Genomic DNA, 54,647 nt, shown 5'->3' with positions numbered 1-54,647 from the left:
CCCTCGCCCGCGTCGACCTCACCGCCGCGCCGCTGGTCGGCCTCGGGTCGGTCTGCCGCCGGCAAGGCACCGCCGAGGCCGGACGCATCATCGCCGCCCTGCACACCGCCGGAGTCACCCGACTACACGGGTTCGGGTTCAAAATCCTCGGCCTCACCGGGCACGGGAGCCGGCTGACCTCGGCCGACTCCATGGCGTGGTCGGTAGACGCCCGCCGCCGCGGCCGACCGTTACCCGGCTGCACCGCACATGCCAACTGCGCCAACTGCCTGCGCTTCGCCCTGCTCTGGCGCACCAACGTCCTCACCGCCGCGCACACCCACAGCGACCAACCGGCCCTGTTCGACCTGGAGGCAGCCGCATGACCAGTCCGGAGCAGGCACCCCGTCTGCACATCGTGGACGCCGACGACGCCGCCGAAGTTCTGACACCGCAACCGGTGTCGGCCCGGCGCGGCCCGGCCCGGCTGCCCACCTCGTGGAGCGCGGCCGACCTCATGGCGATGGAGTTCCCGCCGCCGAACTGGGCCGTACCCGGCGTACTCGCCGAGGGCGTCAACCTGCTCGCCGGCCCGCCGAAGGTCGGCAAGTCGTGGCTGTCGCTCGGCCTCGGCTTGGCCGTCGCGGCCGGTGGTTACGCGTTCGACTCCATCCCGGTCGACGGCGGCCCGGTGCTCTACCTCGCGCTGGAAGACACCCCGCGCCGGTTGCAGTCGCGCATGGGAAAGATCCTCGGCGGTCAGCCGGCCCCGGCCGGGCTCACCCTCGCCGTCGCGTGCCCGCCGCTGACCCAAGGTGGGGATGAAGCCATCGCGGCGTGGCTGGACCGCAACCGCGACGCCCGCATGGTCTGCATCGACGTGTTCGCCAAGATTCGCGGCATGTCCCCGCCGGGGGCCTCGGCGTACGACGCTGACTATGCCGCCGTCGGGCGGATCAAGAAAGTGGCCGACGCCTACGGCGTCGCGATTCTCCTGGTTCACCACGTGCGCAAGGCCAGCTCGGATGACTTCCTCGCCGAGGTGTCCGGTACCAACGGCATCGCAGGGGCCGCCGACGCCACCCTCGTACTCAAGCGGGCACGCGGCGAGGCCGGCGGGGCGCTGCACGTCACCGGCCGCGACGTGGAAGAGGCCGAGTACGCCTTGGATTTCCAGCCCGCGTCCGGGGCGTGGCGGCTACTCGACGGGCCGCCCGAGGACTACACCCGCAGCGACACCCGCGCCGCCATCACCCGCTACCTGCGCGCCCATCCCGCCAGCACGCCGAAGGCGATCGCGGAGGGCACCGGGCTCAACGCCGCCACGATCCGCCAGACCTGTACCCGGATGCTCGCCGACGCGCAGGTGACCTGCGACGCCGCCGGCCGGTACGCCCTGCCGCCGAGTGACACAACCGACCTGGCCGGCACTGTCACTCGTGTCACTCGTGTCACTCAACCCATGTTGACCTGCGGAAACGGTTCTGATCATGAGTGACACCCGAGTGACAAGATCAGCCGCCCGTCGCCCGGCGGTCGCCGAGCGAGGCCCGCAGATTCGCGGATGCGGGGTTACCGGTACCTATCACACCAAACACGCACAGATCTTGGCTCTCCGTGGCTCTCAGCGGGCTCCCTACGGCCCGCTAAGAGCATCGACCCCCGCCACTTCCCCGCAGACCCCCGCGACCGGAAAGGCGCCCACCGTGCGAACCAGTCCGCCCGACAGGGCCGCTCAGAAGACGACCGGCCTCGCCGCTGTGCCCGCGACCCGTGCCGGTGGCCGTCAGCAGCGAAGCGCCAACCCTAGGCACCTGACGATCGCCGAGGTATGCGAGGACCTCGGCATCACCCGGTCGACCTTCTACGACTGGCGGACGAAGCGGAAGGCGCCCCCGTGCCTCAAGCTGCCCAACGGCGACCTCCGCATCCGCCGCAGCGACTACGAGAACTGGCTCGCATCCCTGGAAGAGGAGGCCGCCTGATGGGCAACACGTACGACGTTCGGATCTGGAAGACCGAGGTCTACAAGGGAGCGCGGGGCAACACCTACTGGGTGCGATGGGGCGTGGCCGGCAAGCCATGGAAGGAGCCGTTCAAGCAAAAGGCGCTAGCCGAGAGCTTCCGCTCCGAGCTGGTGTCGGCGGCCAGGAAAGGCGAGGCCTTCGATACCGAGTCGGGCCGCCCGGTGTCGATGCGGCGGGCAGCCGGTGACATGTCGTGGTACGAGTTCGCCTGCGCGTACGTCGACATGAAGTGGCCCCGCGTAGCGGCCACTACCCGCCGCACCCACGCCGAGGCGCTGACCGCGGTGACGACCGCGATGTTCGTCAACGACAAGGGCAAGCCGGATGACAAGCTAATCCGGTCGGCGCTGTGCCGCTGGGCATTCAACACCAACAAGCGCAACGACCCTGACTGCCCCTCCGACATTCGCAGCGCGCTGCGGTGGGTCCAAACCCACACGCGGCCGGTATCGGCGCTCAGCAAACCGGAGGTGCTGCGGCCGGTACTGGACGCCCTGACCGTACGACTCGACGGCGGCCCGGCCGCGCCGAGCGTGGTCAGTCGGAAACGGAAGATCCTCAACGCCGCCGCCGAATACGCGGTCGAGGTAAAGCTCTTGAGCACCAATCCGATACCGGCTCTGAAGTGGACCGCGCCGAAGACGGTGCATGCCGTCGACCGCCGATCCGTAGCCAACCCGATTCAGGCCCGCACGCTGCTCAACGCCGTACGCGCACAGCAGCGCAGCGGCCCCCGCCTGGTCGCCTTCTTCGGCTGCCTCTACTTCGCGGCGCTTAGACCCGAAGAGGCGGTCAGCCTCGCCAGGCACAACCTGGCCCTCCCGGCCGAGGGGTGGGGAGAGCTGCACCTGGACGTGGCCGAGCCGCACGCTGGCAAGGAGTGGACCGACAGCGGGAAGAACCGCGACCGGCGACAACTCAAGCAGCGAGCACGCGGCGAGATTCGGACGGTGCCGTGCCCACCGGAGTTGACCGCGCTCCTGCATGAGCACATCGACCGTTTCGGTACGGCGCCGGACGGCCGGCTGTTCACGGGCGAGCGTAACCACGGCGAGCTGCCGAAGCTGACCATCGTCCGTGCCTGGCAGAGGGCACGCGCCGAGGTGTTCGCGCCCGAGGTTGCAGCATCGCCGCTGGCCCGGACGCCGTACGACCTGCGGCATGCGGCAGTGTCGACCTGGCTCAACGGGGGAGTGCCGCCAACCCAGGTTGCAGAGTGGGCCGGTCACTCAGTCGAGATCCTTCTGAAGATCTACGCCAAGTGCCTCGACGGCGGGGGTGAGGTGCTACGCCAGCGGATACAGGCCGCGCTTGGCCATCCAATGTCCCATGCGGGTTGACGGTCCGATGAGCGAAGGGGTGCAAGTTGTTCTGATCGACAACAGTCGATTGTATGACTGAGTGCCGACGGTCATCACTGTCACTACCCGTAACCGGAAAACGGGGCTAGTAGGAGCGGGCCGCCCTCGAAAATGTGTCGCGAGTCACAGTCAATCCTCGGTGTGGCTACGCGTTGTGGCGCAGCGTCCGTGACTATGCTCAGCCGTGCTGCGAAGCGTTTAGCACGGCTGAGCCTGCTGTCAAGAGGCAGCTGAGGCGCATAAGACGTTAAAAGGGGCAAGATTTATTACGCTGAGTAACGTTAAGCGCCGCGGTTCCTTACTTGCGCTGCCTTGCCCGACCCGCTGCAATGAGTAACCGGCGCGGATGACCCCAAGCCAATCAAAGAACGGAGCCTGAGGGATCAGCTCAGGCTCCGCGGGGCTCCGCGTGTCACGTAGTGGGTACGCGTTGGAGGAGCCGTCATGACGGTATCAACTCAGCAAGAGGCCGGCAAAGAGCAGCGCGAAGCGGCTGGCCGTAGTCCCAGTGGTGTCGGTCGTCGCGGGGGGAAGTCGCTTGACTACCTACGGGCAGCCACACGTCTCATCGTGGCGCTGACATCGTTGGTGATCGCGATCACCGGGCTCTTGGCTCTGTGGTTCAGGAGCTAGCGCCTGCTGAACTTCGGCATGTATTCGGCAAGACCAGTCGGTGACCGCCGGGTACAGCCGGATACAGCCGGACAGACGAGAGAAGCCCTTGACCGGGTAACCCCTGGTCAAGGGCTTCTTTTGGCTGTTCAGCGTTGGTGCCCCCGGCAGGATTCGAACCTGCGCACCCGCCTCCGGAGGGCGGTGCTCTATCCCCTGAGCTACGGGGGCCCTGGCGACCACAGAACTGTAGCAGAGGCGCGACGCGACCTGCGCGCCGGATCGCGGTGCACCCCCAGCGGCCTGCTACCCGGTACCCAGACGAGAATACTGCCTGTTCAGGGGACTTGCTCCCGCCTCGCCTCCCGGCAGGATCTCCCTCTGCAACCAATGTGCTCCCGGGAGGCAACCATGACGAGCTACCGCATCGCCGCGGTGGCGGCGGTCAGTGCCGCTAGTGCGGCCCTGTCCGTGCTCGCGTACGCCCCTCCGCTCGTCACCTGGGCGAAGCACAACGTCGTCCAGGCCGACCGCAGAGCCGCACAGGCCGATCGCAAAGAGGTCGAGGCAGGCCAGCCGCCTCAACGATCATGAAGACGAGCTGGATGATGAAGCACAGCTACTGGGTGGGCTTGGCGCCCAGCCGCGCCAGGATGCTGTTGAAGATGTTGATCTCGTTCTGCTGACCCGACTTCATCGACTGCACCAGCATGAGGATGTCGGGGTTGTCGCTCTGCTTCAGGATCTCGTCGGCCATGTGGATGCCGCCCAGGTGGTGCCGGGTCATCAGCTGGCAGAAGAGGATGTCGAAGTCCTTGCCGGTGGCCGTGTTGAGCTTGGTCAGCTCCTCGTCCGAGGCCATGCCCGGCATGCGGCCGTCCTGGCTCATCATGGCCGAGCCGCCGGGCATCCAGGACATCGGCGGATTGATACTGGTGCGGCTGACGTGCCACTTGTCCAGCCAGGCCTTCATCATGCCCCGTTGGTTCTCCTGGGTCAGGGCGATGTCGTACCCCTCTTTGCGCACCTCGGGGTCGGTGGCCTTCTGGTAGGCCAGCATGCCCATCTCGACGGCCTGCGCGTGGTGCAGCGACATGTCGCGGACGAAGCCCGCCTCGGGTGAGTTGTCGCCGGGGGAGTAGAGCCCTGCGGAGACGACGCCGGAGGCGTACGTCAGGAGCAGCACCGCCACCGCGGCGAGCCCGGCCAGTAGGAGCCGGACCCGCCGCGATGACGGGACGATCGCGGCGGACATCAGCCGGTGCCGCCAGGCTGTACGGCGCCACCGCCCGGCATGCCGCCGTTCGGGTCGGTCTGGGCGGGCGCGAGGTCGCGCGGCGTGGTACCGGTCTCGGTGATGTAGCTACCGGCCGAGCAGGTCGCGCCCTGCTCCATGCTGGAGACCTCGCGCAGCGCCTTGATGAAGTCGTCGATCCGCTGGTCGCTGGCGTTGTCGACCTTGAGCTGGTAGCCCCAGGTCTGCACCGAGATCGGCGAGCTCTGGTCCGGGTCCGGGCTCATCAGCGTGTAGTCGTGGCCCTTGACCTTCTTGGCGAGCTCGTCGACCTGAGCCTTGGGCAGGTCCGGCTTGTACGTGATCCAGATCGCCCCGTGCTCCATGCTGTGCACGGCGTGCTCGTTCGCGATCGGCGCGCTGTAGACGTCGCCGAGGCAGCGCTGCCAGTTGTCGTTGTGCGCGCCGCCCACCGGAGGCGCCATCGGGTAGCTGATCTTACCCGGCTGGTGCTTCTCGTACTTGAGCATGTTCGGGTTCGACTTGCGGAAGTTCTGGATCCCGGAGATCTTCGCCGCCCGGTCCTCCCACGACATGCCGTTCTGGTAGACCTGGTAGGCGCCGAAGCTGATGATGCCCAGCGCGATGAGGCCGACCGCGGCGAACATGCCGATCGGTCCCCAGTTGCGACCCTGGTTGACCTTGACCGGGGTCACCGGCCGGCGTCCGCCGCCCTTGCCGCCCGCAGCCGGACGGGCGCCCTTGTTTGCGGCGCCAGACTTGGCTGAGCCGGACGCACCCGGCGTAGACTTGGTCGAACCGGACTTCTCGGTCGGACCGTCCTTGGGCTTGCCGCCCGGCTTGATGCTCGACGGTCGGCGGCTGCCGCCGCCGTGCGGCGTACTGATGCTCATAGGGCCTCATCAACATGGGTGGTCGGGGAGTCGGACCCGGGGCGTCCGGCGGCGTCCCGCAATATGACCAGCACATTGGGTCGCCGCCAGATTGAGGAGTCTACCCTCGATAGCATTACTCGGTGACTCCCGCCGACCTTGCCGCAACCATTCTCGACGCCGCTCGCACCGTATTGACCGAGCGCGGCCTCGACGCGTCCGTCCTTCCCGCGACGACCACCGTCGAGCGACCCCGCAATCCCGAGCACGGGGACTATGCCTCCACGCTGGCCCTGCAGGTCGCGAAGCGGGTGGGTGCCAACCCCCGGGAGCTCGCCACGGCCATCGCCGGGCAGCTGGAGCGCGTCGACGGCATCAAGGCCGCCGAGATCGCAGGTCCGGGCTTCCTCAACATCCGGCTCGACCCGGCCGCCACGGGCCGGCTGGCCCGCGTCGTGGTCGAGGCCGGCCGAGAGTACGGGCGGACCGCCGCCCTCGCCGGCCAGACGATCAACCTGGAGTTCGTGTCGGCCAACCCGACCGGCCCCGTCCACATCGGCGGGGTGCGCTGGGCCGCCGTCGGTGACGCCCTGAGCCGGCTGCTGCGCGCGGTCGGGGCGCAGGTGGGCACCGAGTACTACTTCAACGACGCCGGCGCCCAGATCGACCGGTTCGCCGCGTCGCTGCTGGCCGCGGCGAAGGGCGAGCCGACGCCGGAGGGCGGCTACGGCGGCGCGTACATCAACGACATCGCCCAGGCGGTGCTGGCCAAGCGCCCCGACGCGCTGGGCGCGCCCGACCCGCAGGAGATCTTCCGGGTCGAGGGCATCGCGCTGATGTTCGACGAGATCAAGGAGTCGCTGGCGCAGTTCGGCGTGCACTTCGACCGGTACTTCAACGAGAAGGACCTGCACGAGCGGGGCGAGCTTCAGCAGGCGCTGGACCGGCTGCGCGAACAGGGCCACGTGTACGAGGCCGAGGGTGCGACCTGGCTGCGCACCACCGACTTCGGTGACGACAAGGACCGGGTGCTGCGCAAGTCCGACGGCTCCTGGACGTACTTCGCCGCGGACTGCGCGTACTACCTGGACAAGCGGGAGCGCGGCTTCGACCGGGTCGTGATCATGCTCGGCGCCGACCATCACGGGTACATCGGCCGGATGAAGGCCATGGCGGCGTGCTTCGGCGACGACCCGGACCGCAACCTGGAGATCCTGATCGGCCAGATGGTCAACCTGGTACGGGAGGGCCAGCCGGTCCGCATGAGCAAGCGCGCCGGCACCGTGGTGACCATGGAGGACCTGGTCGAGGCGATCGGCGTCGACGCGGCCCGGTACGCCCTGGGGCGGTACTCGGTCGACTCGCCGATCGACATCGACATCGAGCTGTGGACCCGACGCAGCAACGACAACCCGGTCTTCTACGTGCAGTACGCGCACGCCCGCATCGCGAGTCTGCTGCGTAACGCCGACGAACTGGGCGTTACGCGCGGAGACGACTACGATCCGTCATTGCTCAGCCACGAGAAGGAGAACGAGCTACTCAAGGCGCTCGGCGAGTTCCCGGCGATCGTGACGGCCGCCGCGGAGCTGCGGGAGCCGCACCGGGTGGCCCGCTACCTCGAGGAGACGCTGGCGCCGGCGTACCACAAGTTCTACGACTCGTGCCGCGTTCTGCCTCAGGGCGATGAAGAGGCGACCGACCTGACAAGGGCGAGGCTCTGGCTGGTGGAGGCCGCCCGGACCGTGTTCGCCAACGGGCTCGAACTGCTGGGCGTCTCCGCCCCGGAACGGATGTAGAGAAGGAATGCGCGCACACGAAGCAGGGGCACTGCACGCCGACATCGGCCACCGGGGGCCGGGCTGGCTGCGTACCCCCGAAGACGTCAACGCCCTCATGCCGCTGCTCTGGCCGCGGACGGTGACCCGCGGCGACGCCGGCGCCCTGACCGTCGGCGGCCTGGACGTCCGGGAGATCGCGGAGGAGTACGGCACCCCGGCGTACATCCTCGACGAGGCCGACTTCCGGGCCCGCTGCCGCGACTTCCGGGCGGCCTTCGACGACTGTGACGTGTACTACGCCGGCAAGGCGTTCCTGTGCCGCGCCGTGGTCGGGATCATCGCGGAGGAGGGGCTCTTCCTCGACGTCTGCTCCGGCGGTGAGCTGGCGGTGGCGCTGACCGCCGGGTTCCCGCCCGAGCGGCTGGGCTTCCACGGCAACAACAAGTCGGTCGCCGAGCTGACCCGGGCGGTCGAGGCCGGGGTGGGCCGGATCATCGTCGACTCGTTCCACGAGATCGACCGGCTGACGGCCATCGCGCGGGAGCGCGGGGTACGCCCCGGCGTGCTGATCCGGGTGACGGTCGGCGTCGAGGCGCACACCCACGAGTACATCGCGACCGCGCACGAGGACCAGAAGTTCGGCTTCTCGCTGGCCGGCGGCGCCGCGCTCGCCGCCGCACTCAAGATCATTGACGAGGACGTCCTGGACCTGCGCGGGCTGCACTCGCACATCGGCTCGCAGATCTTCGACACCGGCGGCTTCGAGGTGTCGGCGCGGCGGGTGCTGGGCCTACAGTCGCAGATCCGCGACGCGCGCGGCGTCGAACTGCCCGAACTCGACCTGGGCGGCGGCTTCGGCATCGCGTACACCAGCCAGGACGACCCGGCCGAGCCCGGCGACCTGGCCAAGCGCATCCGCAAGATCGTCGAGGACGAGTGCGAGGCCGACCGGCTGACCATGCCGAGGCTGTCGATCGAGCCCGGCCGGGCCATCGTCGGCCCGGCGGTGTTCACGCTGTACGAGGTCGGCACCGTCAAGGACGTCGACGGGATCCGCAGTTACGTCAGCGTCGACGGCGGCATGAGCGACAACATCCGTACCGCCCTGTACGACGCGTCGTACTCGTGCACGGTCGCCGGCCGCGCCTCGGCCGCCGGACCGATGCTCGCCCGCGTGGTGGGAAAGCATTGTGAGGCCGGGGACATCGTCGTGAAGGATGAATTCCTGCCGGCCGACGTCCAGCCGGGAGATCTTCTCGCCGTACCGGGCACAGGGGCGTACTGCCGGAGCATGGCGAGCAACTACAACCACGTGCCCCGGCCGCCGGTCGTGGCTGTCGCCGAAGGTACCGCCCGGCTGGTCGTCCGGCGGGAGACCGAGGACGACCTTCTCGCGTTGGACATGGGGTGAGCATGGATCCGGTCAGGGTTGCGCTTCTCGGCTGCGGCACGGTCGGTACCGAGGTGGTGCGCCTGCTGCACGAGCAGGCCGCCGACCTGACCGCCCGGATCGGCGCCCCGCTGCAACTGGTCGGCGTCGCCGTGCGCCGCCCCACCCGCGAGCGGGGCGACCTGCCGGTCGACCCGGCCCTGTTCACGACCGACGCACTGGGGCTGGTCAAGCGCGAGGACGTCGACGTGGTCGTGGAGGTCGTGGGTGGCATCGAGCCGTCCCGTACCTGGCTGGTCGAGGCGCTGCGGGCCGGTAAGAGCGTGGTGACCGCGAACAAGGCGCTGCTGGCCGAGGACGGCCCGACGCTGCACGCCGCGGCCGTGGACGGGCACGCCGACCTCTACTACGAGGCGTCCGTCGCCGGTGCGATCCCGCTGCTGCGGCCCCTGCGCGAGTCGCTGCACGGCGACCGCATCACCCGGGTCACCGGCATCGTCAACGGCACCACCAACTTCATCCTGTCGGCGATGGACGAAAGCGGCGCCGGCTTCTCCGAGGCGCTCGACGAGGCGACCGTGCTCGGGTACGCCGAGGCCGACCCCACCGCCGACGTGGAGGGCTTCGACGCCGCCGCGAAGGCGGCCATCCTCGCGTCGCTGGCCTTCCACACCCGGGTACGAGCCGCCGACGTGTACCGCGAGGGCATCACCGAGGTCAGCGCGGCCGACGTGGCCAGCGCGAAGGCGATGGGCTGCACGATCAAGCTGCTCTGCCTGGCAGAACGCTCCGGTGACGCGGTGAGCGTGCGGGTGCACCCGGCGATGATCCCGCGTACCCATCCGCTGGCCAGCGTGGGCGACGCGTTCAACGCCGTTTTCGTCGAGGCGCAGGCGGCCGGGCAGCTCATGTTCTACGGCCCCGGCGCCGGCGGCGCCCCGACCGCGAGCGCCGTGCTCGGCGACATCGTCGCCGTCGCCCGCAACCGCCTCGCCGGAGTCCGGGCGGCCAGCGAGTCCGCCTACGCCGATCTGCGCATCCGCCCGATCGGCGAGGTCACCACCCGGTACCACATCAGCCTGGACGTGGCCGACCGGGCCGGCGTGTTGGCCGCGGTGGCCGGGGTATTCGCGGACCACGGCGTGAGCATCGCCACGGTCCACCAGTCGGGGCGCGGCAACGAGGCCGTACTCGTGATCGTCACCCACCGGGCGCCGGACGCGGCTCTGGCCGCGACCGTCGCCGAACTGCGCGGCCTGGACATCGTCCGGTCGGTCGCCAGCGTTCTGCGCGTCGAAGGGGAGTAGCCATGTGGCGCGGATTGATCGAGCGGTACCGGGACCGTCTGCCGGTGACCGAGTCCACCCCGGTGGTGACCCTGCTGGAGGGGAACACGCCGCTGGTACCGGCGCCTGAGCTGTCCGCACGGCTCGACTGCGACGTGTACCTCAAGGTCGAGGGCGCCAACCCGACCGGCTCGTTCAAGGACCGGGGCATGACGATGGCCGTCTCCAAGGCGGTCGAGTCCGGCGCGAAGGCGGTCATCTGCGCCTCGACCGGTAACACCTCGGCGTCGGCGGCGGCGTACGCGGCCCGCGCCGGTCTCACCTGCGCGGTCCTGGTACCCAGCGGCAAGATCGCGATGGGCAAGCTGGCCCAGGCGCTCGTGCACGGCGCCCGGCTGCTCCAGGTCAACGGCAACTTCGACGACTGCCTCGCGCTCGCGTCGAAGCTGTCCATCGACTACCCGGTAGCGCTGGTCAATTCGGTCAACCCGGACCGGCTGGAGGGGCAGAAGACCGCCTCGTTCGAGATCGTGGAGGCGCTCGGGAACGCCCCCGACATCCACTGCCTGCCGGTCGGCAACGCCGGCAACATCACCGCGTACTGGATGGGCTACAACGAGGCGTTCAACGCCGGCGAGGCGAGCCGTAAGCCGAAGATGTACGGCTTCCAGGCCTCCGGCGCCGCGCCGATCGTGAACGGCGCCGTGGTACGCGAGCCCTCGACGATCGCCACCGCGATCCGGATTGGCAACCCGGCGTCCTGGACGAGGGCGGTGGACGCGCGCGACCAGTCGGGCGGCCTGATCCACGCGGTCAGCGACCGGGACATCCTCAACGCGTACCGGCTGCTGGCCCGCAAGGTCGGCGTCTTCGTCGAGCTGGGGAGCGCGGCGAGCGTCGCCGGGCTGCTCCAGTCGGCCGAGGCCGGCCTGGTGCCGCGGGGCTCCACGGTCGTCTGCACCGTCACCGGCCACGGCCTCAAGGACCCGGAGTGGGCGATCTCGACCGCCCCCGCGCCGACCACCATCCCGGCCGACGCGTTCGCGGCCGCCCGGGAGCTCGGCCTCGCTTGATCCTTTCCGTCCTCCGCCGCAACCGGGATTTCCGCCACCTGTTCGCCGCCGAACTGGTCATGTTCGGCGGCGACTGGTTCGTCATGGTCCCGCTGCTGGTCCTGCTGCCCAAGCTGACCGGCAGCGGGCTGTGGGGCGGGCTGGTGCTCGCCGTCGACACCGGCATCCAGGCGGTACTGCTGCCGTTCGCCGGTACCGTCGCCGACCGGTTCGACCGCCGGCGGATCATGCTGGTGTCCAGCGCCGCCAGCATCCTGGCCGTCGCCGCGCTGCTGCTCGTACGGTCGCCGGGCACCGCCTGGATCGCGCCCGCCGCCGTCGCCGCGCTGGCCGTCGCGAAGGCGTTCTACACCCCGGCCGCCTCCGCGGCGCTGCCCAACCTCGTCGAGCCCGTGGACCTGGCCACCGCGAACGCGATCGCGGGCTCGGCGTGGGGCACGATGGCCGTCGTCGCCGCCTCGCTCGGTGGCGTGCTCGCCGCTCACGTCGGCGCGTACGCCTGCTTCGTCATCACCGCGGTCTGCCTTGCGGCGGCGACGGCGCTGGTATGGCTGGTCCGCCGGCCGATGCAGGCCGGCTCCGCACGACCGGCGGTACGGACGTTCGCCGCCATCGGGGAGGCGCTGCGCTACATCCGGGCCCGGCCGCGGGTCGCGTCGCTGGTGACCGTCCAGTCCGGAGTGGGGCTGGGCAACGGCGTGCTCACGGCGTTCCCGCTGCTCACCACGGCCGTCTTCGCCGCGGGCGCGACCGGTACCGGCGCGCTGTTCGCCGCCCGCGGGCTGGGCGCGGTCATCGGGCCGCTGCTGCTGCGGCGGGTACTGGCGGACCGGCCCTGGCTGCTGCCGGGGATGGCGGTCTCCATGGCCACCTATGGGCTGGCGTACTTCGGAGTCGCGGTGGTGCCGTGGTTCTGGCTGGTCGTGGTGCTGGTCGTGCTGGCGCACACGGGCGGTGGCGGCAACTGGGCGATGGCGACCTACGCCCTGCAGTCGGAGGTGCCGGACGGGTTGCGGGGCCGGGTGCTCGCGACGAATTACATGATCACGACGGTGGCTATCACCATCAGCCAGCTGCTGGTCAGCGTGTTCATCGACCACGTCAACACCCGGGTCCTGATCGCCTGCTGCGGTGCGGTCACGCTCGGGTACGCGGTCTGCTGGCGCCTGGTGACCCGGCGGGTACTGCGGCGGCTCGACTCGTCGCAGCCGATGGCGACGTCCACGCAGTGACCCGGTGGTGATCACCATGCGGGCGGTGCGCGGGTCGGTGAGCGGTGCCGCCGCGTCGGTTGCCTAGCATGGCGGCATGGCACTGCTGACCGACCCGGTATCGGTACGGGTACCCGCCACCAGCGCAAACCTGGGGCCAGGCTTCGACGCGCTCGGGCTCGCGCTCGCGTGCCACGACGAGGTGACGGCGCGGGTCACGGCGGGCGGCGTCAGCGTCGAAGTGACCGGCGAGGGCGAGGGCGACCTGCCGACCGACGCCGATCACCTGGTGGTGCGCTCGATGAAGGCAACCTTCGACGAGCTGGGCGAACACCCGAGCGGGCTGGCGCTGCGGTGCCACAACCGCATACCGCAGGCGCGGGGGCTCGGATCGTCCTCGGCGGCCATCGTGGCCGGAATACTCGCAGGCCGGGCGCTTGTTGTGGATGGTGCAGCCCGGATGTCCGACGAGGCGGTACTACGGCTCGCCGCTCGGCTGGAAGGGCACCCCGACAACGTCGCGCCCTGCTTGCTGGGCGGGTTCACGATCGCCTGGACGCAGGACGACGGGGCGCGCGCGGTCCGCGAGGACCCGGCGCCCGCCATCCGTCCGGTGGTGTTCGTGCCGTCCGAGCGCGGACTGACCGAGGTCGCCCGTGCGGCCCTGCCGGAATCGGTACCGCACGGCGACGCCGCCTTCAACGCCGGCCGTTCGGCGTTGCTGGTACACGCCGTTACCAGAGCCCCTGAGCTGCTGTTTCCCGCCACGGAGGACCGGCTGCACCAGCCGTACCGGGCGTCCGGAGCGCCGGCCAGCGCGGCCCTGGTCGCGCAACTGCGCGCCGAGGGCATCCCCGCCGTGATCAGCGGCGCCGGCCCGACCGTGCTGGCGCTGGTGACGGACGGATGGACGTCGCCGCTGGTACCGGGCTGGAAGGTGTGGCCCCTCGACATCGACACGAGGGGGGCGACAGTGACGAGCAGCACGAGATCGGGTACCCTTGGACACGCCGAGCGGGACTCTGTTGCCGCAGGTTGGGCCGGTTGACTACGCTCTAGAGCTAGTAGCCGCTTCAAGTGCGGCGATCTCGAGCGGGCGGCGTACCCCAATTTACCCGTGGCACCTCATTGCTAAAGCCCCGGCCGCCAACCGCAGTCTCCACGGATCGCCTGCATTGGCGGGGCTTGACCGCACGGGTGGCCCGGCCTCCGCACGGCTGCACAGACTCCCGTAACGCCCACGCGAAGCGGGTGTATCCGCGGACCGCCCCGGCCGTCGAATCTCGACCCGGGCAGTCCCGGCCTATCGAGGGAAGGAATCCATTGAGCGACACTACCGACGTGACGTCGGACGTCTCTGGCGACCGCTCGTCGGTCGTGGCCGAGAGCGCTGAGCGTACGGGTGCCCCCCGCCGTCGGCGCACCGGCAGCGGACTGTCCGCGATGCTACTGCCTGAGTTGCAGAATCTGGCCTCGTCGCTCGGCATCTCCGGCATCGCCCGCATGCGTAAGGGCGAGCTGGTTGCCGCAATCCAGGACAAGCAGAGCGGTGACACGCGGACGCCGGGCGTTCGCGGTGAGGTCGCCGCCCGCGCGGAGGCCCCCCGCGCGGAGGTACGGGCCGAGGTGCGCGCCGACGAGAGTGGCGACACCGAGGAGCGGCCCGGCCGCAGGGCCAGCCGACCGGCGGGTCCGCCGGAGCCGCGGGCGGCTACCGAAGACAAGATCGAGCGGGTCCGCACGCGCGCCCGCACCGAGACGACCGAGCGGGCCGACGCGAGCGCCCGCACCGAGACCGTCGAGCGCACCGAGCGGCACGACGACGCCGGCGAGCGGACCGACCGGGCCGAGCGTGGTGACCGGGCCGAGCGCGGCGACCGGGCCGAGCGCGGCGACCGGGCCGAGCGTGGTGACCGTGCCGAGCGCGGCGAGCGTGGCGAGCGTGGTGACCGTGCCGAGCGTGGTGACCGTGCCGAGCGTGGTGACCGTGCCGAGCGCGGCGAGCGTGGCGAGCGTGGTGACCGTGCCGAGCGCGGCGACCGGGCCGAGCGTGGTGAGCGCGGCGGCCGTAACGGCCGGACCGACGACCGCGGCGGCCGTGGTGAGCGCGCCGAGCGCGGTGACGTCCGTAACGACGCCCGTGACGACGACGATGACGAGAGCGGTGGCCGGCGCAGCCGGCGCAGCCGCTTCCGGGACCGTCGGCGCGGCGGCCGTGGTGAGCGCGAAGGCGGAGGCGGCGGCGAGCCGCAGACGAACGAGGACGACGTGCTCGTCCCGGTGGCCGGCATCCTCGACGTGCTCGAGAACTACGGCTTCATCCGGACCACGGGTTACCTGGCCGGCTCCAACGACGTGTACGTCTCCATGTCGCAGGTCAAGAAGTACGGTCTGCGCCGTGGTGACGCGGTCACCGGCGCCGTGCGCCAGGCCCGTGACGGCGGCGGCGAGCGGCGCGACAAGTACAACCCGCTGGTGCGGCTGGACACCGTCAACGGGATGGAGCCTGAGGAGGCGCGTCGCCGTCCGGAGTACTACAAGCTGACGCCGCTGTACCCGCAGGAGCGGTTGCGGTTGGAGACCGAGCCGCACATCCTGACCACCCGCGTCATCGACCTGGTGATGCCGGTCGGCAAGGGTCAGCGTGCACTGATCGTCTCGCCGCCGAAGGCGGGTAAGACGATGGTGCTGCAGTCGATCGCGAACGCGATCACCCGTAACAACCCGGAGTGCCACCTGATGGTGGTGCTGGTCGACGAGCGCCCCGAAGAGGTCACCGACATGCAGCGGTCGGTGAAGGGCGAGGTCATCGCCTCGACGTTCGACCGGCCGCCGGGCGACCACACCATGGTCGCCGAGCTGGCGATCGAGCGGGCCAAGCGCCTGGTCGAGCTGGGCCACGACGTGGTCGTGCTGCTCGACTCGATCACCCGCCTGGGCCGGGCGTACAACCTCGAGGCCAAGGTCAGCGGCCGGATCCTCTCCGGTGGTATCGACTCGACGGCGCTGTACCCGCCCAAGCGCTTCCTGGGTGCGGCCCGCAACATCGAGAACGGCGGCTCGCTGACGATCCTCGCCACCGCGCTGGTCGAGACCGGTTCGATGATGGACACGGTCATCTTCGAGGAGTTCAAGGGCACGGGTAACGCCGAGCTCAAGCTCGACCGCAAGATCGCTGACAAGCGGGTGTTCCCGGCCATCGACATCGACGCGTCCGGCACCCGTAAGGAAGAGATCCTGATGGCGCCGGAAGAGGTCGTGATCGTGCACAAGCTCCGCAAGGTGCTGCACGCGCTCGACTCGCAGCAGGCGCTCGACCTGCTTCTGGACCGGCTCAAGAAGACCCGGACGAACATCGAGTTCCTGATGCAGATCGCCCAGTCGACGCCCGGCGAGTAACAGCACGTCGGAGAAGGGGCGGTCGCGCGAGGAGCGCGGCCGCCCCTTCTCCTTTCCCGGTTCTCCTGCCGGCCCCTCCCGGTGACGGGACAGGTCGCGGACCTGCGGAATGCCCCGGCCGCCGACGGCGTTGTGTACTCCGGGTGTGCTGAGCGGGTAGCACCGACACATCGGTCAAGCCGGCATGGCACACTGGTACGTCGGCCAGGTACCGGTTCACGCCCGAGCCGCCCCAGGCGGTGGTGCAGACGGCGACCCGGCGACCACACACGAGAGGACCGCCAGCTTTGAAGCCCAACGCTCACCCGCAGTACGACGTGACGCAGGTCACCTGCTCCTGCGGCAACACCTTCACCACTCGCAGTACGGCGAGCAACGGCCAGATCCACGTTGAGACCTGCAACGTGTGCCACCCGTTCTACACCGGTAAGCAGCGTGTCCTCGACACCGCCGGCCGGGTCGCCAAGTTCCAGCAGAAGTACGCCAAGGCTCAGGCCAAGAAGGCCGACAAGTAGCTGCGCCGACGGCGCCCGCACCGCGCTGCCCTCCGGGGCCGCGGGCGGGCGCCGTCTTCGTATTCAGCACCTCCGTAGACGTGACCGGGCCGGCCCAGATAGGAAGATGATGAACAGCGAGCGCCTGGAGTCCCTCCTCGCCGAGTATGCCGAGTTGGAGCAGCGCCTTGCCGACCCGGCCATCCACGCCGACCAGAACGCAGCCCGCAAGGTCGGTCGCAGGTTCGCCGAGCTCACCCCGATCGCGAAGACCGCGACCGAACTGGGGGAGGCCCGTGCCGACCTGACCGCCGCGCGCGAACTCGCCGCGGAAGACCCCGACTTCGCCGCCGAGGCCGCCGAGATCGAGGCGCGCTTGCCCGAGCTGGAGGAGCGGCTGGCGGAGCTGCTCATGCCGCGCGACCCCAACGACGCCAAGGACGTGATCCTGGAGATCAAGGCGGGAGAGGGCGGCGAGGAGTCGGCCCTGTTCGCCGGTGACCTGCTGCGGATGTACCTCCGGTACGCGGAGCGGCACGGCTGGGTCACCGAGGTGCTCGACTCCCAGGACTCCGACCTCGGCGGGTACAAGGACGTCGCGGTCGCGATCAAGACGCGCGGCATGCCCGAGGGCGGCCACGGCGTGTGGTCGCGGCTGAAGTGGGAGGGCGGCGTCCACCGCGTTCAGCGGGTACCCGTCACCGAGTCGCAGGGGCGCATCCACACCAGCGCCGCCGGCGTACTGGTCACGCCCGAGGCCGAGGAGGCCGAGGTCGAGATCGACGCGGGTGACCTGCGGATCGACGTGTTCCGCTCGTCGGGTCCCGGTGGGCAGAGCGTCAACACCACCGACTCGGCCGTGCGGATCACCCACATTCCGACCGGGATCGTTGTCTCCTGTCAGAACGAGCGTTCCCAGCTGCAGAACAAGGACCGGGCCATGCGCATGCTGCGGGCGAAGCTCGCGCAGCTGGCCGAGGAGCAGGCCGCCGCGGCCGCCTCCGACGCGCGCAAGGCGCAGGTCCGTACCGTCGACAGGTCCGAGCGGATCCGCACGTACAACTTCCCGCAGAACCGGGTTACCGACCACCGGATCGGGTACACCGCGTACAACCTCGACCTGGCGCTCGCCGGTGACATGGACGGGGTGCTCGAGGCTCTGACCGAGGCGGACCGGCAGGCCCGTCTCGCCGGAGAGACGCAGTTGGTGCGCAAGTAATCTCCGCCGATCAGCACGCTTCGCTGCCAGACAGCGATGATCGTGATCTGGGCCGCAATGCTTGATTGACGTCACCGTCACACTCGCGAAACCGGGGCTGGGCAGCATTGTGTCCGGTACGGTTTGTTGGGCATCAGTCTTCCCAGGGGGAAACCGCGGTCATGTCTTCGCCGATGCGGAACGCACCAGTCGATATCACTGCCGCCCCTCGCGCCGTGATCGGCGCTACGGCCGGCCTGATCTACCGTGTTGGTTGCTCCGTCCTGGGGCAGAGCCGGATCCCCACCGCGCAGGCGAACGCCTGGGCCGCGGTGTGCGCCGACCGGCAGCGGGCCCAGGAGCGCGCCGAACTCGAGCGCTGGCTCGCCACCGGCCGCCAGCGGCGCGACCGGTAGCGGTTCCGCCCGCACCCTCAGCAGGCCCGGGGCATCTCCTTGGCCTTCAGCATCTCGTGGTCGGCGGCCACGAACGCGTCGGCCACCGTGGTGAACGGGCCGTCCTCGGAGATCCCGGCCCAGCCGATCGTCACGCTGACCGGCGTACCGGGTACCAGCGACTCCCAGTCCTCACTGGACACCGCGGTGACGACCCGGCGGGCGATCTCGCTCGCCTCCTCCTGCGACGTCGTCGCGAGCACCACCACGAACTCGTCGCCGCCGTACCGGGCCACGAAGTCGCCCCGGCGCATCACCCGGTTGAGCACCCCGGCGACGCGTTGCAGAACGAGGTCGCCGGAGAGGTGCCCGTGAACGGTATTGACCGATTTGAAGCCGTCGAGGTCACAGACGCCGAGCACGAGAGACTCGCCCCTGGCGACCATGGCGTGCACGTACTGCTCCAGCGACCGCCGGTTGGGTAGCCCCGTCAGCGGGTCGGTGTTGGCCGCCCCGGCGTACCAGTCGGCGCGGCGGCGCAGGTCCTCCCGGTCGACGCGGGCGGCCATGCCCTCGACGAACAGGTCGCGCAGCTTCTCGTTGGAGCCGCCGGCGATGCGGAACGCCTGCCGGTCGGCGGAGTACGCGGAGCCCATGTCGCCGGCGGCGAGGTAGGCGAGGGCGCGCAGCCGGTGCCCCTCGGCGGCGCCCAGCGTCTCGTGGGACACCTGCGCCGTCTCCAACCGGGCGAGAGCCTCGATCGGCCGGTGCTCGGCGATGGCGAGGCACACGGCGCCGAGCACCGCGAAGTCCCGGGCCGTCACGGAGTCGTCCTCGGCCAGCAGCAGTACCCGCGGGTCGGTGTCGACCATAGGCCCGTGGTGGCCGAGCGCGGCGAGCCGGGCGATCGCGTACCCGTACGCCCGGAGGCTGATCGGGCGGAGCAGCTTCAGCTCGCCGCCCATCTGGCGCAGGCCGAGGTCGTGCACCACGTCGCGCAGGATCCGGGTGCAGCCCTCGGTGTCGCCGTGCTGGTCGAGGGAGACCGCGTGCCGCACCCGGATGCCGGGCGCGGCGAAGAAGCCGGTCTCCATCCCGAGCGAGCCGGCGATCGTACGGGTCCGTTCGATGGCGGCGAGCGCGTGACCGTGAAAGCCGGCGTACGAGTACGCCATGGCGAGGTTGTGCCAGGCCCGCACGATCTCGGAATCGGTCAGCTCGACGGCGTTGAGCGTGCGCGCCGCCAGGACGAGGTGCCACACGCACGTCTCCAGCGAGCGGTCGTGCAGCGCGATCACCGCGGCGTACGCGTGCAGCACGCCGGCGCGGGCGGGGTCGGGGTGGCCGCGGGCGGCTTCGAACGCCGCGTCCATGGCCGGGCCGTACTCGTCGCTGTACCGCAGGTTGATCAGCACGGCGAGGTACTGCGTCAGCGCGTCGGCCCGCTCGGCTCCGTCGGTGTTCGTGAGGATGCGTCCGATGAGCGCGCCCGCCTCGGTGCAGTGTCCCGCGAGAAGAAGCATGCGGACCTGCTCCAGTTCGACGGCGCTGTCAACGCCATGACCCACCCGCAGGCCCCCCCTCGCGCGTACGCAACGGTGCCCCATGATTATGGGGTGTCCCCAGCCCCTGACGACATGCACACGGAGCAGTTGATCAATACCTCAAGGGCGATCCGGGAAGCGGTGGCCGTTTTGTCGGCGGCCGGAGTGGCCTCGCCGCGCGTGGATGCCGAAATTCTCACCGCCCACGTATTGGGACTGCCCCGTTCGAAGCTGGCCCTCGCGCCGGATCTCGACCCGGCCCGCGCCGGACGGCTGCGCGATCTCGTCGCGGCACGGGCCCGGCGGGTACCGCTCCAGCACCTCACCGGAGTCGCGCCGTTCCACCACGTCGAGGTCGCGGTCGGGCCGGGGGTGTTCGTACCGCGCCCCGAGACGGAACTGCTCGTCGAGTGGGGCCTGGGCGCGCTCTCCGGGGCCGTGCTCTTCAGCCCCGTGGTCGTCGACCTGTGCAGCGGGTCCGGCGCGATCGCCCTCGCCGTCGCCGCCGCCCGCCCCGCCGCGACCGTGTACGCGGTCGAGCGGGACCCGGCGGCGCTGGAGTGGCTGCGCCGCAACGCGTCCGGCAGCAACGTCCGGGTCGTGGCGGGCGACGTCACCGACCCCGGCGTGCTGGCCGACCTGGACGGCACGGTTGACCTGGTGCTGTGCAACCCGCCGTACGTGCCCGCCGGCACCCCGGTACCGCCGGAGGTCGCCGGCTTCGACCCGTACCCCGCGGTTTTCTCGGGGGAGGACGGCCTGGACCTGATCCGCGACCTGGCGCCCCGGGTGGCCCGGCTGTTGCGGCCGGGCGGCTGGTTCGGCGTCGAGCACGACGACACCCACGGCGAGGCCGTGCCGGCGCTGCTGCGCGCGGAGGGTCGCTTCGAGGCGATCGCGGATCACCGGGACCTGGCGGGGCGGCCGCGGTTCGCCACGGCGCAACGCCTGAGAACTCACGTGACAGACTCTTCGTCGTGATGCTCTACGACTGCACCAAGCCTGACGAGCGGGCTCGCGGGATCGCGGCGGCCGTGGAGGCCGTCCAGCGCGGAGACCTGGTCGTGATGCCGACCGACGCGGTGTACGGCATCGGTGCCGACGCCTTCAAGACGTGGGCCGTGCGCTCGCTGCTCAACGCCAAGGGCCGCGACAGCGCGACGCCGGTACTCGTCGGCTCCCGGCACACCCTCGACGGCCTGGTGTACTCGCTGTCGCCCGCGGCGCGCGACCTGGTGGAGGCGTTCTGGCCGGGCGCTCTGACGATCGTGGTCCAGCACGCGCCGAGTCTCCAGTGGGACCTGGGCGACGGCGGCAGCGGTACGGTCGCGGTGCGGATGCCGCTGCACCCGGTCGCCCTGGAGGTGCTCCGTGAGACCGGCCCCATGGCCGTCTCCAGCGCCAACAAGGCGGGGCAGCCGCTGCCCCGGACGGTCGAGGAAGCGCGGGAACAGTTGGGCTACGCGGTCAGCGTCTACCTGGAATCGCCGCAGTTCTTGGATCTTCCGTCGAGCACGATCGTCGACCTCACCGGTGACACGCCCCGCATGCTGAGGCCGGGGGCGATATCGCTGGAGACCCTGCGGACGGTCGTGCCCGAGATGCGGGCGCCGGAGGAAGCCTGACCTCGCGTCGGAGTCGGCGGACCGGGCTAGGCGATCTGTTCGTTCTCCACCGCGCGGCGGACGGCGGCCTCGCTGACCGGCCCGACCCGCAGGATCTCGACGTCACCGGCGGTGATGCGAGCGAGGGTCGACGCCGAGCTCTGCGTGATGGAGGTCTTGTCCTCCAGTACGGGAACGATCTCGTCGTCGGGCCATTCCAGCGACTCGAGTTGGGTGCGATCGAGGGGCAGGCTCTCCTCGCCCGAGCGGTTGAGGCTGGTCGCGGTCACCGGCTCACCGAGCAGCGCGACGACCTGGAGCGTCGCCGGATGATCCGGCACGCGGATACCGACGGTGCCGTTGAGGGTGACAAGTGAGGTGGGGAGACGGCCGGACTGGGGGACGACGATCGTCAGCGGCCCGGGCGTGAACTCGCCCATCAGGCGCGCCGCCAGCGGGGAGATCTCCGCGAACTGCTGGGCCATCGCCAGCGACGCGACGGCCACATGCATGGGGTTGGACAGGCTGCGTTGCTTGGCGTGGAAGACCTTCGAGACCGCGGCGGTATCGGTCGCGGCGGCCGCGATCATGTACCCGGTCTCGGTCGGCAGCACGGCGAGCCCACCCCGTCGCAGGATGTCCGCGATCCGAGCGGCTTCGCCGAACGTGAGCAACTTGCCAGGTGTGGCCGAGGCGTACTCAAACTTGGTCACTGCTCTCCCAATCGACATCGCCTGCGGCAGCTCGTACCGCTGGTGCGACAAATCGCGACAGTCTGTGATCCGTCAATCGTACTGTGGCGTCCCGAGCGTAGACTTTCGACGCCATGATGACCGGATCTTCCATCGCCTCGGACTCGTAGTGCCGCCGTTCTCGATCCTGCACGTCTGCATGGGCAACATCTGCCGGTCGCCGATGGCCGAGCGGCTGCTCGTCGTCGCCGCCCGGGACCTGGCCGGGGACAAGGCCGACGACCTGCTGTTCGTACACAGCACGGGTACCGGCGGCTGGCACGCGGGGGACAGGATGGACGCCGCCGCGGCCCGTCAGGTGCTCGCCCGCGGTGGTGAGATCGAGACGTTCCGCGCCCGCCAGCTCGCCGCCGAGCACATCGAGGCGTCCGATCTGATCCTGACCGCGACCGCCGAGCAGCACGAGTTCGTACAGGTTCTCGCCCCGGACGCCGCCGACCGCGCCTTCGTGCTGGGGGAGTTCGGCCGGCTGCTGCGGCAGGTCGACCTGTCGGCGCTGCCGCCCGCCGAGCCGGCGCCCGACGCGGTGTACGCCCGTGGGGTGGCGCTGGTGTCCGCGGTCGCGGACCTGCGCGCCGACCAGCCGCCGCGGCCCGGGGACGACCTGGACGATCCCTGGGGCCGCGGCCACCGCTACTTCGGCCGGGTCGCCGACGAGATCGAGGAGACGGTACGACCCCTGGCGGCGGCGCTGTTGGGCGCCTAAGCCGCGGGGTCCGCCCGCTCGGCGGTACGGGCGATGTTGCGGGCCATCCCGCCGAAGATCACCGCGTGGAACGGCCGGACCGCGGCCCAGTACGCGTGCCCGGCCAGGCCGCGGGGGAGGAACACGGCCCGCTGGCGGTACCGGCTGCGTCCGTCGCGATCGTGCTCGTCGCACACGCGCATCTCCAGCCAGGCCCGTCCCGGCAGCCGCATCTCCGCGCGCAGCCGCAGCAGCGAGCCGGGCTCGATCTCCTCGACCCGCCAGAAGTCGAGCGCCTCGCCGACCTGCAACCGGTGCGGGTCGCGCCGGCCACGGCGCAGCCCGACCCCGCCGACCAGCCGATCCAGCCAGCCGCGTACGGACCACGCGAGGGGGAACGAGTACCAGCCGTGCTCGCCGCCGATCGCCTCGATCACCCGCCACAGACGCCCGGCCGGGGCGTGCACGGTCCGCTCCCGGTCGTCGGTGTAGGTGGTCCCGCCCGACCAGGTCGGGTCGGTCGGCAACGGCTCGCTCGGCGCGCCCCACCACGTCGCCGTCGACCAGCGGGTCTCGACGTCGGCGTCGCGGATGCGGCGCAGCGCGAGCCGGACAGCCTCGTCGAACCCGGTCGGCCCTTCGGGCGGGTCCGGTATGTACTTGGCGATGTCGTGTTCGTCGCAGACCGCCTCGTGGATCAGGCTCGCCACCAGGGGGCGGGCGATCGCGTTCGGTACCGGCGTGACCAGCCCGACCCACAGCGCGGACAGGTTCGGCGTGAGCGGCCGTACCCGCAGGAGGACCCGTCGCCGCAGGCCGGCCACGGCCGCGTGCCGCTGCATGAGGTCGGCGTACGTGAGGACGTCCGGACCGCCGATGTCGAAGGCGCGGTTCGTCTCGGCCGGGAACGACCCGGCCGCCGCGACGAGGTAGTACAGCACGTCCCGGATCGCGATCGGCTGGATCCGGTTGCGCACCCACCGCGGTGCGACCATGACCGGCAGCCGCTCGGTCAGGTACCGCAGCATCTCGAACGACGCCGACCCCGAGCCGATGATCACCGGTGCCCGCAGCACGACCGCGGGGACGTCGCCGGCGAGCAGGATGCCGGCGACCTCGGCCCGGGAGCGCAGGTGCGCCGAACCGGCACCGTGGCCGGTGGGTGCGGGGCCGCCGAGGTAGACGATCCGGCGTACCCCGGCCGAGGCCGCAGCGGCGGCGACGTTGGTCGCGCCTGCCCGGTCGATCTCCTCGAAATCCCTCCGACCGAGCGAGTGGACCAGGTAGTAGACGACGTCGACCCCGGCGAACGCGGGCAGCAGCGTCGCCGGATCGTTCACGTCGCCGGTGACGATCTCCACCTGGCCGGCCCACGGCACGTCGCGCAGCCGCCGGGCGTCCCGGGTGAGGCACCGTACGTCGTGGCCGGCGGCGAGCAGTCGGGGTACGAGCCGGCCGCCGACGTAGCCGGTCGCTCCGGTGACCAGACAGCGCATACCTCAAGGATCTCTCCAAGGTGGCCGTAGACTTTCCGGAATGACCACCATCGCGACCTCAGCGGGGCCCGGGCGGATCCGCCGGCGGCTCAACCACGTGCCGGCCGGCCTGGTCGGGTGCGCGGTGGTACTGGTGGCCGCCGTCCCGATCGCCGCGATGACGCACGGGGCGTCCGGTGCCCTCGGTGCCGCCATCGGCGTGCTCGGGGTCGCGGTGAGCTACGTCCTCTCCGGCCTGGCCGTGGCGTGGGCGGACTCGATCGACACCCAGCTCGCCATGCCGGTGGGGCTGGCGACGTACGCGATCAAGTTCAGCCTGCTCGGCGCCCTGCTCATCGCGGTGGGCGGAAGCACGTGGCCCGGCCTGCACCCGATGGCGTTCGCGATCCTCGCCGCGGTGTTCGGCTGGAACGGCGCCCACCTGTGGTGGATCACCCACGCCAAGATCCCGTACGTGGAGATCGACCCTCAGTAGTCGAGCGGCCCGGCGGTAGTCGCCCCCGCGGGTCACGTTCACGACTTGCAACGACGGACATCTGGACTCCTGCGCCACGCGGAGTAATGTTGTCGCTCGCCGGTTGAGCCCCCGGAGATGCATCGCACACCCCCGCGCGTCAACACGCGGGGGTCGAGTCACGGGCGCGGATTCCCGGCTGATATGTTTCCCGCGTCATGTCCGATGACCAGTCCCCCCAGCAGCAGGGTGCCGCCGGCGCGAACGCCGGTTACGCGGCGCTCGGTTATCTGATGGGCGGGATCGGTATCTGGGGCTTCCTCGGCTGGCTGCTCGACAGCTGGCTCGGGCTGCCGCACATCGGACTGATCCTTGGTTTGGTCGTCGGCACTGCGGCGGCGATCTACTTGATCGTCAAGAGACTGGGCGCATAGCGCCGGGCGAACGAAGGGTGGTGCGGTGAGGCAGCTACCGGCGGTACTCGCCGAGGGCGGGGCACATTTCCCGCCGAGTGTCGAGGAGTTCTTCCTGCCTGGACTCGGTGGGCAGCCATGGGTCTCCAAGATCACGGTGCTGCTGTGGGCGGGCATCGCGTTGGTGATCCTGTTCTTCCTGATCGCCTACCGCAGCCCCAAGCTGGTCCCGTCGAAGGGGCAGTGGATCGCCGAGTCGATCTACGGCTTCGTCCGCGACGGCGTCGCCCGGGACGTGATCGGCCGTGAGGGTCTGCGCTTCGCGCCGTACCTGACGTCGCTGTTCCTGTTCATCCTGGTCTCGAACATCTGGGGCATCATCCCGCTGGCCCAGATCTCGCCGATGTCGCACATCGCCTTCCCGGCTCTCCTCGGCCTGCTCTCCTGGGTGATGTACAACTACGTCGGCATCCGCAAGCACGGCTTCGCCAAGTACATCAGGCTGAACACCCTCCCCCCGGGGACGCCGTGGTGGGTCGCGCCGATCCTGATCCCGATCGAGTTCTTCTCGAACCTGGTCCTCCGGCCGATCACGCTCGCGATCCGGCTCTTCGCCAACATGTTCGCCGGCCACCTGATCCTGCTCGTCTTCACGCTCGGCGGCTTCGCGCTGCTCGGCGCCAACGCGGTCATCCTGAAGCCGGTCTCGCTGGTGTCGTGGGTGCTCGCGGTCGGACTGACGCTGTTCGAGGCGGTCATCGCGGTGCTGCAGGCGTACGTCTTCGTCCTGCTCACCGCCGCGTACCTGCAGGGCGCGCTCGCCGAAGAACACTGATCCACAACTGACTTGCGCAACCCCTGGCAATAACTGCCAATCCAACGACGCGTGACAAGCACGCGCCAGTCCCAGGAGGAAATCCCGGAAATGGATCTCGCAATCACCGGTAGCCTCGCCGCCATCGGCTACGGCCTCGCCGCCATCGGCCCCGGCATCGGCGTCGGCATTGTCTTCGCCGCCTACATCCAGGCGTCCGCCCGTCAGCCCGAGTCGGCTGGCTACAACCGCACCTGGCTGTTCATGGGCTTCGCGCTCTCCGAGGCGCTGGCTCTGATCGGCATCGCGCTGGGCTTCGTCTGGTCCGCGGGCTGATCCGTCAGTAACGAGGGGAGTACCCCATGCACCTTTACTTTCTCGCTGAGGGCGCTGCCGAACAGCCTCCGAACCCGATCATCCCGATCTGGCAGGAGATCGTCGTCGGCGCGGTCGGTTTCGCCCTGCTCTGCTTCGTCCTGATGAAGTACGTCTTCCCCCGCATGGAGGAGACGTTCCGGGCCCGCGTCGAGGCCATCGAGGGTGGCATCAAGCGGGCCGAGGAGGCGCAGGCAGAGGCGAGCACGCTGCTGCAGCAGTACCGCGAGCAGCTGGCCGATGCGCGCAGCGAGGCGGCGCGCATCCGGGACGAGGCGCGCGCCGACGCGGCCGGCATCCGGGACGAGATCCTGGCCGGTGCCCGCGAGGAGTCCGAGCGGATCATCAACGCCGGCCGGGAGGCGCTCGCCGCCGAGCGCTCGACGACCGTCCGTGAGCTGCGCGCCGAGGTGGGCAAGCTCGCGGTCGACCTGGCCAGCCGCATCGTCGGTGAGTCCCTGGAGGACGAGGCCCGTCGTCGCGGCACGGTCGAGCGCTTCCTCGCCGAACTGGGTGAGGGTACGGAGCCGGCCGGGGCTGGGGGTCGGCGCTGATGGAGCCGGCCGCCATCCGCGAGCAGTACGCCGCGGTTCAGGATCGGCTCGACGGCCTCGCCGCCGGTGCTGACCCGGAGCGGCTGCGGCAGCTCGCCGACGAGGTGCTGATGGTCGCCCGGCTGATGAACCGTGAGCCCCGGCTGCGCCGGGCGCTCGCCGACATCAGCCGGCCGACCGTCGCCCGGGTCGACCTGCTGCGGCAGCTGCTGTCCGACAAGGTCAGCGACGACACCCTCGCCCTGCTGACCGACCTGGTCAGCGGGCGCTGGGCGGTGCCGAGCGCGCTGCTCGACGCCACCGAGCGGCTCGGTGTCGACCTGCTGCTCGCCGCCGCGGAGCGCGACGGCGAGCTGACCGACGTCGAGGACCAGCTGTTCCGGTTCGGGCAGATCGTCGAGGGCAGCCAGTCGCTCGCCCTGGCGCTCGGTGATCCCACAGTGGAGGTCGAGCGGCGCGCCGAACTGCTGCGTTCGCTGCTGGAGGGCAGGGCGAAGCCGACGACCGTACGCCTGGCGGAGCTGGCCCTGACCGGTTTCGGCGGGCGTTCGCTGCTCACCGCGCTCACCCGGCTCGTCGAGTTGGCGGCCGCCCGGCGCGACGCCTCGGTCGCCTACGTCGTCGCGGCGGTGGTGCCCACCGAGGCCGAGGAGCGGGCGTTGGCCGACAAGCTGACCCAGATGTACGGTCGTCAGGTATCCCTGAAAGTCGAGGTCAAGCCCGAGGTCATCGGCGGGATGAGGGTTCGGATCGGATCTGACCTCTACGACGGGACCGTGCAGCGCAGGCTCGCCGAGGCGCGCGCCCTGCTCGCCAGATAACGATGAGAATCGATTTTCCTCGGGTAGCCCGAGCCGAGACTAGAGGAAGCAGAGGATGGCCGAGCTGACCATCTCCTCCGACGAGATCCGCAACGCTCTTGAGCGTTACGTCTCGTCGTACACGCCCGAGATGACCCGCGAGGAGGTCGGCATCGTTGCCGACGCGGGCGACGGCATCGCCCACGTCGAGGGCCTTCCCTCGACAATGGCCAACGAATTGTTGGAGTTCGCCGACGGCACCCTGGGTGTCGCGCTGAACCTCGACGTCCGCGACATGGGTGTCGTGGTCCTGGGCGACTACACCGGTATCGAGGAGGGCCAGCAGGTCAAGCGCACCAAGCGGGTGCTCTCGGTACCCGTCGGTGACGGCTTCCTCGGTCGCGTGGTCGACCCGCTGGGTCAGCCGATCGACGGCCTTGGCGACATCGAGGCCGAGGACGTCCGCGAGCTGGAGCTGCAGGCGCCCAACGTGATGGCGCGCCAGCCGGTGAAGGAGCCGCTGCAGACCGGCATCAAGGCGATCGACGCCATGACGCCGATCGGCCGTGGCCAGCGGCAGCTGATCATCGGTGACCGCAAGACCGGCAAGACCACGATCGCGATCGACACGATCCTCAACCAGCGCGACAACTGGCGCTCGGGCGACCCGAAGAAGCAGGTCCGCTGCATCTACGTCGCCATCGGCCAGAAGGCGTCCACCATCGCCTCGATTCGGGGGACGCTGGAGGAGCAGGGCGCGCTGGAGTACACGACGATCGTCGCGTCCCCGGCGAGCGACCCGGCCGGCTTCAAGTACATCGCCCCCTACACCGGTTCGGCCATCGGCCAGCACTGGATGTACAACAGCAAGCACGTCCTCATCGTCTTCGACGACCTGTCGAAGCAGGCCGAGGCCTACCGCGCCGTGTCGCTGCTGCTGCGCCGCCCGCCGGGCCGCGAGGCCTACCCGGGTGACGTCTTCTACCTGCACTCCCGGCTGCTGGAGCGCTGCGCCAAGCTCTCCGACGAGCTGGGCGGCGGCTCGATGACCGGCCTGCCGATCATCGAGACGAAGGCCAGCGACATCTCGGCCTACATCCCGACCAACGTCATCTCGATCACCGACGGCCAGATCTTCCTGGAGGCCGACCTGTTCAACCAGGGCGTGCGTCCGGCGATCAACGTCGGTACCTCGGTGTCTCGCGTCGGTGGTTCGGCGCAGGTCAAGGCGATGAGGAGCGTCTCGGGCCGGCTGCGCCTGGACCTCGCGCAGTACCGCGAGTTGGAGGCGTTCGCCGCGTTCGCGTCGGACCTGGACAAGGCGTCGCGGGCTCAGCTCGAGCGCGGTGCGCGCCTGGTCGAGCTGCTCAAGCAGCCGCAGTACTCGCCGTACTCGGTCGTCGAGGAGATCGTGTCGATCTGGGCCGGCACCACCGGTCAGCTCGACGAGATCCCGGCGAGCGACGTCCGCCGCTTCGAGCAGGACTTCCTCGCCCACCTCCGCCGCCACCGGTCGGAGCTGCTGACCTCGCTCGCCGAGACCAACGTCCTCGACGACGACACGGTCAACGCCCTGACCGAAGAGGTCACGAAGTTCAAGCAGGCCTTCCTGGCCAGCGAGGACAACGTGCGGGTCAACGAGGCGCCGGCCGAGGCGATGGCTGAGGGCGTCGAGAGCCAGGAGACGGTCACCCGCCAGGTGCGGCCGAAGGCACAGGCGTAGCGGATGGCTGGTCAGATTCAGTCGCTGCGTCGGCGGGTTCGCTCGACGCGGTCGACCGCGAAGATCACCAAGGCGCAGGAACTGGTCGCCACCAGCCGGATCGCCAAGGCGCAGGAGCGGGTCGAGGCGGCCCGCCCCTACGCCGAGGCGATCACCGGGGTGCTGACCGCACTGGCCAGCAACGCCAACGTCGACCACCCGCTGCTGGTTCCCCGGCAGCGGGTGCGTCGGGCCGGCGTGCTTGTGGTGACCAGTGACCGCGGCCTTGCCGGCGCCTACAACGCCAACGCGATCCGCACGGCCGAGGAGCTGATCGCCCGGCTGAGGGCGGACGGCAAGCAGGTCGCGCTGTACGTCATCGGCCGCAAGGGCGCGTCGTACTACCGGTTCCGCAACCGTGAGGTCGCGGGCAGCTGGACCGGCTTCTCGGAGCGGCCCAGCTTCGAGGACGCCCGTGAGGTCGGCCAGACCCTCATCGAGGCGTTCGTGGCCGGTGCCGACGACGCCGACGGCAACGCCGACGGTGTCCAGGGTGTGGACGAGCTGCACGTGGTCTCCACGCAGTTCAAGTCCCTGATGACCCAGGAACCGGTCGCCCGGTTCCTCGCGCCGATGCAGGTCGAGGAGCGCGAGGAGAGCGGGCCGATGCCCGCCTACGAGTTCGAGCCCGAACCGGACGAGCTGCTCGACGCGCTGCTGCCGAAGTACATCAACACGCGCATCTACGCGGCGTTGCTCGACTCCGCGGCGAGCGAGTCGGCCTCTCGCCGGCGCGCCATGAAGAGCGCGACGGACAACGCGCAAGAGATGATCCGGACCCTGACCCGCCAGATGAACTCGGCGCGCCAGGCCGCGATCACCCAGGAGATCAGCGAAATCGTCGGCGGCGCGAACGCGCTTGCCGCGGCTGGAGATGAAGTGTGATGACTGTTATTGAGAAGGATGCCGCAGGCACCAAGACCGGCGTCGGCCGCGTCGTCCGAGTCATCGGCCCGGTCGTCGACGCCGAGTTCCCGCGCGACGCGATGCCCGACATCTTCAACGCGCTGCACACCGAGGTCGAGCTCGCCGAGGGCAAGCGGACCCTGACGCTCGAGGTGGCTCAGCACCTCGGTGAGAACATGGTCCGGGCGATCTCGATGCAGCCGACCGACGGCCTGGTCCGGGGCACCGAGGTCAAGGACACCGGTTCGGCGATCAGCGTGCCGGTGGGCGACGTGACCCAGGGGCACGTCTTCAACGCCCTCGGCCAGGTGCTCAACGCCGACGAGAGCAAGCTCGAGATCACCGAGCGCTGGCCGATTCACCGGAACCCGCCGGCGTTCGCCGACCTCGAGCCGAAGACCGAGATGCTGGAGACCGGCATCAAGGTGATCGACCTGCTCGCCCCGTACGTCAAGGGCGGCAAGATCGGTCTGTTCGGCGGTGCCGGCGTGGGCAAGACGGTGCTCATCCAGGAGATGATCATCCGGGTTGCCCGTAACTTCGGTGGTACCTCGGTCTTCGCCGGCGTGGGTGAGCGCACCCGCGAGGGCAACGACCTGATCCTGGAGATGGACGAGTCCAACGTTCTCGAGCGGACCGCGCTGGTCTTCGGTCAGATGGACGAGCCGCCGGGCACCCGGCTGCGGGTGGCACTCGCGGCGCTGACGATGGCGGAGTACTTCCGCGACGTCAAGAACCAGGAAGTGCTGCTCTTCATCGACAACATCTTCCGGTTCACCCAGGCGGGTTCGGAGGTGTCCACCCTGCTCGGCCGCATGCCGTCCGCGGTGGGTTACCAGCCGACCCTGGCCGACGAGATGGGCCAGCTGCAGGAGCGGATCACCTCCGTCCGTGGCCGCGCCATCACGTCCCTGCAGGCGATCTACGTGCCCGCCGACGACTACACCGACCCGGCGCCGGCCACCACGTTCGCCCACCTGGACGCGACGACCAACCTGGAGCGGTCGATCTCCGACAAGGGCATCTACCCCGCGGTGGACCCGCTGGCCTCGACCTCGCGGATCCTCGCGCCCGAGTACGTCGGTAACGACCACTACACCGTGGCCCGTGGCGTCCAGCAGATCCTCCAGCGGTACAAGGACCTGCAGGACATCATCGCGATTCTGGGCATGGACGAGCTGTCCGAGGAGGACAAGATCGTGGTGGGCCGAGCCCGCCGGATCGAGCGCTTCCTGTCCCAGAACACGTACGCCGCCGAGCAGTTCACCGGTACGCCGGGCTCGACCGTCCCGCTGAAAGAGACGATCGAGGCGTTCAAGAAGATCAGCGAGGGCGAGTACGACCACTTCCCTGAGCAGGCCTTCTTCATGTGCGGTGGGCTCGAGGACCTCGAGCGCAAGGCGCACGATCTGATGAAGTAGTACGTTGTGCGCAAGCGGGCCGGTCCTTGTGGGCCGGCCCGCTCGTACATTGGGCCCGTCACGTTCGGTTGGCCCCACTGGCCCGGTGATCCGGGCCGTTGATTACACTCGGACGATCCCGTCCTGGCGCTAGAGGAGAAACCGCGTGGCCAGTCAGGTGCACGTCGAGGTCGTGTCCGTCGAGGAAAAGGTGTGGTCCGGCGAGGCCGACATGCTGATCGCACGCACGACCGAGGGTGAGCTCGGTGTCATGCCCGGTCACGCTCCGTTGCTGGGGCAGCTGGCCGAGCCGAGCCAGGTACGGATCAAGCTCTCCGGTGGTGGCGAGGAGGCTTACGACGTCTCCGGCGGCTTCCTCTCCGTGACGGAGAACGGCGTCACGGTCCTCGCTGAGGACTGTGCACCGGCCGCCACCCAGGCCACCGCGCACTGAGCCGGGGGCGGCGCCGGTGAAGATCTTGGAGTTGATCGGCATCGGTGTGTTCGCCCTGCTCCTGGGGTTGGCCCTGCTCTTCCTCCGGCGCGGGTTCATCGCCCGCAGCGTCGGCACCATCGAGATGAGCTGGCGGCTCAACACGGTCGTACCCGGCCGGGGCTGGTCGCCCGGCATCGGCCGGTTCATGGGCGACGACCTCCGGTGGTACCGGATGTTCAGCTTCTCGCCGCGCCCCCGGCGCACGCTGTCGCGCCGGGCCCTGATGATCGAGAGCCGTCGGGTGCCGGACGGGCCGGAGTGTCTCGCGCTCGCACCCGACTGGATGATCCTCCGGTGCGTCAGCGACGACACGCTCGTCGAGATCGCCATGGCGGAGTCGACGCTCGCCGGATTCCTGTCGTGGATCGAGGCCGTCCCACCAGGGACGGTCTCGACGCGTATGGCGGCCCAGTAGCACCTTCCCGTCCGTTGTCGGGTCACCTGACCCGGGTCAGGTAGCGCCTTTCCCGGGCCGGCTCAGGCACGGATGTTTCAACCCTCCGCCACGAGTTCCGCTTCGAACCCGTCCCGGTCGACCAGGTAGGCGGCGTAGTGGTCGGAACCGCCGGCGTACGGGTACCGGTCGGCGAACAGCGGTGACCAGCCGTGCCCAGGCGCCTCGACGGCGAGCGCGTCGACCCGGTCCCGGGGGCCGGCGTGCAGCGCGAGGTGGTTGAGGCCGGGCCGGAGCCGGTCGTGCTCGGGGGCGCTCAGCGCAGGCGAACGCTCCATGACGATGTACGCGCCGTCGAGGCGCCATGAGCGCCCGGCGTCCCAGCGCTGGTACGGCTGCCAGCCGAGCGCCCCGAGCAGCCAGCCCCAGCTCGCCTCGGCGCGGTCGAGGTCGGGCACCCACAACTCGACGTGGTGGATTCCGCTCATGGGAGAGGGCTCACGACGAGGGCCGCTCGCCGCCGGGGACCCACTTCACGTCGCCGTCGGGGTTGGCGGCCCGGCCCAGGATGAACAGCAGGTCGGACAGGCGGTTGAGGTACTTGGCCGTCAGGGGGTTGGTGCGCTGCGGGTCGTCCTCGTACACCGCCCACGCCGCGCGCTCCGCCCGCCGGCACACCACCCGGGCCACGTGCAGCAGCGCCGCGCCGGGCGTACCGCCGGGCAGGATGAAGGAGTCCAGTTTGGACAGCTTGGCGTTGTGCTCGTCACACCAGCCCTCGAGCCGCGTGATGTAGTCCTCCGTGACCCGCAGCGGCGGGTACTGCGGTTCTTCGACGATCGGATTGCACAGATCCGCGCCGACGTCGAACAGGTCGTTCTGCACGATCCCGACGACGCGCCGCAGGTCATCGGGGAGTTGACCAAGCGCGAGCGCCACTCCGAGCGCGGCGTTGCACTCCTCGACGTCGGCGTACGCGGCGATCCTGGGGTGCGTCTTCGGCACCCGGCTGAAGTCGCCTAGTCCGGTTGTGCCGGCGTCGCCGGTTTTCGTGTAGATGCGGGTCAGGTGGACGGCCATGTCTGCAAGGGTACGGAGACGGCTCTACGATGGCCCGCGTGGACCTGATCCGTGTTGTTGGTGGTGCCCGTCTGGCTGGCGAGGTGCCCGTCGTGGGCGCGAAGAACTCGGCGCTCAAATTGATGGCCGCGGCGCTGCTCGCGCCGGGCCGAACCGTGGTGACGAACGTGCCGCGCATCACCGACATCGCGATCATGGCCGAGGTGCTGCGGCGCCTGGGCTGCGACGTCACCCTGGAAGACCACCGGGCACTGATCGACACCCCGGAGGAGCTGGGCAGCGAGGCCGACTACGACCTCGTACGCCGGCTGCGCGCCTCGATCTGTGTGCTCGGCCCGCTGGTGGCGCGCTGCGGGTACGTGCGGGTGGCCTACCCCGGCGGTGACGCCATCGGCTCGCGCGGCCTCGACATGCACGTCGACGGCCTGCGGCGGATGGGCGCCGAGGTGACCAGCGAGCACGGATTCGTGATCGCGTCCGCGCCGCGGCTGCACGGCGCCACGATCTGGCTCGACTTCCCCAGCGTCGGCGCCACCGAGAACCTGCTGATGGCGGCCGTACTGGCCAAGGGGACGACGGAGATCGACAACGCGGCGCGGGAGCCGGAGATCGTCGACATCTGCGACATGCTCATCGCGATGGGCGCGAAGATCGACGGGGCCGGCACGTCACAGCTCGTCGTCGAGGGCGTCGACCGCCTGGAGCCGGTCACCCACCGTACGGTCGGGGACCGCATCGTCGCCGGTACCTGGGCGTTCGCGGCGGCCATGACCCGCGGTGACGTGAACGTGGTCGGGGCCGAGCCCAGCCACCTGGAGATCGCCCTGGACAAGCTCGCGAACGCCGGCGCGCGGGTCGACGCCGGTGCCGGGCAGTTCCGGGTACGGATGGACGAGCGTCCCAGGGCGGTCGACGTCGTCACCCTGCCGTACCCGGGGTTCGCCACCGACCTGCTGCCCATGGCCATCGGCCTGGCCTCGGTCAGCGAGGGCGCCTCGCTGGTGACCGAGAACATCTTCGACGGCCGGTTCTCGTTCATCAACGAGATGTCCCGGCTGGGGGCCGACATCCGTACCGACGGCCACCACGCGGTGGTACGGGGACGGGAGCGCCTCTCCGGTGCGCCGGTGCGCGCGACCGATATCCGGGCCGGTGCGGGGCTCGTCATCGCCGGGCTGTGCGCGGAGGGCGTGACCGAGGTCGGCGACGTGTACCACATCGACCGGGGGTACCCGAACTTCGTCGCGGACCTGCTGGCGCTGGGAGTGCCGGTGGAGCGGGTCAGCGTCCCCGATGAGGAGCAGTTCGGGTTCTGACCGGCTGCCGGTTACAGAACCCAGCTCACCATCCGGCGCGCCTGCTCATACTCACGGGGGAAGACCAGCACGCGGGTCAGCCCGTCGCCACCGCTGGCGACGGTCGCGCGTACCCCGCCGGCCTTGAGCAGGTCGCGGACCCGGCGGCCGGTGTCGAGTGACTCGACCAGGACGACGGTGCGCAGGAGGCCGTAGTCGTCGAGTCGGGCCCCTCGGGGAGACGGGCGCCTGGCCGGAGGCGTCTCGCGGGAGGCCGCGAGGGCGCGCAGGATGACGGTGAGCGCCACGCCGGTGGCGAGAGCGATCAATGCGGCCAGGCAGTAGACAGCGACGTAGACAAGCACCGTAACAGTGTGTCAGCAAATCACTACTTTTCGTATTCGTCCAAACGGCCATACCTCCGGCCTCATGCGGGGACACGACTTAACGAGCGGTAAGGTGCCTGCGAATGCCGGCCCACCGCGGTGTGGAGGCGGCGGCGCCCCAGCACGGTGCGTGGAGATGGCGCCAACGGATGCGAGGGAGGGTCTGCAGATGGCGGGTCGACTGGCGGTCATCGGAGCCGGTCTGATGGGGGCCGGAATCGCTCAGGTCGCCGCGCGGGCGGGCTGGGAGGTCACGCTGCGCGACCTGGACGACGCGGCGGTACGGCGTGGGCTGTCCGGCATCCGCACGTCGCTGGAGAAGTTCGCCGCCAAGGGCACGATCACGGGCGAGGACGTCGAGGCCGCGCTGGACCGGATCACGCCGACCACCGACCTGGAGGCGGCCGCCGACGCGGACATCGTCGTCGAGGCCGTGTTCGAGCGCCTCGAGATCAAGCAGGATGTCTTCCGCGAGCTGGACCGGATCTGCAAGACCGACGCGGTACTCGCGACGAACACCTCGGCCATCCCGGTCACCCAGATCGCGGCGGCCACCTCGCGGCCCGAGTCGGTCGTCGGTACCCACTTCTTCTCGCCGGTACCGATGATGAAGCTCTGCGAGCTGGTACGCGGCTACAAGACCTCGGACGATACCCTGGCCCGGGCGCGCGCCTTCGCCGAGGAGATCGGCAAGACCTGCATCGTGGTCAACCGGGACATCGCCGGCTTCGTCACCACCCGGCTCATCTCCGCGCTGGTCGTGGAGGCGGTCAAGCTGGTGGAGAGCGGCGTGGTCAGCCCGGAGGACCTGGACACCGCCTGCCAGCTCGGCTTCGGCCACGCGATGGGGCCGCTGGCCACGACCGACCTGACCGGGGTCGACGTGCTGCTGCACGCGACGAAGAACATCTACAACGACACCGCGGACGAGAAGTTCTTCCCGCCGGAGCTGCTGGCGCGCATGGTCACCGCCGGCGATCTGGGCCGCAAGACGGGTCAGGGCTTCTACTCGTACTGATCCTGGTTTCAGTCCTCGTCGGTCCAGCGGAACGTCAGCAGGCACAGGATCAGGCCAGCGACGCACCAGACGCCCAGCACGAGCGCGACCCGGCCCAGCTCCCACGAGTGCGCGACCTCGCGCTGCGCGAACGAGTCCGGCAGGAACACCGACCGCAGCCCCTGGGTCATCCACTTCAGCGGGAACAGCGCCGCGACCTGCTGCATCCACCCGGGCAGCGCGGTGAAGACGATGAACACCCCGGAGATGATCTGCAGTACCAGCGCCACCGGGGTCGTCATCGAGGGCGCCGCGCGGCCGCTGCGGGCCAGCGACGAGTACGCGATGCCGAGCAGCGTGCAGGCGGTGACGCCGAGCAGGCTCACCCAGCCGAACGTGAGCCACTTCGTCGGGCTCGACGGCAGCGGCAGGTCGTAGAACGCGACCGCCATCGCGAGCAGGACCGCGGTGCTGATGGCACTGATCACCAGCACCATCACGATCTTGCCGATGAAGTACGCCGACCGCGGCATCGGCGTACCGACCAGCCGCTTCAGTACGCCCCGGCTGCGTTCGATCGGGATCTGGATCGCCAGGTTCTGGAAGCCGGTGGCCAGGAAGCCGGAGGCGATCATGCCGGTAACGAAGTACTGCGACAGGCTCACGCCTCCGCCGGCGGAGCCGTGGAAGGCAGCACCGAAGATCAGGACGATGACGACCGGGAAGAGGAGCGTGAAGACCAGGTACGCGCGGGTGCGCGCGAACTGCTTGAGCTCCAGGACGCCTCGGCTCAGCCCGAGGGCCAGTGCACCCGGGCGCCGGTTGGCCGCGCGGGTGACCGACTGGTCAGCGACTGTGGTCATGCCGCCTCCTCCTTACCGATCATCGCCAGGTAGACGTCTTCCAGCGTGGGCCGGCTGACGGTGAGGCCCGGTACCTCGCCGCCGAACCGCTCGGCGAGCGCGTTCACCACCGCCGTGGGCGTGTGGGTGCGCTCCGACTCCGTACCGTTCGGGCCCTGCCAGCTCACGGTCGCCGTCGCCGTGCGCCGGTCGCCCAGGTCCGCAGGGGCGGCCAGGGCCACCATCCGACCCTTCGCGATGACGCCCACCCGGTCCGCCAGCGCCTCGGCCTCGTCCAGGTAGTGCGTGGTGAGCAGGATCGTGGTACCCGCGGCAGCCAGGCCCCGGATCAGCTCCCAGAACTCCCGGCGCGCCTCCGGGTCGAATCCGGTGGTCGGCTCGTCGAGGAACAACAGCTCCGGGCGGCCGATGATGCCGAGCGCCACATCCAGGCGCCGCTTCTGCCCGCCGGAGAGCTTCTCCGCGCGGGCGTCGCGCTTGCCGGTCAGCCCGACCCGGTCGATGACCTTGTCGGGGTCGTCGGCGCCTCCGTAGTACCGGGCGAAGTGGTGCACCACCTCGGCCACCGTGAGCTCCTCGAACTCGCCGGTGCTCTGGAGCACGATGCCGACCCGGGACCGCCATTCCGCCGTCGCGGCGCGGGGATCGGTACCCAGTACCCGGATCTCGCCGGCGTCGGCCCGCCGGAAGCCCTCCAGGATCTCCACGGTGGTGGTCTTGCCCGCGCCGTTCGGTCCGAGCAGCGCGAACACCTCGCCTCGCGGTACCGCGAGGTCGAGGCCGTCGACGGCGACGGTCGACCCGTACGCCTTGCGTAGACCGCGCACCTCGATCGCCAGGTTTTCCTTCACGGCGTCCACTATGTCTCGCGGCTCCGCAAGAACACGGACCGGGGCCTTGTCGCGCGCCCCCGGCAGCGGTGAGGATTGTCACGGGTCCAAGCCAAGTTACCGCTTAGTAAACTTCGGTGACGAAGTCCTGGGACGGCGGAGGTTGGCCATGTCCGACGCAATCCGGCTTGAGCAGCCCGACCGACCGTGGGTGATGCGCACCTACGCCGGCCACTCCTCGGCCGCGGCAAGCAACGCACTGTTCCGCCGGAACCTCGCCAAGGGGCAGACCGGCCTGTCGGTGGCGTTCGACCTGCCGACGCAGACCGGGTACGACCCGGATGACGAGATGGCCCGCGGTGAGGTCGGGCGGGTCGGCGTGCCCGTGGCCCACCTCGGCGACGCCCGCGCGCTCTTCGACGGCATCGATCTCGCCGCCGCGAACACGTCCATGACGATCAACGCGCCGGCGATGTGGCTGCTCGCGCTCTACGTGACCGTCGCCGACGAGCAGGCTGCGCCGCGTGAGAAGCTCGCCGGCACCACGCAGAACGACATCATCAAGGAGTACCTGTCCCGCGGGACGTACATCTTCCCGCCGGGGCCGTCGCTGCGGCTGACCACCGACGTGATCGCGTGGACCGTCGCGAACACGCCCAAGTGGAACCCGGTCAACATCTGCTCGTACCACCTCCAGGAGGCCGGCGCGACGCCGGTCCAGGAGGTGGCGTTCGCCCTCGCGACCGGGATCGCGGTGCTCGACGCGGTGCGCGACTCCGGCCAGGTCGAGCCCGATCAGATCGGCCGGGTCGTCGAGCGGATCTCGTTCTTCGTCAACGCCGGCGTGCGCTTCGTCGAGGAGATGGCGAAGATGCGGGCGTTCGGCCGGCTGTGGGACGAGATCACCCGCGAACGGTACGGCGTCACCGACGCCAAGCAGCGCCGCTTCCGGTACGGCGTACAGGTCAACTCACTCGGCCTGACCGAGGCGCAGCCGGAGAACAACATCCAGCGCATCGTGCTGGAGATGCTCGGCGTGACCCTGTCGCGCAACGCCCGCGCCCGCGCCGTACAGCTTCCGGCCTGGAACGAGGCGCTCGGCCTGCCCCGCCCGTGGGACCAGCAGTGGTCGCTGCGGATGCAGCAGGTGCTGGCGTTCGAGTCCGACCTGTTGCAGTACCCGGACCTCTTCGACGGCTCGCACGTGGTCGAGGCGCTGGTCTCGGAGATCGCCGACGGCGCCCGCGCGGAGCTTTCGACCGTGCTCGACATGGGCGGCGTGGTCGCCGCGGTCGAGACCGGCTACCTCAAGAGCGCCCTGGTCGCTTCGCTGGCCGAACGGCGGCGGCGGATGGAGTCCGGTACCGACGTCGTCGTCGGGGTCAACAAGTTCACCGAGACCGAGCCGAGCCCGCTGACCGCCAGCGGCGCCAACCACATCGAGCAGGTCGACCCGGCCGTGGAGGCCGCCGCCATCGAGGGCGTCAAGGCGTGGCGCGCCCAGCGTGACGAGGCGGCGGCAGCCGCCGCGCTGGACCGGCTGCGGGCGGACGCCGCCGGTACCGCCAACCTGATGGAGGCGACCCTCGAATGCGTCCGCGCGGGCGTGACGACGGGGGAGTGGGCCGGGGCGCTGCGGGAGGCGTACGGCGAGTACCGCGCCCCGACCGGCCTGAGTTCCGGCGGCGCTCTGGGTGAGACCGCCGCCGGCTCCGCGCTGGCTGAGGTCCGGTCACGGGTACAGGCGACCGCCGCCGACCTGGGCGCCGCCCGGCTGCGGATGCTGGTCGGCAAGCCGGGCCTGGACGGGCACTCCAACGGCGCCGAGCAGATCGCGGTACGCGCCCGCGACGCCGGCTTCGAGGTCGTGTATCAGGGCATCCGGCTGACTCCGGCGCAGATCGTGTCCGCGGCCGTGGCCGAGGACGTCGACCTGGTCGGGCTGTCCGTGCTGTCCGGCTCGCACCTGGACGCCGTGCCGGCCGTACTCGAGGGACTTCGTCAGGCCGGCCGTCCCGACCTGCCGGTCGTGGTCGGCGGCATCATCCCATCCGACGATGCCGAGACGCTGCGCAAGGCCGGAGTGGCGCGGGTGTTCACGCCGAAGGACTTCGCGCTCAACGACATCATGGGCGAACTGGTGACCGTGGTACGGGAGGCCAACGGGCTGGCCTGAGTCGGCCCATGGGCGTTCAACCGTCCTCGTCCGCGCCCAGGTCGTTGATCGCTGCGGTGATCAACGACCTGGCCGCCGCGCCGTAGACGGCCATCGAAGACAGCTCTGCGAAGGTACGCGCGTAGACGGCGATCTCGCGTGGCTGAGTGATCGTCAGTTCAGCGCTCGGAGTCTCGATTTCGACCCGATCTTCGTCGAAGATCCAGAAGCCCGGGCTCGACCACATGGTCCGGTCGATGTTCGCCGGGATGATCCCGAGCGAGACCGACGGGAACGAGGCGACGTTGATCAGGTGGCCAAGTTGTCCGGCCATCATCTCCGCGCTGCCGATCCTGCACCGCAGCGCCCACTCCTCCAGGATGACGGCGAACCGGTGCTCGCCGGAGTGGACGACCCGTTGCCGGTCCATCCGCGCGGCCACCGCCTCCTCCCGGTCATCAGGGATGCCGTTGAAGGCCATGATCCGCCCCAGCAGCGTCCTCGCGTAGTTGGGCGTCTGGAACAGGCCGGGGATCGCGCCTGGCTCGTAAATGCGGAACAGGCGGGTCCGCTCATAGAGCGGGACCCGGGATTTCTGATGGTGGCGCATGCCGGTGCGCGTCAGGCGCCGCAACTCGACATACATCCCCTCGACCGCACGGAGCGAGGCGACCATGTCGTCCACCTGATCGGTCGCACCGCAGTGGCCGCACCAGGCGCGGATGTCGGCTGCCGAGGGGGGCGTCACCCCATGCTCGATCCGGGAGACTTTTGATGGATGGCGCCCCATCAGACGGCCGAGGGTACGTGCGGACAGGCCAGCCTCGACGCGGATGTCACGCAGCCGCTGGCCGAGGGCCTGCCTGGCCTGTTGCACATTGGATGAAGGCGACGACGACACGGAATGAGTGTGACGGCTTGAGGGTCGTATCAGCTTGGCCGGTATTCCTCGTGGTCGATCGCGCGCTTCCAGACAGCTTCGAACGCCGACGCGCAGAATTCCACGACCGTCGCGTCGGTGACGATCTCGCCGCCCACCCACTTGCCGTCGCCACGGAAGTAGCTGAACACCACCTGATCGTCGATCAGCCAGAAGTCGTTGCCGGGCAGCATCAGGTCTGACGCCCGCTGCCGGGGCAGCCATCGCACCTGTTCACCTGCCCCCACGGCGAAGAGCGGTGTCCCCTCGTACTCGTACCGGATGTAGTCGCTGACCGGCTCCGACACGATCCGGGCCCGTCGTACGTCGACATCGCGGTTGACCATCGGGCGGATGACCGCGTGCCAGTGCGTAGCGCGTTCGCTGTTGTCGAAGAGGCGTCCGGCTAACCAGTCGGCGAACGTCAGATCGGTGCCCGCGTACGTATCGCGCATCTCCAGGTGCAGGGCCCGGTGCTGGGCCAACCTCATGAGCTCCTCAAACTCGGGGATCGACATCGGCTACCTCCGGGAAGAACCGCATCATGCGCCTGGGGAACTCGATCACCGTCTCGTGCTCCGGCAGGCTCAACTGCGCCAGCCGCTCCGGATCGAGGACCTTCCAACTCTGGAACACGTACGTATCGCGCTCATCGTCGTAGTAGAGGGTCGGCGAATTGCCGCCATTGGAGTTGGGGTCCTTGCCCAGGAATCGCAGCGCCATGGTGGCCTCCTTTGCCGTACTGGCGGTGGCTGTGCCCGAGTGCGGCTCGGATCGATTGAAGCTCAAGGAGTGTGCACGAAGTTGCGGTGCTCATGCGCTAGCGCGGTCGGTAGTCCTCGTGGTCGATCGCGCGCCCCCAGACGGACTCGAACGACGATGCGCAGAACGTGACGATTACCGGATCGGTAACTATCTCGCTGTCGGTCCATTTGCCGTCGCCACTGAAGAAGTTGAACAGTGCCTGGTCGTCGACCAGCCAGAAGTCGTTGCCGGGCAGCCTCAGGTCCGACGCCTGCTGCCGTGGCAGCCACCGCACCCGTTCGCCGGCCGCGAGGCTCGCCGCGCGTGTTATCTCGTACTCGTATCTGATGTAGTCGGTGACCGGCTCCGACACGATGCGGGCGCGGCGCACATCCACCCCGCGCTCCACCAACGGGCCGATGATGCTGTGCCACCAGGCGTCCAGGTCACTGTCATCGAACGGCCGCCCGGCCAGCCAATCCGCGAACGACGCATCAGTCCCGGCGTACGTGTCGCGCATCTCCAGATGCAGGGCCCGGTGTTGGGCCGAGCCCATGAGCGCCTCGAATCCGGGGATCGACATCGGCTACCTCCGGAAGGAACCGCGTTGCCGTGGCCGAGTCTCCACTGAAGTCCGCAAGGGGCTCAAGGAGTGTGCACAAAGTTGCGCTCCCATCGAGCAAGGTGCGCGACGGCAAGCGTGCCGCCGCAACTCATCGCATCTTCGTTGAAGCCGTATTCCCAGCCGCCGTACGGTCACGGCGACAGGAGCCGGGAGGAGAGGGGCGTCGTGAACTATCCGTTCGACCGGGACAACCCTCCCGAGGAGCCGCCCGCCCGTACCGACCGTCTCCTGTGGATGGTCGCGTACGCGTTGCGCGCCGAGCACGAGCCGGGCGTGGACGGGTTCTGCGTGGCGCGTACCTGTGTGAAGGAGTCCGAGCTGTGGCCCTGCCGCCGGCGCAGCCTCGCCGACGGTGGCCTGCTGGCAGCGGCCTGGCCACTGGTCGAGCTTCCCGGTCGCAAGCGACGGGACGCGAGGACATAGCGGCCATGGAAGCGGCGGACATCGCCCGGATCAAGGCCTACCACAGGCCCCGGCCATGGTGGCTGCTACGCCACGGCTGTACCTGCGGCGCGAAGCACTGGCCCTGCGATGCCGTCCTGGCGGCGAGGGATGCCGAGAGCCGCGCGAACCAACCGGCGATGGAGGAGCGGATGCGGATGATCATCAAGCGGCAGTACGGGCGATGACCGGCCTTCACGTACCGATGCGGCCGGCGTGGACCTGCGCCGGCTGCGGAGCGGACTGGCCGTGCCGTACCAAGAGAGTTCAGCTTCTCGCCGAGTACGAACGGGCACGGGTCAGCCTCGGACTGCTGATGTCGGCGTACTTCGTCGACGCGGCCGAGGACCTGTCGTCGCACGCGTCCGGCCTGCTGTACACCCGGTTCCTGGGCTGGACCCGCGCCTCTGCGGCTGCCGGACAGGGTCAGCGGCATGGGTGAATGGGGCGACGTACTCCGCGCGCACGCGGGCGAGTACGCCCGGGTGGCGCTGACGAACATCGAGCGCGAGTTCCCGTCGGACATCCACCACCTGATGACCGGACCGGGCGACTTCCCGCGGCGCCCCCGCGAGCGCACGCCGGTCTTCTACGGCAGCTTCGACTGGCACTCCTGCGTCGAGATGCACTGGATGCTCGTACGGCTGTTGAAGGTCGCGGGTGACGCCGTACCGGCCGACGAGATCCGGGCCGCGCTGGAGGGGCAGTTCAATCCCGACGGGCTGGCGGCCGAGGCGCGGTTCATCACCCGCCCGCACGACGGCGTCAGGGAGCGTCCGTACGGTTGGGGCTGGGCGCTGAAGCTCGCTGGCGAGCTGGCCACGTGGGACGACCCGGACGGCGCGCGCTGGGCGGAGCGCCTCACGCCGTTGACTGAGGCGATCACCGGTAACTTTCTCGACTGGTTCCCGAAGGCGACCTACCCGGTGCGCTACGGGGTGCACAGCAACACCGCGTTCGGGCTGTCGCTGGCGTGGACACACGCCGACAAGAGGCTGCGCGACGGCATAACGGCGCTCGCGAACCGGTTCTACGCCACCGACACCGACTACCCGGGCGGCTGGGAGCCGTCGGGGACGGACTTCCTCTCGCCGGCGCTCACCGAGGCCGAGCTGATGTCGAAGCTCCTGCCGCAGCCGGACTTCGCCGACTGGCTGGGCGCGTTCCTGCCCGGCATCGCCGACGGCGAGCCGGCGAGCCTGTTCACCCCGGCGATCGTCTCCGACTCCAGCGACGGCTACATCGCCCACCTGCACGGGCTCAACGCCAGCCGGGCCTGGTGCTGGCGGCGCATCGCCGAGGAGCTACCCGACGGCGACCCGCGCATCGAGCCGGCGCTCACGGCGGCCAGGCGGCACGCGGACGCGGCGCTGCCGCACGTCGCCGGGGGCGACTACATGGTGGAGCACTGGCTGGCGTGCTACGCGGTCCTACTGCTGGCTGAGTAGCTCCGACAGCGTCACCGGCTGCAGGCCCTTGGCGCGCAGGCCGTCGAGGATCGGCGGCAGGGCCTCGTCGGTGTACTGCGCGTTGGCCTCGGTCACGTGCAGCACCACGATCGAGCCCGCCTTGACCTGGGAGAGCACCGCGTGCACGATCGGCGCCGCCGCGGTCGCGAACGGGTCGCCGCTGACCACGTCCCACTGGATGACGGTCACGCCGAGCGGGGCCAGCGCCGCCAGGGCCGCCTCGTCGTGGCAGCCGCCTGGGAAGCGGAAGTACCTGGTCTGGTGCCCACCGAACGGCTCGATCACCCGGAAGGTGCGCGCCACGTCCTCGGTCATCAGGTTCGGCGGCACCTGACCGAGCTGGTAGCAGTTCGGCGTGAAGCCCTGATGCTTGTACGAGTGGTTGCCCAGCTCGAAGCGCGGGTCGGCAGCGAGCCGCCGGGCCACGTCCGGGTACCGCTCGGCCCACTCGCCGGTGAGGAAGAACGTGGCCGGCACCTGGCGGCTCTCCAGGATGTCGATGACCTTGATGTTCGCGTACGACTTCACCCGGCCGCTGGCCAGGTTGAACAGCATGGAGTCGGTCATGTCGGCGTCGAAGGTCAACGCGACCTTGTTGCCGGTCCGCGGGCCGTTGGTGACCACCGGCGGGCGCAGACCGGCACGGGTGGCGCCGGGAAGGGCGGACGGACTGGGGCTGGGGGTCGGGCTGGCCGGGGACGCCGACGCGCCGGAGCGGCCGAATCCGCCGGGATCAGCGGTCGCGCCACGGGCACAGGCGCTCAGCGCGAGAGCCAGCACCGAGGCGGCGAGGAGCAACAGCCGAGGGGTACGCACCACGGCGCACAGGATGGCAGAGAGATCAGATTCTCGTGGTCCCCTGTTCGTACCGGGCGGCCCGCTTTTCGGCCTTGCGCCGGCGGCGGCGCCTGATCAAGGTCCAGAAGCCGGCGACGATCGCGACGATTCCGACCAGCACCAGTACCGGAAAGATGATCGCCACTACGGAGAGCACGGCGCTGCTGATGTCCTCGATGGTGCTCACGACCGGGGCGCCGAACCCCGCCGTGGTGGTGTTGACCACCGGCCGCGCCGTCGCCTTCGCGCCGTGCACGGTCAGCGAGATCAGCACCCCGATGGCGATCGGTACCCACTGGTGGCCGGAGAAGAACTGGCCGGGGTCGGAGACCATGACCGTCTGGGTGTCCGATGCCGCGCCGAAGGCCAGCCCGCCGGCGGTCGGCCGTACGAAGGTCTGGACGACGTCGTTGACGTGGTCGACCACGGGCACCTTGTCGGCGACGACCTCGACGGCCAGCAGCACGGCGAGGATCGCGACGACCCAGCCGTTGGCCAGCCACTGCCAGGACGGCGGGAGATTGACCAGGCCCGTGTACCGGTCGAGCAGCCCCATGGCGAGCAGTGGGATGTATGCGTTGAGCCCTGCCGATGTGGCCAGGCCGGCTCCGGTGAGCGCTTCGAGCACAGGTACAGCATGCCAGTGTTGGTCAACACAGCGCGTCGCGGATGAACTCCAGCGTCTCCACCGCCTCGTGGAGGTTGTCGGCCTTGTCCCACATCTCGTACCAGCCCGAGTCGCGCTCCTCGATCCGGTCGAGCGCGTCGCGGGCCAGCGGCGGGAGGTCCGGGTGGAGCTGGGGCGGGTCGTCGAGCACCAGGAACTCCGGCGCGTAGTCGGACTCGATCCGGGGCGCGCCCGGGCAGCTCGCCGCCACGACGGCGGCGGCGGCGAAGGCGCGGAGGGCACGCTCGACGTCCAGCCCGTCGTCGGCGTCGATCGCCTCCTGCTCGACCCGGCGGAGCATCACCAGACGCTGGTCGGGGTCGGCGTCGTCCAGTTCGGTCGCGAACGCGTCGGCGACGTCGTTGTCGAACGGGCCGGTACCCCAGACGTGCATCGGACTCCCCTCCAGCCTCGACAACCGGCCGGTGGCAGCGCCCGGCTGTCCGCCAATGGGTACCCTCTCCCGGTGCGCTTAGTCATAGCCCGCTGCTCGGTGGATTACATCGGCCGGCTCACGGCCCATCTCCCGCTCGCCATCCGGCTGCTCATGGTGAAGGCCGACGGGTCGGTGTCGATCCACGCCGACGACCGCGCGTACAAGCCGCTCAACTGGATGAGCCCGCCCTGCAGGGTCGAGGAGGCCCCAGGCGTCTGGCGCGTGGTCAACAAGGCCGGCGAGGAGCTGCGCATCACGATCGAGGAGGTGCTGCACGACTCCTCGCACGAGCTGGGCGTCGATCCCGGCCTGATCAAGGATGGCGTCGAGGCTCACCTGCAGGAGTTGCTGGCCGCGGCCCCGTCCGTGCTGGGGGAGGGGTTCACGCTGATCCGGCGCGAGTACCCGACCGCGATCGGCCCGGTCGACCTGCTGTGCCGTGACGGCGACGGCGGCACGGTGGCGGTAGAGGTCAAGCGACGCGGCGAGATCGACGGCGTGGAGCAGTTGACCCGCTACCTGGAGCTGCTCGGCCGGGACCCGCTGCTCGCCCCGGTCGGTGGAGTCTTCGCCGCCCAGGAGATCAAACCCCAGGCGAGGGTACTGGCTCAGGACCGCGGAATTCGCTGTGTCGTCGTCGACTACAACGCGCTGCGTGGCGTCACCCGCGACGAGCTGACCCTGTTCTGACCGGGGCGGGCTTCTCCTCGAGGTCGGTGTCGGTGGGGCAGTGCTCCACGGTGAAGCCGCCCTGGCCGTCGGAGTGCACCTTGTACAGCTCGTCGAAGCCCTCGGCGTAGGACGGCCGCTTGAGGCGCTTCAAGGTCGAGAAGAGGCCCACGTTCGGTACCCGCTGCCGGCCCTCCCGCTGCGCGTTGCGCTCCAGTGACACGCCCGGGTCGGGCGGGAACCAGTACCCGACGGCCTTGGCGCCGGCCTTGTGCGCGATCTCGATCAGCGGCTCGCGCTCGTGCGGCGAAGGGTTGGTGTTGTCGACGGCGACGTCGCGCCCCTCGACCAGCGCCTCGCCGATCACGCGCCGCTGCCGCTGCTCGCGGTGCCGGGCGTTGGGCCAGTTGTCCTTGCTGACGTGGACGTGGGTGTCGGCCAGGCGTTCGCGGAAGAACGTCGACTTGCCGGACGCCTGGAGCCCGCTCAGGATCGCGACTTCGGCCATGCCGGGTTCCTACCCGGATCTTGGACAGTTGTGCGGCGTACGGCTCGCACAACTGTCCGAGATCGTTAGCGGCTTCGGCCGTGGAGCAGCTTGACCGAGCGGATGATCATGGCGACCGCCTTCGGCGTACGGTCGAACGACATCGCCGGGATCAGCGACGGCGCCCGGCGGCGGGTGATCGCCTTGGCCCGGGCGAACTCGCGCAGGCCGTCCTCGCCGTGGATGCGCCCGAAGCCGGAGTCGCCGACCCCGCCGAACGGCAGGCTCGGCACGCCGGCGAACGAGATGGCCCCGTTGATCGAGGTCATGCCCGAGCGCAGCCGGCGGGCCAGCTCCATCCCGCGCGACCGCGAGAAGACCGAGCCGCCCAGTCCGTAGACCGACGCGTTGGCCCGCTCCACCCCCTCGTCGCCGTCGCGGACGCGGGTGACCGTGAGCGTGGGGCCGAACGTCTCCTCGCGTACCGCCGCGCTGTCCTCGGGCACGTCGACCAGGATCGTCGGCTTCACGTACGGCGGCTGCACGGCCTCGGGGCCGCCCAGCACGGCCCGGCCGCCGCTGGCGATCGCGTCGTCGATGTGGCGACGGATGATCTCGATCTGGCTGGGCATCGTGACCGGGCCGAAGTCGGCGTCGTCGCCGACGCCCACCGTGAGCTTGCTCGCCCGGTCCACCAGGCGCTTGAGGAAGTCGTCGTACACGCGCTCGGCCACGTACACCCGCTCGATCCCGACGCAGGTCTGGCCGGCGTTCGTCATGCCGCCCCAGACGCACGCGGACACCGCCGCGTCGAGGTCGGCGTCCGCCTCGACGATCATGGCGTCCTTGCCGCCGCACTCCACGAGTACCGGAGTCAGCGTCTCCGCGCAGGCGGCCATCACCTTCTTGCCGGTCGCGGTGGAGCCGGTGAACGCGAGCTTGCCGACCCCGGAGCGGCACAGCGCGGCGCCGACCTCGCCGGTGCCGTGCACGATCTGCAGGACCGGGTGCTCGGGCACGACCTCGTTGAACCGGTCGACGATCCACTGGCCGACGGCCGGGGTGTACTCGCTGGGCTTGAAGACGACCGCGTTGCCGGCAGCCAGGGCGTACGCGATGGAGCCCATCGGGGTGAAGACCGGGTAGTTCCACGGCCCGATCACGCCGACCACGCCGTACGGCTGGTACTCCAGGTAGGCCGCGTGCTCTGCCACCATGAGGGAGCCGCGCAGCTTGCGCTGGCCGAGCACCCGGCGCGCGTTTCCGGCGGCCCAGGCGATGTGGTCGATGGCGGCCGCCGCCTCGACGACCGCCTCCGCGGCGGGCTTGCCGCCCTCGCGGTGGATGACGTCGGCCAGTTCCGTGATCCGGTTGGCGAGCACGCTGCGGTACCGCAGCAGCCGCTGGCGCCGGCCGGCGTGCCCCAGCCCCACCCACCAGGTCGCCGCCTCCCGGGCGCGGGCAACGGCCGCGTCGACGTCGGCGGCGGTCGCCACCGGGAAGCGGCCGACCTCCTCACCGGTGGCCGGGTTCGTCGAGACGAGCGCGCCGTCTTCGACGACGGGTACGCCGGGGGTGCGCGTGGAGGTCATGTCGGGCTCCCATCGTGCTGGATGCCCGTCAGCTTAATCACATACCTACTCGCGGGTAATAGGCCGATCGACATGTTCGGCGATGATCCGCCGCGCCACGTCGACGGGTTCGGGCAGTTCGCCGCGTTCGTGTAGGCCCGTGAACCGGTCACGGTCGGGGAACTCCGCCGCGCGGATGGCCGCCTGCATCCCGGTGTCCATCACGCCGGGGTTGATGTTGACCACGTACGCCTCGGGGTGCTCGACCGCGAGCGCGTCGAAGAACATCTCGGCGCCCCGCTTGGTCGCCGAGTACACCGACCACCCCTCGATGACCCGGTGCGCCGCGCCGGACGACACGTACAGGACGCGGGTCGTGGTGGCCTCCGGCCGGGCGTTCATGAACGCGTCGGTCAGCAGCATCGGAGCGGTCAGGTTGACCCCGGCGGCGGTGACGATGGCCGCGTCGGGCAGCTCCCCGATCCGGCCGATCGGCTCGACCATGCCCGCGTTGTGGATGAGCACGCTCTCGTCACCGCCTGCCAGGAAGTCGCGCAGGGTGTCGTCGGTGGGCAGCGTGGTGGGGTCGGCCAGCTCCGCCTCGTACAGTCGGATCCGGTTGGCGTGGGTCACCGCGAGCGCGACCTGCTCGTCGGCGAAGCGGCGGCCGATGCCCAGGATCCGGTCACCGTGACCGGCCAGCTCGGCGAAGAGGGCGGCACCCAGGCCGCGGGAGATGCCGGTGATGACGACCGAACGCATACGGCAACCCTATGAGGCGGGGGTGGCGTCGGCGCGCGGGCACCCTCCCAGGTCTTCGGCGACCGCTGACAGCGCGTCGGCGAGCGCGGCCGTCTGGTCGGAGTCGAGCCGGTCGAACAGCAGCCGGCGTACGTCCGCCACGTGCTGCGGCGCCACCTCCTCCATCAGGCGTCGCCCGGCGCTGGTGAGGACCGCGATGCTCACCCTGCCGTCGTCGGCGCTGCCACGTACCTGGACGTAGCCCCGGTCGACGAGCTTGCGCATCCGGTGGCTGAGCCGGCTCGGCGAGACGTTCATGGAGCCGGCGAGGTCGCACAGCCGCAGCCCTTCGGGCTGCTCGCTCAGGGCGGCGAGCAGCCCGTACTCGACGTGGACGAGTCCGTGGGCGCGGAAGGTGCGCTCGATGTCCGGCAGGCCGACGATCACCAGGGTCATCAGCGACAACCAGGCGCGTCGTTCGGTCTCGTCCAACCAGTGGGGCTCGGCCATGCAGTCCATGGTGCTATCAGAAGTGGTACGGGCCGAACCGACCCCACGCGATGATCGCGGCGATCACGAACAGGACGGCGTTGACGGGCGTCTGCTTGAGCTCGCTCCGCCGGATGTGGACGGCGGCGGCGAGGATCATGACGATCGCCAGGCCGGTCGCGGCGAGCGGGGTGAGGATCGGGGCGATGCCGCTGATGGCGGGCAGGATCAGACCCAGCGCGCCGAGCACCTCGACGGCGCCGATGAACTTGATCGTCCCCTGCGAGAAGTCGTCGACGTACCCCATCTTCTCGCGCAGTTGCTCCTTCGGCTTGGCCAGCTTCATCGCGCCCGCACCGAGGAAGGCCAGTGCGAGTAGGGCCTGGAGGACCCAGAGAAACACGTTCACGGTGCGGTCTCCTTGGTCTCATTTAGTTGATGCTTAAACGAAGCGTACGGGTAGATTGTTAAAGGTTCAATAAAATGGACCCGGGTCGGCCGGTGTGGAGCCCCGCGCAGCGGAGAGATATCGGCGGTGGCCCCGAGACAACCCCGCGCCGCGGCCTCACGGGCATCGATGCGCTCGTTCACCCGTTCAACTGGGCGGAATACGTCACACCTCGTGACGCGGCGTGGGGGAGAGCACTAACTTAAGGACCGTTCGGGTACCCATGGGAGGTCTGAGTTGGCGCGCGAATTCAAATCGGTAGGGGTCGTCGGGCTCGGCACCATGGGGGCCGGGATCGTCGAGGTCTTCGCCCGCAACGGCGTCGACGTCGTTGCCGTCGAGGTCAATGAGCCGGCCCTGGAGCGCGGCCGGGCCGTGCTGACCGGCTCCACCGACCGGGCGGTGGCCCGGGGCAAGCTGAGCGAGGCCGACCGGGGCGCGCTGCTGGACCGGGTGCGCTTCGCGACCGGGCTGACCGAGCTGCGCGACGTCGACCTGGTCATCGAGGCGGTGCCCGAGCACCTGGACCTCAAGCAGGCGATCTTCGCGGAGCTGGACAAGGTCTGCAAGCCCGAGGCGGTCCTCGCCACGAACACCTCGTCGCTGTCGGTCACCGAGATCTCGGTCGCGACCAGCCGGCCCAACCAGGTGATCGGGATGCACTTCTTCAACCCGGCGCCGGTCATGAAGCTGGTCGAGATCGTCCGGACCGTGGTCACCGCGGACGACGTGGTCGCCGACATCGAGGCGCTGTGCGCGCGGCTCGGCAAGGTCGACGTCACCATCAACGACCGGGCCGGCTTCATCGCCAACGCGCTGCTGTTCGGGTACCTCAACCACGCGGTGCAGATGTTCGAGTCCAGGTACGCCACCCGCGAGGACATCGACGCGGCGATGCGGCTGGGCTGCGGCCTGCCGATGGGCCCGCTCGCGCTGATGGACCTGATCGGTCTGGACACCGCGTACGAGATCCTCGACACGATGTACCGCCGGGGTGGCCGTGACCGCCGGCACGCGCCGGTGCCGTTGATCAAGCAGATGGTCACCGCCGGCCTGCTCGGCCGCAAGTCCGGCAGGGGCTTCTACACGTACGAGAAGCCGGGCTCCCCGGTGGTCGTACCCGACGAGCTGACCCCGAGCGCCCCGGGCTCGCACGAGGCTCCGGCCGGTGGCCGGCGGATCGCCAAGGTCGGCGTGGTCGGCTCCGGCACCATGGCGAACGGCATCATCGAGGTGTTCGTCAAGAACGGGTACGAGGTCATCGCGGTCGCCCGCGGCGCCGAGAAGTCGGCCAGGTCGCGCGACAAGATGGCCGCGTCGCTGAACAAGGCCGTGGTGCGAGGCAAGCTCAGCGAGTCCGACCGCGACGCTGCCCTGGGCCGCGTCACCTGGTCGTCCTCCCTGGAGGACCTGGGCGACGTCGACCTGGTCGTGGAGGCGATCGTCGAGGAACTGTCGATCAAGAAGGCGCTCTTCGCCAATCTCGACGAGATCTGCAAGCCGGGCGTCGTCCTCGCCACCACGACCTCGAGCCTGCCGGTGGTCGAGTGCGCCGTCGCCACCAACCGGCCGGCCGATGTGATCGGGATGCACTTCTTCAACCCGGCGCCGATCATGAACCTGGTCGAGGTGGTCCGGACCATCCGAACCTCCGAGGAGACCGTCGCCACCACCCGGGCCCTCTGCGAGAGCCTGGGCAAGTACCCGGTGGTCTGCGCCGACCGGTCCGGCTTCGTGGTCAACGCGCTGCTCTTCCCGTACCTCAACGACGCCGTGAAGATGCTCGAGGCGAGCTACGCGAACGCCGACGACATCGACTTCGCCATGGAGCTGGGCTGCGGCTACCCGATGGGCCCGTTCAAGCTGCTCGATGTCGTCGGCCTGGACGTGTCGCTGGCCATCGAGCGCGAGCTGTACAACGAGCTGCGCGAGCCCGGCTTCGCCCCGGCGCCGCTGCTGGAGCACCTGGTGACCGCCGGATACCTGGGCCGCAAGGTCGGCCGGGGCTTCCGGGCTCACTCCCGCTGATCCGGCGCTGACTCCACGACGTCGGGGAAGTCGCGGCCGCAGGGAAAGTCCTCGGCCACGACTTCCCCGACGTCGTTTCGGTCCTCGTCAACGGGCGGCGACCCGCGCGGTGGGGTGACCCACGAGGGGGTGGCGCGGCTCACCCGTACCCTTGAAGCGTGAGCCCGCGTCGCCATCACCGTCGACCCGACGCCGCGCGCGACCTCGACGACAGTCAGGTCCGCCGCGGCGTCGAGGGCGTTCAGGCGTGGGGTGACGGCGAGTTCGCGGTACGCACGATCCCCGGCGGCTCGGCGACCAAAGCCTACCGGTGCCCCGGCTGTGACCACGAGATAGCGCCGGGCGTGGCGCACGTGGTCGCCTGGCCGGCCGACGGGCTCGGTGGCCCGGAGAACCGGCGGCACTGGCACGCCGGCTGCTGGCGGGCGCGGGACCGGCGTAGCCCCAACATCCAGCGCTCCCGCAGCGCCCCCCGGTACGGCTGAGAGGTATCCGTTGTCGACCCAGCCCATCAGGGCCAACTCGATCCTGCCCGCCCGACGCGAAGACATCACCCTGACCACCGCCGACGGGCTCACGCTCGTCGGTGAGCTGGCCGTACCCGCCGACCGTCCACCGGTCGCCACGCTGATCTGCCTGCACCCGCTCCCGACCCACGGCGGGATGATGGACAGTCACGTGTACCGCAAGGCGGCCTGGCGGTTGCCGGCGCTGGCGGACCTCGCCGTGCTGCGCTTCAACACCCGGGGTACCAGCAGCGTGCGCGGCACCAGCGAGGGCGAGTTCGGCGGCGGGGTCACCGAGCGCTTCGACGTGGCCGCGGCGATCGAGTACGCCGAGTTCGCCGAGCTGCCGTCGGTGTGGCTGGTCGGCTGGTCGTTCGGTACCGACCTGACCCTGCGGTACGGCTGCGAACCGGACGTCGTGGGCGCGATCCTGCTGTCCCCGCCGCTGCGCACGTCCACCGAGGACGACCTCGCCGTCTGGGCGCGCGCCGACAAGCCGCTCACGGCGCTGGTACCGGAGTTCGACGACTACCTGCGCCCGGACGAGGCTCGCGTACGCTTCGCCGCGATCCCTCAGGCCGAGGTCGTGGGGGTACCCGGGGCGAAGCACCTGTGGGTCGGCGACGCGGAGACCGTGCTCGACGAGATCGTGCGCCGGGTCAACCCGTCCGCGTACCCGCTGCCCCGCGAGTGGGACGGCCCGATGGAGTACGGCGACGCCAGCGCCTACGCCGATCGGACCGTCGCCGCGTTCTCGGACGTGCCGGCGCCCGGGACCGAGCAGACGGCCCGTTAGTCGACCGGCACCTTCCGGGGGCCGCGCTTGCCTCCGTCACCGGCCACCTTGGACTTGGTCGCGGCGCCGTTGGCGCTCGCCTTGCCGTTGGTGTGACCATCCGCGGCCGTCTTCGCCTCGGCGGGCTTGGTGGCGACTGCCGTCGTGCCGTCGGTGGCCTTGGCGTCGGCCGTCTTGGCGGTGGTCGCCGTGGCGGTGGTCGCCGTGGCCTCGCCGACCACCGCGTCCCCGTCCGCGCTCGCCGGTACGGTGACCGGCGTCGGCGACTGCTCGGCAGCGCCACGGGTGCGCTCCTCGGCCTCTTCCGCGCGACGCTGGGCCTCGATGGCCTTGGTCTCGTACTCCTCCTCCAGGCGCAGCGCCTCCTCGGTGTCGCGCTGGGCCTG

General features: G+C 70.0%; 63 protein-coding genes and 1 tRNA gene (1 of these 64 running past the window's edge). 40 read left to right on the top strand and 24 right to left on the bottom strand.

Annotation, left to right across the window (positions count from 1 at the left end; translation table 11 throughout):
- The 4 genes from Pme01_RS02210 to Pme01_RS02195 all read left to right on the top strand — a co-directional run.
- Positions 1-365 carry the final stretch of a deazapurine DNA modification protein DpdA family protein gene (locus tag Pme01_RS02210; RefSeq protein ID WP_168112907.1) on the top strand. The gene continues 481 nt to the left of window position 1, outside the view, so 365 of the gene's 846 nt are visible here — the last part of the coding sequence; its start codon lies off the left edge, out of view; its stop codon occupies positions 363-365.
- On the top strand, positions 362-1,477 hold the full coding sequence (locus tag Pme01_RS02205; protein ID WP_168112908.1) for an AAA family ATPase: 1,116 nt from the start codon (positions 362-364) through the stop codon (positions 1,475-1,477). Before Pme01_RS02210 ends, Pme01_RS02205 begins: the two co-directional genes overlap by 4 nt.
- A gap of 208 nt (positions 1,478-1,685) precedes the next feature.
- Positions 1,686-1,964 (top strand): helix-turn-helix transcriptional regulator, encoded by a 279-nt coding sequence (locus Pme01_RS30735; protein ID WP_239087969.1) that lies wholly within the window; start codon positions 1,686-1,688, stop codon positions 1,962-1,964.
- Entirely contained in the window at positions 1,964-3,346 is a 1,383-nt protein-coding gene (locus Pme01_RS02195) for a tyrosine-type recombinase/integrase (RefSeq protein WP_168112910.1), read from the top strand. The genes Pme01_RS30735 and Pme01_RS02195 overlap by 1 nt, the downstream gene beginning before the upstream one ends.
- Positions 3,347-4,135: 789 nt before the next feature.
- Here the strand turns inward: Pme01_RS02195 and Pme01_RS02190 are convergent.
- Positions 4,136-4,210 (bottom strand) — tRNA-Arg (locus Pme01_RS02190).
- Positions 4,211-4,390: 180 nt separating this feature from the next.
- Between Pme01_RS02190 and Pme01_RS02185 the strand changes: the two genes are divergently transcribed.
- Positions 4,391-4,573, top strand: a complete 183-nt coding sequence (locus tag Pme01_RS02185; protein ID WP_168112911.1) for a hypothetical protein — start codon at positions 4,391-4,393, stop codon at positions 4,571-4,573.
- 25 nt (positions 4,574-4,598) lie between these two features.
- Here Pme01_RS02185 and Pme01_RS02180 read toward each other — a convergent pair whose 3' ends face one another.
- The gene (locus Pme01_RS02180; protein ID WP_168112912.1) at positions 4,599-5,234 is read right to left on the bottom strand and encodes a DUF305 domain-containing protein; all 636 of its coding nucleotides are present in this window, start codon (positions 5,232-5,234) and stop codon (positions 4,599-4,601) included.
- Positions 5,234-6,127 carry a thioredoxin-like domain-containing protein gene (locus tag Pme01_RS02175; RefSeq protein WP_168112913.1) on the bottom strand — a complete coding sequence of 298 codons (894 nt, stop codon included), beginning with the start codon at positions 6,125-6,127 and terminating at the stop codon, positions 5,234-5,236. Before Pme01_RS02175 ends, Pme01_RS02180 begins: the two co-directional genes overlap by 1 nt.
- A gap of 122 nt (positions 6,128-6,249) precedes the next feature.
- Here Pme01_RS02175 and argS point away from each other — a divergent pair, with 122 nt between their 5' ends.
- The 10 genes from argS to Pme01_RS02125 all read left to right on the top strand — a co-directional run bounded on the left by argS (position 6,250) and on the right by Pme01_RS02125 (position 18,354).
- On the top strand, positions 6,250-7,905 hold the full coding sequence (gene argS, locus Pme01_RS02170) for an arginine--tRNA ligase (RefSeq protein WP_168112914.1): 1,656 nt from the start codon (positions 6,250-6,252) through the stop codon (positions 7,903-7,905).
- Positions 7,906-7,912: 7 nt separating this feature from the next.
- Positions 7,913-9,298 (top strand): diaminopimelate decarboxylase, encoded by a 1,386-nt coding sequence (gene lysA, locus Pme01_RS02165; protein WP_168112915.1) that lies wholly within the window; start codon positions 7,913-7,915, stop codon positions 9,296-9,298.
- A 2-nt stretch (positions 9,299-9,300) separates the two neighbouring features.
- Positions 9,301-10,584 (top strand): homoserine dehydrogenase, encoded by a 1,284-nt coding sequence (locus Pme01_RS02160; protein ID WP_168112916.1) that lies wholly within the window; start codon positions 9,301-9,303, stop codon positions 10,582-10,584.
- A gap of 2 nt (positions 10,585-10,586) precedes the next feature.
- Complete coding sequence (gene thrC, locus Pme01_RS02155; RefSeq protein WP_168112917.1) at positions 10,587-11,636, top strand: threonine synthase; 1,050 nt, start codon at positions 10,587-10,589, stop codon at positions 11,634-11,636.
- Positions 11,633-12,868 (top strand): MFS transporter, encoded by a 1,236-nt coding sequence (locus tag Pme01_RS02150; protein WP_239087968.1) that lies wholly within the window; start codon positions 11,633-11,635, stop codon positions 12,866-12,868. Before thrC ends, Pme01_RS02150 begins: the two co-directional genes overlap by 4 nt.
- A gap of 76 nt (positions 12,869-12,944) precedes the next feature.
- Complete coding sequence (gene thrB / locus Pme01_RS02145) at positions 12,945-13,895, top strand: homoserine kinase (protein ID WP_168112918.1); 951 nt, start codon at positions 12,945-12,947, stop codon at positions 13,893-13,895.
- 275 nt (positions 13,896-14,170) lie between these two features.
- Complete coding sequence (gene rho, locus Pme01_RS02140; RefSeq protein WP_168112919.1) at positions 14,171-16,246, top strand: transcription termination factor Rho; 2,076 nt, start codon at positions 14,171-14,173, stop codon at positions 16,244-16,246.
- Positions 16,247-16,533: 287 nt separating this feature from the next.
- Positions 16,534-16,761, top strand: a complete 228-nt coding sequence (rpmE, locus tag Pme01_RS02135; RefSeq protein ID WP_168112920.1) for a 50S ribosomal protein L31 — start codon at positions 16,534-16,536, stop codon at positions 16,759-16,761.
- Between the two features lie 109 nt (positions 16,762-16,870).
- Positions 16,871-17,959 carry a peptide chain release factor 1 gene (prfA, locus tag Pme01_RS02130; RefSeq protein ID WP_168112921.1) on the top strand — a complete coding sequence of 363 codons (1,089 nt, stop codon included), beginning with the start codon at positions 16,871-16,873 and terminating at the stop codon, positions 17,957-17,959.
- A 215-nt stretch (positions 17,960-18,174) separates the two neighbouring features.
- Positions 18,175-18,354, top strand: coding sequence for a hypothetical protein (locus Pme01_RS02125; RefSeq protein ID WP_239087967.1), 180 nt, complete (start codon positions 18,175-18,177; stop codon positions 18,352-18,354).
- A gap of 17 nt (positions 18,355-18,371) precedes the next feature.
- On the opposite strand, the gene Pme01_RS02120 is transcribed toward Pme01_RS02125, so the two are convergent.
- A complete protein-coding gene (locus Pme01_RS02120; RefSeq protein ID WP_240947657.1) occupies positions 18,372-19,856 on the bottom strand; it encodes a GGDEF domain-containing protein in 1,485 nt (494 codons plus the stop codon).
- A gap of 114 nt (positions 19,857-19,970) precedes the next feature.
- On the opposite strand from Pme01_RS02120, the gene prmC reads away from it, so the two are divergent.
- Both prmC and Pme01_RS02110 read left to right on the top strand, forming a co-directional pair.
- The gene (gene prmC / locus Pme01_RS02115) at positions 19,971-20,858 is read left to right on the top strand and encodes a peptide chain release factor N(5)-glutamine methyltransferase (RefSeq protein WP_203935389.1); all 888 of its coding nucleotides are present in this window, start codon (positions 19,971-19,973) and stop codon (positions 20,856-20,858) included.
- Entirely contained in the window at positions 20,858-21,502 is a 645-nt protein-coding gene (locus Pme01_RS02110) for an L-threonylcarbamoyladenylate synthase (RefSeq protein ID WP_168113411.1), read from the top strand. The genes prmC and Pme01_RS02110 overlap by 1 nt, the downstream gene beginning before the upstream one ends.
- A 26-nt stretch (positions 21,503-21,528) precedes the next feature.
- Here Pme01_RS02110 and Pme01_RS02105 read toward each other — a convergent pair whose 3' ends face one another.
- Positions 21,529-22,194, bottom strand: coding sequence for an L-threonylcarbamoyladenylate synthase (locus Pme01_RS02105; RefSeq protein WP_168112925.1), 666 nt, complete (start codon positions 22,192-22,194; stop codon positions 21,529-21,531).
- 148 nt (positions 22,195-22,342) lie between these two features.
- Between Pme01_RS02105 and Pme01_RS02100 the strand changes: the two genes are divergently transcribed.
- The gene (locus tag Pme01_RS02100; RefSeq protein ID WP_168112926.1) at positions 22,343-22,939 is read left to right on the top strand and encodes an arsenate reductase/protein-tyrosine-phosphatase family protein; all 597 of its coding nucleotides are present in this window, start codon (positions 22,343-22,345) and stop codon (positions 22,937-22,939) included.
- On the opposite strand, the gene Pme01_RS02095 is transcribed toward Pme01_RS02100, so the two are convergent.
- Positions 22,936-24,414, bottom strand: coding sequence for an SDR family oxidoreductase (locus Pme01_RS02095; protein ID WP_168112927.1), 1,479 nt, complete (start codon positions 24,412-24,414; stop codon positions 22,936-22,938). The two genes, Pme01_RS02100 and Pme01_RS02095, sit on opposite strands and share 4 nt — an antisense overlap.
- Before the next feature lie 40 nt (positions 24,415-24,454).
- On the opposite strand from Pme01_RS02095, the gene Pme01_RS02090 reads away from it, so the two are divergent.
- From Pme01_RS02090 to Pme01_RS02040, 11 genes are all read left to right on the top strand, one after another.
- Positions 24,455-24,889 (top strand): hypothetical protein, encoded by a 435-nt coding sequence (locus Pme01_RS02090; RefSeq protein WP_168112928.1) that lies wholly within the window; start codon positions 24,455-24,457, stop codon positions 24,887-24,889.
- A 197-nt stretch (positions 24,890-25,086) separates the two neighbouring features.
- Positions 25,087-25,302, top strand: coding sequence for an AtpZ/AtpI family protein (locus tag Pme01_RS02085; RefSeq protein ID WP_168112929.1), 216 nt, complete (start codon positions 25,087-25,089; stop codon positions 25,300-25,302).
- Between the two features lie 25 nt (positions 25,303-25,327).
- Positions 25,328-26,116, top strand: a complete 789-nt coding sequence (gene atpB, locus Pme01_RS02080) for a F0F1 ATP synthase subunit A (RefSeq protein WP_168112930.1) — start codon at positions 25,328-25,330, stop codon at positions 26,114-26,116.
- Between the two features lie 90 nt (positions 26,117-26,206).
- Complete coding sequence (atpE, locus tag Pme01_RS02075; protein WP_168074150.1) at positions 26,207-26,431, top strand: ATP synthase F0 subunit C; 225 nt, start codon at positions 26,207-26,209, stop codon at positions 26,429-26,431.
- Between the two features lie 26 nt (positions 26,432-26,457).
- Positions 26,458-27,024 carry a F0F1 ATP synthase subunit B gene (locus Pme01_RS02070; RefSeq protein WP_168112931.1) on the top strand — a complete coding sequence of 189 codons (567 nt, stop codon included), beginning with the start codon at positions 26,458-26,460 and terminating at the stop codon, positions 27,022-27,024.
- Positions 27,024-27,845 carry a F0F1 ATP synthase subunit delta gene (locus tag Pme01_RS02065; protein ID WP_168112932.1) on the top strand — a complete coding sequence of 274 codons (822 nt, stop codon included), beginning with the start codon at positions 27,024-27,026 and terminating at the stop codon, positions 27,843-27,845. The genes Pme01_RS02070 and Pme01_RS02065 overlap by 1 nt, the downstream gene beginning before the upstream one ends.
- Before the next feature lie 55 nt (positions 27,846-27,900).
- Positions 27,901-29,547, top strand: a complete 1,647-nt coding sequence (atpA, locus tag Pme01_RS02060; RefSeq protein WP_168112933.1) for a F0F1 ATP synthase subunit alpha — start codon at positions 27,901-27,903, stop codon at positions 29,545-29,547.
- A gap of 3 nt (positions 29,548-29,550) precedes the next feature.
- The gene (locus tag Pme01_RS02055; protein WP_168112934.1) at positions 29,551-30,471 is read left to right on the top strand and encodes a F0F1 ATP synthase subunit gamma; all 921 of its coding nucleotides are present in this window, start codon (positions 29,551-29,553) and stop codon (positions 30,469-30,471) included.
- The gene (gene atpD / locus Pme01_RS02050; protein WP_168112935.1) at positions 30,471-31,913 is read left to right on the top strand and encodes a F0F1 ATP synthase subunit beta; all 1,443 of its coding nucleotides are present in this window, start codon (positions 30,471-30,473) and stop codon (positions 31,911-31,913) included. The genes Pme01_RS02055 and atpD overlap by 1 nt, the downstream gene beginning before the upstream one ends.
- A 145-nt stretch (positions 31,914-32,058) precedes the next feature.
- The gene (locus Pme01_RS02045) at positions 32,059-32,346 is read left to right on the top strand and encodes a F0F1 ATP synthase subunit epsilon (protein WP_168112936.1); all 288 of its coding nucleotides are present in this window, start codon (positions 32,059-32,061) and stop codon (positions 32,344-32,346) included.
- 16 nt (positions 32,347-32,362) lie between these two features.
- Positions 32,363-32,803, top strand: a complete 441-nt coding sequence (locus Pme01_RS02040) for a DUF2550 domain-containing protein (RefSeq protein ID WP_168112937.1) — start codon at positions 32,363-32,365, stop codon at positions 32,801-32,803.
- 77 nt (positions 32,804-32,880) lie between these two features.
- Here Pme01_RS02040 and Pme01_RS02035 read toward each other — a convergent pair whose 3' ends face one another.
- Positions 32,881-33,270 carry a VOC family protein gene (locus tag Pme01_RS02035; RefSeq protein WP_168112938.1) on the bottom strand — a complete coding sequence of 130 codons (390 nt, stop codon included), beginning with the start codon at positions 33,268-33,270 and terminating at the stop codon, positions 32,881-32,883.
- Positions 33,271-33,280: 10 nt separating this feature from the next.
- Positions 33,281-33,862 carry a cob(I)yrinic acid a,c-diamide adenosyltransferase gene (locus tag Pme01_RS02030; protein ID WP_168112939.1) on the bottom strand — a complete coding sequence of 194 codons (582 nt, stop codon included), beginning with the start codon at positions 33,860-33,862 and terminating at the stop codon, positions 33,281-33,283.
- Between the two features lie 29 nt (positions 33,863-33,891).
- On the opposite strand from Pme01_RS02030, the gene murA reads away from it, so the two are divergent.
- Complete coding sequence (gene murA / locus Pme01_RS02025) at positions 33,892-35,178, top strand: UDP-N-acetylglucosamine 1-carboxyvinyltransferase (protein ID WP_168112940.1); 1,287 nt, start codon at positions 33,892-33,894, stop codon at positions 35,176-35,178.
- 11 nt (positions 35,179-35,189) lie between these two features.
- On the opposite strand, the gene Pme01_RS02020 is transcribed toward murA, so the two are convergent.
- The gene (locus Pme01_RS02020; RefSeq protein WP_168112941.1) at positions 35,190-35,522 is read right to left on the bottom strand and encodes a hypothetical protein; all 333 of its coding nucleotides are present in this window, start codon (positions 35,520-35,522) and stop codon (positions 35,190-35,192) included.
- Positions 35,523-35,712: 190 nt separating this feature from the next.
- On the opposite strand from Pme01_RS02020, the gene Pme01_RS02015 reads away from it, so the two are divergent.
- The gene (locus Pme01_RS02015) at positions 35,713-36,561 is read left to right on the top strand and encodes a 3-hydroxyacyl-CoA dehydrogenase family protein (RefSeq protein WP_168112942.1); all 849 of its coding nucleotides are present in this window, start codon (positions 35,713-35,715) and stop codon (positions 36,559-36,561) included.
- An 8-nt stretch (positions 36,562-36,569) separates the two neighbouring features.
- Here Pme01_RS02015 and Pme01_RS02010 read toward each other — a convergent pair whose 3' ends face one another.
- Both Pme01_RS02010 and Pme01_RS02005 read right to left on the bottom strand, forming a co-directional pair.
- Complete coding sequence (locus Pme01_RS02010; RefSeq protein WP_168112943.1) at positions 36,570-37,403, bottom strand: ABC transporter permease; 834 nt, start codon at positions 37,401-37,403, stop codon at positions 36,570-36,572.
- On the bottom strand, positions 37,400-38,254 hold the full coding sequence (locus Pme01_RS02005) for an ABC transporter ATP-binding protein (protein WP_168112944.1): 855 nt from the start codon (positions 38,252-38,254) through the stop codon (positions 37,400-37,402). The genes Pme01_RS02010 and Pme01_RS02005 overlap by 4 nt, the downstream gene beginning before the upstream one ends.
- Before the next feature lie 148 nt (positions 38,255-38,402).
- Between Pme01_RS02005 and Pme01_RS02000 the strand changes: the two genes are divergently transcribed.
- A complete protein-coding gene (locus tag Pme01_RS02000; RefSeq protein WP_168112945.1) occupies positions 38,403-40,409 on the top strand; it encodes an ethylmalonyl-CoA mutase in 2,007 nt (668 codons plus the stop codon).
- 16 nt (positions 40,410-40,425) lie between these two features.
- Here Pme01_RS02000 and Pme01_RS01995 read toward each other — a convergent pair whose 3' ends face one another.
- From Pme01_RS01995 to Pme01_RS01980, 4 genes are all read right to left on the bottom strand, one after another.
- Positions 40,426-41,289 carry a helix-turn-helix domain-containing protein gene (locus Pme01_RS01995; RefSeq protein WP_168112946.1) on the bottom strand — a complete coding sequence of 288 codons (864 nt, stop codon included), beginning with the start codon at positions 41,287-41,289 and terminating at the stop codon, positions 40,426-40,428.
- Positions 41,290-41,318: 29 nt separating this feature from the next.
- Positions 41,319-41,798 (bottom strand): DUF6879 family protein, encoded by a 480-nt coding sequence (locus tag Pme01_RS01990; RefSeq protein WP_203935384.1) that lies wholly within the window; start codon positions 41,796-41,798, stop codon positions 41,319-41,321.
- A gap of 7 nt (positions 41,799-41,805) precedes the next feature.
- Positions 41,806-42,030, bottom strand: a complete 225-nt coding sequence (locus tag Pme01_RS01985) for a hypothetical protein (protein ID WP_168112948.1) — start codon at positions 42,028-42,030, stop codon at positions 41,806-41,808.
- Between the two features lie 97 nt (positions 42,031-42,127).
- Complete coding sequence (locus tag Pme01_RS01980) at positions 42,128-42,634, bottom strand: DUF6879 family protein (RefSeq protein WP_168112949.1); 507 nt, start codon at positions 42,632-42,634, stop codon at positions 42,128-42,130.
- 207 nt (positions 42,635-42,841) lie between these two features.
- Here Pme01_RS01980 and Pme01_RS01975 point away from each other — a divergent pair, with 207 nt between their 5' ends.
- Genes Pme01_RS01975 through Pme01_RS01960 form a run of 4 tightly spaced genes read left to right on the top strand, consistent with a single transcriptional unit; the run spans position 42,842 to position 44,565 of the window.
- Positions 42,842-43,099, top strand: coding sequence for a hypothetical protein (locus Pme01_RS01975; RefSeq protein WP_168112950.1), 258 nt, complete (start codon positions 42,842-42,844; stop codon positions 43,097-43,099).
- A 5-nt stretch (positions 43,100-43,104) separates the two neighbouring features.
- Complete coding sequence (locus Pme01_RS01970) at positions 43,105-43,305, top strand: hypothetical protein (RefSeq protein ID WP_168112951.1); 201 nt, start codon at positions 43,105-43,107, stop codon at positions 43,303-43,305.
- Positions 43,302-43,559, top strand: coding sequence for a flavin reductase (locus Pme01_RS01965; RefSeq protein WP_168112952.1), 258 nt, complete (start codon positions 43,302-43,304; stop codon positions 43,557-43,559). Before Pme01_RS01970 ends, Pme01_RS01965 begins: the two co-directional genes overlap by 4 nt.
- Positions 43,552-44,565 carry a DUF2891 domain-containing protein gene (locus tag Pme01_RS01960; protein ID WP_168112953.1) on the top strand — a complete coding sequence of 338 codons (1,014 nt, stop codon included), beginning with the start codon at positions 43,552-43,554 and terminating at the stop codon, positions 44,563-44,565. The genes Pme01_RS01965 and Pme01_RS01960 overlap by 8 nt, the downstream gene beginning before the upstream one ends.
- On the opposite strand, the gene Pme01_RS01955 is transcribed toward Pme01_RS01960, so the two are convergent.
- From Pme01_RS01955 to Pme01_RS01945, 3 genes are read right to left on the bottom strand one after another with little or no spacing between them, the layout of a single operon-like run.
- On the bottom strand, positions 44,548-45,405 hold the full coding sequence (locus tag Pme01_RS01955; protein ID WP_239087965.1) for a polysaccharide deacetylase family protein: 858 nt from the start codon (positions 45,403-45,405) through the stop codon (positions 44,548-44,550). The two genes, Pme01_RS01960 and Pme01_RS01955, sit on opposite strands and share 18 nt — an antisense overlap.
- 22 nt (positions 45,406-45,427) lie before the next feature.
- Entirely contained in the window at positions 45,428-46,051 is a 624-nt protein-coding gene (locus tag Pme01_RS01950) for a DUF4126 domain-containing protein (RefSeq protein WP_168112954.1), read from the bottom strand.
- A gap of 22 nt (positions 46,052-46,073) precedes the next feature.
- Positions 46,074-46,484: a DUF4259 domain-containing protein gene (locus tag Pme01_RS01945; protein WP_168112955.1), complete on the bottom strand. Its 411-nt coding sequence runs from the start codon at positions 46,482-46,484 to the stop codon at positions 46,074-46,076.
- A gap of 72 nt (positions 46,485-46,556) precedes the next feature.
- Here Pme01_RS01945 and nucS point away from each other — a divergent pair, with 72 nt between their 5' ends.
- On the top strand, positions 46,557-47,216 hold the full coding sequence (gene nucS, locus Pme01_RS01940) for an endonuclease NucS (protein ID WP_168112956.1): 660 nt from the start codon (positions 46,557-46,559) through the stop codon (positions 47,214-47,216).
- On the opposite strand, the gene Pme01_RS01935 is transcribed toward nucS, so the two are convergent.
- The 5 genes from Pme01_RS01935 to Pme01_RS01915 form a co-directional block, all read right to left on the bottom strand.
- Entirely contained in the window at positions 47,188-47,703 is a 516-nt protein-coding gene (locus tag Pme01_RS01935) for an ATP-binding protein (protein ID WP_168112957.1), read from the bottom strand. The two genes, nucS and Pme01_RS01935, sit on opposite strands and share 29 nt — an antisense overlap.
- Positions 47,704-47,768: 65 nt before the next feature.
- On the bottom strand, positions 47,769-49,274 hold the full coding sequence (locus Pme01_RS01930; protein ID WP_168112958.1) for an aldehyde dehydrogenase family protein: 1,506 nt from the start codon (positions 49,272-49,274) through the stop codon (positions 47,769-47,771).
- A gap of 45 nt (positions 49,275-49,319) precedes the next feature.
- Complete coding sequence (locus Pme01_RS01925; RefSeq protein ID WP_168112959.1) at positions 49,320-50,015, bottom strand: SDR family NAD(P)-dependent oxidoreductase; 696 nt, start codon at positions 50,013-50,015, stop codon at positions 49,320-49,322.
- A gap of 9 nt (positions 50,016-50,024) precedes the next feature.
- Positions 50,025-50,504, bottom strand: coding sequence for a MarR family winged helix-turn-helix transcriptional regulator (locus tag Pme01_RS01920; RefSeq protein ID WP_168112960.1), 480 nt, complete (start codon positions 50,502-50,504; stop codon positions 50,025-50,027).
- Between the two features lie 16 nt (positions 50,505-50,520).
- Complete coding sequence (locus tag Pme01_RS01915) at positions 50,521-50,892, bottom strand: DoxX family protein (protein WP_168112961.1); 372 nt, start codon at positions 50,890-50,892, stop codon at positions 50,521-50,523.
- A 276-nt stretch (positions 50,893-51,168) separates the two neighbouring features.
- Between Pme01_RS01915 and Pme01_RS01910 the strand changes: the two genes are divergently transcribed.
- The 3 genes from Pme01_RS01910 to Pme01_RS01900 all read left to right on the top strand — a co-directional run bounded on the left by Pme01_RS01910 (position 51,169) and on the right by Pme01_RS01900 (position 54,261).
- Positions 51,169-52,959, top strand: coding sequence for a 3-hydroxyacyl-CoA dehydrogenase family protein (locus Pme01_RS01910; RefSeq protein ID WP_168112962.1), 1,791 nt, complete (start codon positions 51,169-51,171; stop codon positions 52,957-52,959).
- Positions 52,960-53,117: 158 nt separating this feature from the next.
- Entirely contained in the window at positions 53,118-53,444 is a 327-nt protein-coding gene (locus Pme01_RS01905; protein WP_168112963.1) for an Rv1322 family protein, read from the top strand.
- Positions 53,445-53,454: 10 nt separating this feature from the next.
- Entirely contained in the window at positions 53,455-54,261 is an 807-nt protein-coding gene (locus Pme01_RS01900; RefSeq protein ID WP_168112964.1) for an alpha/beta hydrolase, read from the top strand.
- Here Pme01_RS01900 and Pme01_RS01895 read toward each other — a convergent pair.
- Positions 54,258-54,647 (bottom strand): hypothetical protein (locus tag Pme01_RS01895; RefSeq protein ID WP_203935383.1); only part of this gene is annotated, 390 nt, incomplete at its 5' end. The genes Pme01_RS01900 and Pme01_RS01895 overlap by 4 nt on opposite strands.

The sequence above is a fragment of the Planosporangium mesophilum genome, assembly GCF_016863255.1.
In the GTDB taxonomy this organism is placed as follows: Bacteria; Actinomycetota; Actinomycetes; order Mycobacteriales; family Micromonosporaceae; genus Planosporangium; species Planosporangium mesophilum.
This window is presented reverse-complemented; position numbering and strand designations above follow the sequence as displayed.

Coding starts and splice junctions, on each gene's coding strand:
- Pme01_RS02205 (WP_168112908.1), top strand. CDS start 362: ATGACCAGTCCGGAGCAGGCACCCCGTCTGCACATCGTGGACGCCGAC.
- Pme01_RS02195 (WP_168112910.1), top strand. CDS start 1,964: ATGGGCAACACGTACGACGTTCGGATCTGGAAGACCGAGGTCTACAAG.
- Pme01_RS02185 (WP_168112911.1), top strand. CDS start 4,391: ATGACGAGCTACCGCATCGCCGCGGTGGCGGCGGTCAGTGCCGCTAGT.
- Pme01_RS02180 (WP_168112912.1), bottom strand. CDS start 5,234: ATGTCCGCCGCGATCGTCCCGTCATCGCGGCGGGTCCGGCTCCTACTG.
- Pme01_RS02175 (WP_168112913.1), bottom strand. CDS start 6,127: ATGAGCATCAGTACGCCGCACGGCGGCGGCAGCCGCCGACCGTCGAGC.
- lysA (WP_168112915.1), top strand. CDS start 7,913: ATGCGCGCACACGAAGCAGGGGCACTGCACGCCGACATCGGCCACCGG.
- Pme01_RS02160 (WP_168112916.1), top strand. CDS start 9,301: ATGGATCCGGTCAGGGTTGCGCTTCTCGGCTGCGGCACGGTCGGTACC.
- thrC (WP_168112917.1), top strand. CDS start 10,587: ATGTGGCGCGGATTGATCGAGCGGTACCGGGACCGTCTGCCGGTGACC.
- thrB (WP_168112918.1), top strand. CDS start 12,945: ATGGCACTGCTGACCGACCCGGTATCGGTACGGGTACCCGCCACCAGC.
- prfA (WP_168112921.1), top strand. CDS start 16,871: ATGAACAGCGAGCGCCTGGAGTCCCTCCTCGCCGAGTATGCCGAGTTG.
- Pme01_RS02120 (WP_240947657.1), bottom strand. CDS start 19,856: ATGCTTCTTCTCGCGGGACACTGCACCGAGGCGGGCGCGCTCATCGGA.
- prmC (WP_203935389.1), top strand. CDS start 19,971: ATGCACACGGAGCAGTTGATCAATACCTCAAGGGCGATCCGGGAAGCG.
- Pme01_RS02110 (WP_168113411.1), top strand. CDS start 20,858: ATGCTCTACGACTGCACCAAGCCTGACGAGCGGGCTCGCGGGATCGCG.
- Pme01_RS02095 (WP_168112927.1), bottom strand. CDS start 24,414: ATGCGCTGTCTGGTCACCGGAGCGACCGGCTACGTCGGCGGCCGGCTC.
- Pme01_RS02090 (WP_168112928.1), top strand. CDS start 24,455: ATGACCACCATCGCGACCTCAGCGGGGCCCGGGCGGATCCGCCGGCGG.
- Pme01_RS02085 (WP_168112929.1), top strand. CDS start 25,087: ATGTCCGATGACCAGTCCCCCCAGCAGCAGGGTGCCGCCGGCGCGAAC.
- atpE (WP_168074150.1), top strand. CDS start 26,207: ATGGATCTCGCAATCACCGGTAGCCTCGCCGCCATCGGCTACGGCCTC.
- Pme01_RS02070 (WP_168112931.1), top strand. CDS start 26,458: ATGCACCTTTACTTTCTCGCTGAGGGCGCTGCCGAACAGCCTCCGAAC.
- Pme01_RS02065 (WP_168112932.1), top strand. CDS start 27,024: ATGGAGCCGGCCGCCATCCGCGAGCAGTACGCCGCGGTTCAGGATCGG.
- atpA (WP_168112933.1), top strand. CDS start 27,901: ATGGCCGAGCTGACCATCTCCTCCGACGAGATCCGCAACGCTCTTGAG.
- Pme01_RS02055 (WP_168112934.1), top strand. CDS start 29,551: ATGGCTGGTCAGATTCAGTCGCTGCGTCGGCGGGTTCGCTCGACGCGG.
- atpD (WP_168112935.1), top strand. CDS start 30,471: ATGACTGTTATTGAGAAGGATGCCGCAGGCACCAAGACCGGCGTCGGC.
- Pme01_RS02035 (WP_168112938.1), bottom strand. CDS start 33,270: ATGAGCGGAATCCACCACGTCGAGTTGTGGGTGCCCGACCTCGACCGC.
- Pme01_RS02030 (WP_168112939.1), bottom strand. CDS start 33,862: ATGGCCGTCCACCTGACCCGCATCTACACGAAAACCGGCGACGCCGGC.
- murA (WP_168112940.1), top strand. CDS start 33,892: ATGGCCCGCGTGGACCTGATCCGTGTTGTTGGTGGTGCCCGTCTGGCT.
- Pme01_RS02015 (WP_168112942.1), top strand. CDS start 35,713: ATGGCGGGTCGACTGGCGGTCATCGGAGCCGGTCTGATGGGGGCCGGA.
- Pme01_RS02010 (WP_168112943.1), bottom strand. CDS start 37,403: ATGACCACAGTCGCTGACCAGTCGGTCACCCGCGCGGCCAACCGGCGC.
- Pme01_RS02000 (WP_168112945.1), top strand. CDS start 38,403: ATGTCCGACGCAATCCGGCTTGAGCAGCCCGACCGACCGTGGGTGATG.
- Pme01_RS01990 (WP_203935384.1), bottom strand. CDS start 41,798: ATGAGGTTGGCCCAGCACCGGGCCCTGCACCTGGAGATGCGCGATACG.
- Pme01_RS01985 (WP_168112948.1), bottom strand. CDS start 42,030: ATGGCGCTGCGATTCCTGGGCAAGGACCCCAACTCCAATGGCGGCAAT.
- Pme01_RS01980 (WP_168112949.1), bottom strand. CDS start 42,634: ATGTCGATCCCCGGATTCGAGGCGCTCATGGGCTCGGCCCAACACCGG.
- Pme01_RS01970 (WP_168112951.1), top strand. CDS start 43,105: ATGGAAGCGGCGGACATCGCCCGGATCAAGGCCTACCACAGGCCCCGG.
- Pme01_RS01965 (WP_168112952.1), top strand. CDS start 43,302: ATGACCGGCCTTCACGTACCGATGCGGCCGGCGTGGACCTGCGCCGGC.
- Pme01_RS01960 (WP_168112953.1), top strand. CDS start 43,552: ATGGGTGAATGGGGCGACGTACTCCGCGCGCACGCGGGCGAGTACGCC.
- Pme01_RS01945 (WP_168112955.1), bottom strand. CDS start 46,484: ATGCACGTCTGGGGTACCGGCCCGTTCGACAACGACGTCGCCGACGCG.
- Pme01_RS01935 (WP_168112957.1), bottom strand. CDS start 47,703: ATGGCCGAAGTCGCGATCCTGAGCGGGCTCCAGGCGTCCGGCAAGTCG.
- Pme01_RS01930 (WP_168112958.1), bottom strand. CDS start 49,274: ATGACCTCCACGCGCACCCCCGGCGTACCCGTCGTCGAAGACGGCGCG.
- Pme01_RS01925 (WP_168112959.1), bottom strand. CDS start 50,015: ATGCGTTCGGTCGTCATCACCGGCATCTCCCGCGGCCTGGGTGCCGCC.
- Pme01_RS01920 (WP_168112960.1), bottom strand. CDS start 50,504: ATGGCCGAGCCCCACTGGTTGGACGAGACCGAACGACGCGCCTGGTTG.